37 protein-coding genes are annotated in these 45016 nt (G+C 58.1%); 16 read left to right on the top strand and 21 right to left on the bottom strand.

Going from position 1 to position 45016, the window contains the following annotated elements:
* Nucleotides 1-31: 31 nt before the first annotated feature.
* On the bottom strand, nt 32-1513 hold the full coding sequence (cls, locus tag HMPREF3135_RS05175; RefSeq protein ID WP_168163110.1) for a cardiolipin synthase: 1482 nt from the start codon (nt 1511-1513) through the stop codon (nt 32-34).
* A gap of 198 nt (nt 1514-1711) precedes the next feature.
* Between cls and HMPREF3135_RS05170 the strand changes: the two genes are divergently transcribed.
* The gene (locus HMPREF3135_RS05170) at nt 1712-2044 is read left to right on the top strand and encodes an ArsR/SmtB family transcription factor (RefSeq protein WP_048734120.1); all 333 of its coding nucleotides are present in this window, start codon (nt 1712-1714) and stop codon (nt 2042-2044) included.
* A gap of 60 nt (nt 2045-2104) precedes the next feature.
* Here the strand turns inward: HMPREF3135_RS05170 and meaB are convergent, their stop codons facing one another.
* The 3 genes from meaB to HMPREF3135_RS05155 all read right to left on the bottom strand — a co-directional run bounded on the left by meaB (nt 2105) and on the right by HMPREF3135_RS05155 (nt 7368).
* Nucleotides 2105-3217 (bottom strand): methylmalonyl Co-A mutase-associated GTPase MeaB, encoded by a 1113-nt coding sequence (gene meaB, locus HMPREF3135_RS05165; RefSeq protein WP_048734122.1) that lies wholly within the window; start codon nt 3215-3217, stop codon nt 2105-2107.
* A gap of 66 nt (nt 3218-3283) precedes the next feature.
* On the bottom strand, nt 3284-5503 hold the full coding sequence (gene scpA, locus HMPREF3135_RS05160; protein ID WP_005510731.1) for a methylmalonyl-CoA mutase: 2220 nt from the start codon (nt 5501-5503) through the stop codon (nt 3284-3286).
* Nucleotides 5504-5511: 8 nt separating this feature from the next.
* Nucleotides 5512-7368: a methylmalonyl-CoA mutase family protein gene (locus HMPREF3135_RS05155; RefSeq protein WP_180802975.1), complete on the bottom strand. Its 1857-nt coding sequence runs from the start codon at nt 7366-7368 to the stop codon at nt 5512-5514.
* Between the two features lie 422 nt (nt 7369-7790).
* Here HMPREF3135_RS05155 and HMPREF3135_RS05150 point away from each other — a divergent pair, with 422 nt between their 5' ends.
* On the top strand, nt 7791-8462 hold the full coding sequence (locus HMPREF3135_RS05150) for a TVP38/TMEM64 family protein (protein ID WP_052317814.1): 672 nt from the start codon (nt 7791-7793) through the stop codon (nt 8460-8462).
* Between the two features lie 127 nt (nt 8463-8589).
* The gene (locus tag HMPREF3135_RS05145; protein ID WP_049190712.1) at nt 8590-9162 is read left to right on the top strand and encodes a hypothetical protein; all 573 of its coding nucleotides are present in this window, start codon (nt 8590-8592) and stop codon (nt 9160-9162) included.
* A 4-nt stretch (nt 9163-9166) separates the two neighbouring features.
* On the opposite strand, the gene HMPREF3135_RS05140 is transcribed toward HMPREF3135_RS05145, so the two are convergent.
* From HMPREF3135_RS05140 to HMPREF3135_RS05130, 3 genes are all read right to left on the bottom strand, one after another.
* Nucleotides 9167-10567 carry an SPFH domain-containing protein gene (locus tag HMPREF3135_RS05140; RefSeq protein WP_048734130.1) on the bottom strand — a complete coding sequence of 467 codons (1401 nt, stop codon included), beginning with the start codon at nt 10565-10567 and terminating at the stop codon, nt 9167-9169.
* 91 nt (nt 10568-10658) lie between these two features.
* Nucleotides 10659-11096 (bottom strand): NfeD family protein, encoded by a 438-nt coding sequence (locus HMPREF3135_RS05135; protein ID WP_042388696.1) that lies wholly within the window; start codon nt 11094-11096, stop codon nt 10659-10661.
* 60 nt (nt 11097-11156) lie between these two features.
* Complete coding sequence (locus tag HMPREF3135_RS05130) at nt 11157-12011, bottom strand: DUF3097 domain-containing protein (RefSeq protein ID WP_070438450.1); 855 nt, start codon at nt 12009-12011, stop codon at nt 11157-11159.
* Between the two features lie 65 nt (nt 12012-12076).
* Here HMPREF3135_RS05130 and HMPREF3135_RS05125 point away from each other — a divergent pair, with 65 nt between their 5' ends.
* The gene (locus HMPREF3135_RS05125; protein ID WP_016422771.1) at nt 12077-12934 is read left to right on the top strand and encodes a hypothetical protein; all 858 of its coding nucleotides are present in this window, start codon (nt 12077-12079) and stop codon (nt 12932-12934) included.
* Nucleotides 12935-12974: 40 nt separating this feature from the next.
* On the opposite strand, the gene HMPREF3135_RS05120 is transcribed toward HMPREF3135_RS05125, so the two are convergent.
* The 6 genes from HMPREF3135_RS05120 to HMPREF3135_RS05095 all read right to left on the bottom strand — a co-directional run bounded on the left by HMPREF3135_RS05120 (nt 12975) and on the right by HMPREF3135_RS05095 (nt 19927).
* Nucleotides 12975-14033 carry a ferrochelatase gene (locus HMPREF3135_RS05120; protein ID WP_070438448.1) on the bottom strand — a complete coding sequence of 353 codons (1059 nt, stop codon included), beginning with the start codon at nt 14031-14033 and terminating at the stop codon, nt 12975-12977.
* 119 nt (nt 14034-14152) lie between these two features.
* The gene (locus HMPREF3135_RS05115) at nt 14153-15145 is read right to left on the bottom strand and encodes a VWA domain-containing protein (RefSeq protein ID WP_070438445.1); all 993 of its coding nucleotides are present in this window, start codon (nt 15143-15145) and stop codon (nt 14153-14155) included.
* 115 nt (nt 15146-15260) lie between these two features.
* On the bottom strand, nt 15261-16109 hold the full coding sequence (locus HMPREF3135_RS05110) for a DUF58 domain-containing protein (RefSeq protein WP_016422768.1): 849 nt from the start codon (nt 16107-16109) through the stop codon (nt 15261-15263).
* Entirely contained in the window at nt 16109-17113 is a 1005-nt protein-coding gene (locus HMPREF3135_RS05105) for an AAA family ATPase (protein ID WP_016422767.1), read from the bottom strand. Before HMPREF3135_RS05105 ends, HMPREF3135_RS05110 begins: the two co-directional genes overlap by 1 nt.
* Before the next feature lie 54 nt (nt 17114-17167).
* Nucleotides 17168-18787 (bottom strand): DIP1281 family NlpC/P60 protein, encoded by a 1620-nt coding sequence (locus tag HMPREF3135_RS05100; protein ID WP_070438443.1) that lies wholly within the window; start codon nt 18785-18787, stop codon nt 17168-17170.
* Nucleotides 18788-19417: 630 nt separating this feature from the next.
* Nucleotides 19418-19927, bottom strand: a complete 510-nt coding sequence (locus HMPREF3135_RS05095) for an Rv1476 family membrane protein (RefSeq protein ID WP_048734147.1) — start codon at nt 19925-19927, stop codon at nt 19418-19420.
* 367 nt (nt 19928-20294) lie between these two features.
* Here HMPREF3135_RS05095 and acnA point away from each other — a divergent pair, with 367 nt between their 5' ends.
* The 6 genes from acnA to HMPREF3135_RS05065 all read left to right on the top strand — a co-directional run bounded on the left by acnA (nt 20295) and on the right by HMPREF3135_RS05065 (nt 28629).
* A complete protein-coding gene (acnA, locus tag HMPREF3135_RS05090; RefSeq protein WP_083280613.1) occupies nt 20295-23081 on the top strand; it encodes an aconitate hydratase AcnA in 2787 nt (928 codons plus the stop codon).
* A 222-nt stretch (nt 23082-23303) separates the two neighbouring features.
* Nucleotides 23304-23870, top strand: coding sequence for a TetR/AcrR family transcriptional regulator (locus HMPREF3135_RS05085; protein WP_016422763.1), 567 nt, complete (start codon nt 23304-23306; stop codon nt 23868-23870).
* Between the two features lie 142 nt (nt 23871-24012).
* Nucleotides 24013-24762: a glutamine amidotransferase-related protein gene (locus HMPREF3135_RS05080; RefSeq protein ID WP_070438429.1), complete on the top strand. Its 750-nt coding sequence runs from the start codon at nt 24013-24015 to the stop codon at nt 24760-24762.
* Between the two features lie 47 nt (nt 24763-24809).
* Nucleotides 24810-25556: a glutamine amidotransferase gene (locus HMPREF3135_RS05075; RefSeq protein ID WP_083229260.1), complete on the top strand. Its 747-nt coding sequence runs from the start codon at nt 24810-24812 to the stop codon at nt 25554-25556.
* Between the two features lie 45 nt (nt 25557-25601).
* The gene (locus HMPREF3135_RS05070; RefSeq protein ID WP_070438426.1) at nt 25602-27878 is read left to right on the top strand and encodes a sensor histidine kinase; all 2277 of its coding nucleotides are present in this window, start codon (nt 25602-25604) and stop codon (nt 27876-27878) included.
* Nucleotides 27871-28629: a response regulator transcription factor gene (locus HMPREF3135_RS05065; protein WP_224433497.1), complete on the top strand. Its 759-nt coding sequence runs from the start codon at nt 27871-27873 to the stop codon at nt 28627-28629. Before HMPREF3135_RS05070 ends, HMPREF3135_RS05065 begins: the two co-directional genes overlap by 8 nt.
* Here the strand turns inward: HMPREF3135_RS05065 and HMPREF3135_RS05060 are convergent.
* Nucleotides 28626-30257 (bottom strand): ABC-F family ATP-binding cassette domain-containing protein, encoded by a 1632-nt coding sequence (locus tag HMPREF3135_RS05060; protein ID WP_038625400.1) that lies wholly within the window; start codon nt 30255-30257, stop codon nt 28626-28628. The genes HMPREF3135_RS05065 and HMPREF3135_RS05060 overlap by 4 nt on opposite strands.
* A gap of 20 nt (nt 30258-30277) precedes the next feature.
* On the opposite strand from HMPREF3135_RS05060, the gene HMPREF3135_RS05055 reads away from it, so the two are divergent.
* Nucleotides 30278-31486, top strand: coding sequence for a lycopene cyclase family protein (locus tag HMPREF3135_RS05055; RefSeq protein WP_070438423.1), 1209 nt, complete (start codon nt 30278-30280; stop codon nt 31484-31486).
* Between the two features lie 98 nt (nt 31487-31584).
* The gene (locus HMPREF3135_RS05050) at nt 31585-33048 is read left to right on the top strand and encodes an amino acid permease (RefSeq protein ID WP_049190722.1); all 1464 of its coding nucleotides are present in this window, start codon (nt 31585-31587) and stop codon (nt 33046-33048) included.
* Nucleotides 33049-33453: 405 nt separating this feature from the next.
* On the opposite strand, the gene HMPREF3135_RS05045 is transcribed toward HMPREF3135_RS05050, so the two are convergent.
* From HMPREF3135_RS05045 to HMPREF3135_RS05015, 7 genes are all read right to left on the bottom strand, one after another.
* Nucleotides 33454-33918 (bottom strand): metal-sulfur cluster assembly factor, encoded by a 465-nt coding sequence (locus HMPREF3135_RS05045; protein WP_070438420.1) that lies wholly within the window; start codon nt 33916-33918, stop codon nt 33454-33456.
* Nucleotides 33911-34426, bottom strand: a complete 516-nt coding sequence (gene sufU, locus HMPREF3135_RS05040) for a Fe-S cluster assembly sulfur transfer protein SufU (protein WP_016422754.1) — start codon at nt 34424-34426, stop codon at nt 33911-33913. The genes HMPREF3135_RS05045 and sufU overlap by 8 nt, the downstream gene beginning before the upstream one ends.
* A gap of 20 nt (nt 34427-34446) precedes the next feature.
* On the bottom strand, nt 34447-35700 hold the full coding sequence (locus HMPREF3135_RS05035) for a cysteine desulfurase (protein WP_016422753.1): 1254 nt from the start codon (nt 35698-35700) through the stop codon (nt 34447-34449).
* The gene (gene sufC / locus HMPREF3135_RS05030) at nt 35693-36454 is read right to left on the bottom strand and encodes a Fe-S cluster assembly ATPase SufC (RefSeq protein ID WP_016422752.1); all 762 of its coding nucleotides are present in this window, start codon (nt 36452-36454) and stop codon (nt 35693-35695) included. The genes HMPREF3135_RS05035 and sufC overlap by 8 nt, the downstream gene beginning before the upstream one ends.
* Nucleotides 36455-36546: 92 nt before the next feature.
* Nucleotides 36547-37737, bottom strand: coding sequence for a Fe-S cluster assembly protein SufD (sufD, locus tag HMPREF3135_RS05025; RefSeq protein ID WP_070438417.1), 1191 nt, complete (start codon nt 37735-37737; stop codon nt 36547-36549).
* Between the two features lie 5 nt (nt 37738-37742).
* Nucleotides 37743-39209 (bottom strand): Fe-S cluster assembly protein SufB, encoded by a 1467-nt coding sequence (sufB, locus tag HMPREF3135_RS05020; RefSeq protein ID WP_016422750.1) that lies wholly within the window; start codon nt 39207-39209, stop codon nt 37743-37745.
* Nucleotides 39206-39904, bottom strand: coding sequence for a helix-turn-helix transcriptional regulator (locus tag HMPREF3135_RS05015; protein ID WP_048734176.1), 699 nt, complete (start codon nt 39902-39904; stop codon nt 39206-39208). The genes sufB and HMPREF3135_RS05015 overlap by 4 nt, the downstream gene beginning before the upstream one ends.
* Before the next feature lie 212 nt (nt 39905-40116).
* On the opposite strand from HMPREF3135_RS05015, the gene mptB reads away from it, so the two are divergent.
* The 4 genes from mptB (at nt 40117) to HMPREF3135_RS04995 (ending at nt 44733) form a co-directional block, all read left to right on the top strand.
* Entirely contained in the window at nt 40117-41829 is a 1713-nt protein-coding gene (gene mptB / locus HMPREF3135_RS05010; protein WP_240593343.1) for a polyprenol phosphomannose-dependent alpha 1,6 mannosyltransferase MptB, read from the top strand.
* A 25-nt stretch (nt 41830-41854) separates the two neighbouring features.
* Complete coding sequence (locus tag HMPREF3135_RS05005) at nt 41855-42823, top strand: ABC transporter ATP-binding protein (RefSeq protein WP_070438414.1); 969 nt, start codon at nt 41855-41857, stop codon at nt 42821-42823.
* Nucleotides 42823-43626, top strand: a complete 804-nt coding sequence (locus HMPREF3135_RS05000; protein WP_070438410.1) for an ABC transporter permease — start codon at nt 42823-42825, stop codon at nt 43624-43626. Before HMPREF3135_RS05005 ends, HMPREF3135_RS05000 begins: the two co-directional genes overlap by 1 nt.
* A 93-nt stretch (nt 43627-43719) precedes the next feature.
* Complete coding sequence (locus tag HMPREF3135_RS04995) at nt 43720-44733, top strand: COX15/CtaA family protein (protein WP_016422745.1); 1014 nt, start codon at nt 43720-43722, stop codon at nt 44731-44733.
* Nucleotides 44734-45016 lie beyond the last annotated feature (283 nt).

Raw genomic sequence — 45016 nt, 5'->3', positions numbered from 1 at the left:
CATGCGGACACACTTTTCTTTACTTAACCCCCTATTGCAGCGCCGAGGTCAAGCGGAAAACAGAGTCCAGGTAGCGCTGACGAAGGGGCCGGTCATTCCATTCCTCCTGGGTGAGCAGGAAAGATTTGTCGCGGTACTCGTCGGCAAGCATGATCAGTTTGTCCACGATGGAACCGGCGGCGGAAAGAAGCGTGATCTCGTAGTTGAGGCCGAACGAGCGCATATCCAGATTGGAGGAGCCGAACATGGCCATGCGGTCGTCGATAACCATGAACTTGGAGTGCAGGACCGCAGGCGCCGGATAGCGGTAGATCTTCACGCCAGCGGTTAGCAGTGCCTGGTAGTAGGACTGCTGCGCGTGGCCGACCATGAACTGATCGGACTCTTCGTTGACGTAGAGCTGGACGTCGATGCCTCCATATGCGGCAGAGGTCAGCGCCATGAGCATGGATTCGTCGGGGACGAAGTACGGGCTGACGGCGATAATCCGCTCGTGTGCCTGGTAGATCATGTTATTGAAGACGCGCAGGTTCGGCTCCGTGCTGAAGCCCGGACCCGACGGCAGCACCTGGACAACGTTGTAGTTGTCGTTGACTTCGGTGTTGTGGAGTGAATAGTCCCTGGTGGCGTCTGGGGTCTTGTATAGCTCGCTGGTCCAATCAACCGCGAAAATTGCGTCGAAGGCCAGCGCAATATCGCCCTCGAGCTCAATCCACGTGTCCACCCAGCGACGGCCGATCTTATGGTTCTTTTTCTTCTGATATTCGGGCTCAATCAAATTCTGCGAGCCCATGAATACAATGTCGCCGTCAACAACTACGAGCTTGCGGTGATTACGCAGATCCAGGCGGCGCCAGGTGAGCTTCAGCAAGCTCACGGGCAGCATCGGGTGCCAGGAGATTTTAGCCTGGTCCAGGCGCTTTTTCAGCTTGTAGTAGCCGGGGTACTTCCACGAACCAATTGGATCGACCAGTACCTTGACCTCTAGTCCCCTGTCGTGCGCGCGTTCAAGAGCCTGTATGAAAGGCTCCGTGCTGGAATCCAGTGCAAAGATGTAGGACTGCACGTGGATTGATTTCTGGGCCGCATCGATGGTCTCAATCATGCGGTCAATGGAGGCGTCGAATTCGGTGAAAAGTCCCTTTTCCGCGCTGGCAATTGCCGGCATTCCCGTGAGCTGGCGCGAGAGCTTGAATACGTTGACAACGTCATCTTCTATCTCGGCATCGTCCGGTACGTCGGGCAGATGCTCGGTACGTTCCGCAATGAGCTCCTGTGCCAGTGCCTGTACCTCATGCCGACGGCCCGTAATCTGCTGCGAGCCCAGGAAGAGGAACAGAGGTAGGCCGATAAATGGAATCAGCAGAATCAGCAGCAGCCACGCCGTCGAAGCCGATGGGCTTCGGTTTTCCGGCACCCATCCAATCGCGATGAACTTAATCGTGTAGTCGAGTGTGAAAAATAGTACTTGCCACCACGTTAAGTCCTCCACCAGCCACGGGAAGGTACCCATCAACCAATCCATGCAGATGATATTACTGAAGGAATTTTCAGTACCTTTGGTCGCGGCCCCTTAGGTGCACTCTCCCCTTTTCGTGACAGCCTATTGTGACATCTGAAATTGAATACTGGTATCAATACGTAGTAAGGTTCAACTCATTGAACATCGCAAGCGTTTGGCATGTCGACTTCGAAAGGACTACCCCTCCAAATGACTGAGAAGGCTCCTACGAGCACCGAGTTCGACGTTGCCACTAACGTACTGAAGTTGATGGCCGACAAGACGCGTCTCTCGATCCTGTCGCTCCTCCGTGACGGGGAGATGACCGTCACCGCCATCGCTAGCGCGCTCGATCGCCCCGTCCCCGCGATTTCTCAGCACCTGGCGAAGTTGCGCATGGCCAATATGGTGCAGACCCGCAAGGAGGGCACGTCTAGCTTCTACTCTCAGCCCGACGAGCACCTTACCAACCTCGTGGTCAACGCTCTCCACTTCGCCGAACACACGCTCTACAGCGATCCGCCCCATCACCGCGGTCAGTAGGCGCACACGGATACGCCCGCTTTACTCGCTTTACGACGAAAACCCCGCGCCTTTCTGAACCTAGTTGGCGAGCCCGGCGTTCGATGCCCTTCCCTGGTCAAATGCCTCCATGATGCGCTGGGCGGCGAGCGTCGGTGTGAGCAGCCCCGAGCGGAGTTGTTTTTCCACCAGGGTGCTCTCTGTCTGCACAGCCTCGTTGGTGTTGAGCCGCTGCAAGAGCGTCTCGTGAACCATGGACCACATCCACTTAATCTGCTGGTTAGCGCGGTTTTCATCAAAGAGATGATTCTCGTGCATAGCCTCGACATGGTCTTCGATGGCTTGCCAGAACTTGTCGATGCCGTCGTCCTCCAATGCCGACATAGTCAGTACCGGTGGCGTCCAGACTTGGTCTGAGGAACGAACCATCTTCATGGCCGTCATCAGATCACGCGCAGCGCGCTTTGCCGGGCGCAAGTTCTTACCATCCGCCTTGTTGATAGAAATCACGTCGGCCATCTCCAGCACACCCTTCTTGATGCCCTGGAGCTGGTCACCAGCGCCGGCGAGTGCCAGAAACGCAAACGTATCCACCATCTGGGCCACCGCGACCTCGGACTGACCGACGCCGACAGTTTCGACGATGACAATGTCGTAGCCTGCGGCCTCGAGCACCACCATGGCCTCACGCGTTGCCTTGGCGACACCACCGAGTGTGCCCGCAGAGGGCGACGGACGAATGAAGGCTTCATCCGCGGCCGAGAGTCGGGACATACGGGTCTTGTCGCCCAGAATCGAACCACCGGACTTCGTCGACGACGGGTCGATGGCCAGCACTGCAACGCGGTGGCCCTCCTCGATCAGCTTCAGTCCGAGGGTTTCAATCGTGGTTGATTTACCGACGCCGGGGACGCCGGTAAGGCCGACACGCATGGCCTTGCCGGAAAATGGCAGCAACTTCACCAGTAGTTCCTGAGCCAGCACCTTATGCGCCGGAGCAGTCGACTCCAGCAGCGTGATTGCCCGGGCCAACTTAGTGCGGTTTCCAGCCCGCACGCCCTCAAAGAGGTCGTCGACATCGATCCGTCGTCGCGCACGGCGGACGACTTCGGGGGCTACAGCGGTCTTTCCCTCAACGACCGTGCCAGCGGTAGTGACGAGGGTGCCCAGGTTTTCTTCAAGATACTCGTTCATCGCTACTTCTCAATTCCGACAACGCGCTGAGCTGAACAGTCAGCCCAGCGCGGATGCGGTAGTTATTTAGGACTCTTCGTCAACGGCAAGGTCGAGGCCCAGCTCGTTAGAGAGCTTGGTCATCATGTCGATTGCCGAATCAGCGATGACAGTGCCCGGCGGGTAAATAGCCGCGGCGCCGGCATCGTAGAGTTCCTGGAAGTCGCCCGGTGGGATAACACCACCGACAACAATCATGATGTCCTCACGACCCAGTTTTGCCAGCTCATCGCGCAGGGCAGGAACGAGCGTCAGGTGTCCGGCGGCCAGCGAAGAAACACCGACGACGTGGACATCCGAGTCGACTGCCGACTTGGCGGCCTCCTCCGGAGTTTGGAACAGCGGTCCCACGTCAACGTCCATGCCGAGGTCCGCGTAGGCGGACGCGATGACCTTCTGGCCACGGTCGTGACCATCCTGGCCCATCTTGGCCAGGAAGATACGGGGACGGCGACCTTCCTGCTCTTCGAACTTATCGGCCATGGCGATGGCCTTGGAGACGTTGGACACGGCTCCCTCCTTGCCAACTTCGTCCTTGTAGACGCCGGAGAGAGTACGGATCTCGGCCTGATGGCGGCCAAAGACCTCTTCCATGGCGTCGGAGATTTCACCGATGGAGGCCATGGCGCGAGCACAGTCGACAGCGAGCTTCAAAAGGTTCTTGTCCAGGTCCCCCGGTTCACCCGGGTTACGGCAAGCGTCGGTCAGAGCGGCCAGTGCCTTCTGAACCTCTTCCTCGTCGCGCTCGGCGCGCAGGCGAGCCAGCTTGTCAATCTGCTCCTGGCGCACGCGGGAGTTCTCAACCTTGAGAACCTCGATGGCCTCGTCCTCTTCGACCTGGTACTTATTCACGCCGATGAGAGCCTGACGACCCGAGTCAATACGGGCCTGCGTACGAGCTGCAGCCTCTTCAATACGCAGCTTCGGAATGCCCTCGATGGTGGCCTGTGCCATACCGCCGGCCTCTTCGACCTCGTCGATGTGCTGGCGTGCACGCTTGACCAGCTCATTAGTCAGCCACTCGATGTAGTAGGAACCAGCCCACGGATCAACCGGACGCGTGGTGTTGGACTCCTGCTGAAGCAGCAGCTGAGTGTTACGAGCAATACGGGCTGAGAAGTCAGTCGGCAGTGCCAGAGCCTCGTCCAGTGCGTTGGTGTGCAGCGACTGGGTGTGGCCCTGTGTTGCGGCCATAGCCTCAACAGCAGTACGCGCGACGTTGTTGTAGACATCCTGAGCGGTCAGCGACCAACCAGAGGTCTGCGAGTGAGTACGCAGGGACTGGGACTTCGGGTTCTTCGGGCCAAACTTGCCAACCAGCTCGGACCAGAGGATGCGGCCTGCACGCAGCTTGGCGATCTCGGTGAAGGTGTTCATCGAGATGCCCCAGAAGAAGGACAGACGCGGAGCGAACTTATCAACTTCCAGGCCAGCGTCAATACCGGCCCGCAGGTACTCGATGCCGTCGGCAAGCGTGTAAGCGAGCTCAAGGTCGGCCGTCGCGCCCGCTTCCTGAATGTGGTAGCCGGAAATCGAAATCGAGTTGAACTTCGGCATCTTTGCCGAGGTGTACTCGAAGATCGAGGAGATGATTCGCATCGAAGGCTTCGGCGGGTAGATGTACGTGTTACGAACCATGAACTCCTTGAGAATGTCGTTCTGGATCGTACCGCGCAGCTGCTCGGTCGAAACGCCCTGCTCTTCAGCGGTGACAATGTAGAAGGCCAGAATCGGCAGCACAGCGCCGTTCATGGTCATAGACACCGAGACGCCGCCCAGGTCAATGCCCTGGAAGAGCTCACGCATGTCGTAAATCGAGTCAATTGCCACGCCGGCCATACCGACGTCGCCGGACACACGCGGGTTGTCCGAGTCGTAGCCACGGTGGGTAGCCAGGTCGAAAGCGACCGAAAGGCCCTTCTGGCCGGCCGCGAGGTTGCGGCGGTAGAAGGCATTGGACTCAGCTGCGGTGGAGAAGCCAGCGTACTGGCGAATAGTCCACGGTTGGTTGGTGTACATGGTCGGGTACGGCCCGCGCATGAATGGGGCGATACCCGGGAAAGAATCTACCGGGTGGCCCTCGGCAGCAGCGGCGTCGCGGTCAGCGCGATCGTAGACGCGCTTGACATCGATGCCCTCTGGAATGGTCCACACTTCACCAGCTTCCGCGGCAGCTGCCTTGTTGGTGGCAGCGGCTGCGTCGTCGGTGTTGCGGGAGATGTCAGCGAAATTTGGGATGGTGGTCATTACTTCCTTCACGCTCCCAGTTCGTTCAGCAGTCGGGACAGCTCCGCGACAGCATCGATGGTCATGTTCAGGTATCCGTCGGGGCGAGCGTCCTCAGCGGCATTGGCGAAGCTCTTCTCGGAGCCGGCCACCAAGACCTCCTTAGCGCCGGCGGCGCGGGCGGCCTTGACAGCGTCCTGGCCCGAGGCCTCGTACTCGCTGTCGGCTGCGCACAGCACGACAATCGGAGAGGCCTTCACTGCCTCTTCGAAACCTGCCTCGCCCGGCACAACCTGGCCGGGGTTGGCGACGGCGATACCGCCGGAAGCCAGCAGGTTGGAGGTAAAACCAGTGCGGATGTTGTGCTTGGCCAGCGGACCCAGCGGCAGCATGGCAATCAGCGGACGGTTGCCCTTTTCAGCCAGGAAGTCATCGGAGCGGTTGCGCAGCGCCTCGAAGTCGCTGGCCCAACGGCGAATCGGGTCGCCCTCCGGGCGGGCCTCAGGAGCCAGTGGGGCCTCAGCCAGGTTCGGGAACTCGTTGATGGCGGTGACCTTGGTGCGGCGGTGTGCGATGTCGGCGCGGCGCTTTTCCCAGGTAGCGTCCAGGGCGGCGCGAATATCGGCCTCCGCGGAGGCGAAACCGCCGCCGGCCTCAGTGCCGGTAAAGATCTCCCATGCCTTGTCGGCCATTTCTTCGGTCAGGTCTTCGACGAAGTAGGAGCCACCTGCTGGGTCGGCGACGTAACCAAGGTGAGACTCTTCCAGCAGCAACAGATTGGTGTTGCGAGCGATGCGAGCCTTGAAAGTCTTGGAGACGTTCGGCATGCCGCCGACAACTGCGTAATCAAACGGCAGAACCTCAACTGAGGAGGCACCGCCGACACCTGCGGCGAAGGAGGCGACAGTCACACGCAGCATGTTGACCCACGGATCGCGCTGGCTGAACATGACCGGGGCTGTCACGGCGTGCATCGGAGCGCGGCCAGCTTCAGGGGCGCCGATAACCTCAGCAACGCGGGCCCAGAGAACGCGAGCGGCGCGGAACTTCGCAATGGTGTCGAACTGGTCGTCGGTAGCGGCAAAGCGGAAAGCGATCTGGCCGAGGGCTTCTTCAGCGCTCAAGCCCGCGTCGGTCAGCGCACGCAAGTAGGCGACACCAACGGCGAGACTGTAGCCAATCTCCTGGATGTTGTTTGCACCCAGGTTGGAGAAAACAACGCCGTCGACAAGCAGGGCACGGACGTCGCCCGGCTGCTTAGCCGCCTTGACGGCCAGCTGCGTGGCCTCGTCGAGAGAAATATCGTCAATACCGGCAAAAGCGGAGGTCAGCGGAGCCGCGGAAAGCTCGACTGCGACGGCGTCCGGATTAGTCGGGTTTGCCTGCTCGATGTAGGACGTCAGTGCTTCCGCAACCTGCGCAGTCTTCTTACCGGCATGCACGGCAATCGGAGCAAGGTCGACGTAGACGTTGTTGAGCAGAGCCGGCACATCAGCGGCTTCGAGGGAGCCGGTGAAGTCCAGGCGGATGTCCGTGGTGCCGTTTTCCAGTGCAGTCAGCAGAGTCTCGTTGACGGCCTTTGGGTCAAGTGCATCCTCACCTGGGTACTGGCGACCGAAGGTTTCCCGAACGCCCCAACCGTTGGTGTTGTCCGAAGTGACCTTTGCGCCACGGACGAATGGGAACTGGCCCGGAGCTGGGCTTTCCGCGAGCTCGTCCGCGCGGGTGTAGAGCGGGCGAACATCGACACCGTCATAGGTGGTCTGAATCAGTCGTTTCCAAATATCGAGCGGTACATCTGCAACGTCTTGCTTGTGCACCCGCGCGAATACCTTGGCCACGCCCTGATACCAGGAATTCTGCAATTCCTCGAAGTTTGGTGGCAGCGTGGAAGGTGATTCGGGGGTCGTTCGGTCAGTCACGACAGACCTTCTCCCTTACATGTTCTAAGCAACGCCTCTATCAATCCATAACCGAGGAAATTCGGCTGCGACAATTTCCGAATTCTCCGCGACGGAAAGGGATTTAAAGGCGTTGGCTTCCTCCAATAGTCAATAAGAGCCACTAGTCAGACGCTAAGACTCACCCGAGTGTCCATGCACTGAACTTTTCAGCTATTTGTGCAATACCCTTACGTTCGGTTTTGTGCTGACGGGCACGTCAAGTGCTCGAGCCAAGGCATAGTGACCTTGATTCCCATCCTAGTGAAATAATGGGCAAACGCCTTTAGCCGCTGACTAGCCCTCCTCGCAGAGCCTCCAACGCGCAGGTCACACGCTTCCCCGCAATCCCCGGTAACCTCAAATGGGTGAACGTATCCGATGTGCGAATTACCCCTACACTCAAAAAGGTTCTGCTGGTGCTAGCCGTAGGTGTGGGGGTCGTCGTCACGCTGTACGTCGATGTTCCCACCGTCGCTACCATCCGGCAGTGGTCCATCGATGCCGGTGACTGGTTCCCGCTCCTCTACTTTCTCGCATACGTTGCACTGACTCAGTTCCCAATCCCCCGCACCGTATTCACTTTGGCTTCCGGAATTCTCTTCGGGCCAGTGCTCGGTTTCCTGCTGGCAATTACTGCGACGACGGTTTCTGCCCTTCTCTCCCTCTGTATTGTGCGGTTTTTGGGACGCGATTGGTTTCGCACGCACCTGACCAACCGCCGTCTTCTCAGTCTCGACCATCGGTTGGAGCAACGCGGCTGGCTCACAGTGCTCAGCTTGCGCATGATTGCTGGCGTGCCATTTTCGTTTCTCAACTACGCCTGTGGACTGTCGTCGATACGCATCGTGCCGTATATCATCGCCACTGCCCTAGGTTCGGCGCCGAACACACTCGCCGTCGTTCTGCTTGGCGACGCGCTGTTGGTCGGCTTCGACGTGCGCTTTGCGGTGGCCACGGGAATTCTGCTCGTGCTTGGCTTGCTGGGACTTCTTGCGGACGCCAAGTTCCCTGTCGTAACCGGTTCTTCGAAACGTTAAAACACCGCTTGGCGCTTTTGAGCTAGACGTGAGTTTTCGGCGAGTTGGTGTGGGGCGCCCGTGAGTGTGCGGAGGGAAGGAAAGTGTCTTAGCCCAACTGTCAAGGGGTGGGGCTAGACTAGAGCGTATGTATTCAGTCTTTGCCAGGTATCGCGGTCGATCTACTCGCAGGGCAGATCACGTTCAGGCCTCTGCGCAGGCACTTTCCGGCCTGGAAGGCGTAGGAACTGTTGAGGTTGCAGGTATCGAAGAGCTTCGCGCAGCTCCTGAAAATGCTGTGGGAGTCACCACGCTTGTGCTGGCGCTATTGGCCGCAGGTGACTGGGCGATAGGTATCGGTGTTTGTCCTCAGGACGACATTGAGCAAGCGCATCTGGCATCGAGCTCAGTCATCGGTAAGGGAGGCAGGGCCGGCACGGTAAAAACCCGCATTCGGACTAACAATCCGCGTGGTAAGGATTACTCGGAGGATATTGGTGCAGCATTCACATTGCTGCACCACGTTATCTCTCGCAGGTCCCCCGAAGGCCGCGAGGCAACTGGTTTGGTTCGCGCTGGTTATTCACAGGTAGAGGCCGCGGAAGAATTGGGAGTTTCAAAGCAGGCCGTCAATCAGCGCCTCGCAGCAGCTGGCTGGCAGGCGGAGCTGGCCGGATGGAACCTGGCCGTCCACCTGCTTCAGCGAGCTGATGAGTTATAAAAGCTTACTGCCCATTTTCTGGGGCGTAAGGGTCACGTGACCATCCTGAAAAATCTGGACGCTCGGCGGAGTGTGTACCGCCGCCTGCATTGGTATTGCCGGTGCCAGGAGCCGAGGGCAGGTCACGTTTGCCGGAAGGAACCGACGGCGCAGCCGGTGTGGCCGGCGCAGCGGGCGCAGCCGGTGTCGCAGGTTCAACCGCTGCCGGACCGTTCTGGCCACCCAACTGTTCAGGCTGAGCGGGCTGAGCCGAATCAGCGCGGCGATTCTTCTTCCTCTCAGGGGTATTACCAGCTGCTGCAGCCACCGGATCATCAACCGGGCGGTTAGCGACCTCGTTCGCCGCGGCAACTGCACGAGCCAACTCCGGGTTAGTCGACATGTCGAACCAGTTCTCGTCGCGGCCCTGCTCAGCCTCTTCCTTGGTCTCTCGGCTCACGGCCGGAGGCTCGTAGCGGAAGACACCGTCGGCATCCTTCTTGCCGAAAGCCCTAGCGAAGCTCTCGAGACTGTCGCCGAACTGCGACGGAATCATCCAAACAGTATTGCCGTCCTTATTTGCCAGCTCAGGCAGCTTCTCCAGGTATTGCCAGGCAAGAATCTCAGGTGTCAACTGTGAAGCCTTAACAGCTGCGTTGACCTTCTGGATAGCGCGAGCATTACCCTGTGCCTCAAGGTAGGTAGCGGCGCGAGTACCCTCAGCGCGCAGAATGGTTGCCTGACGCTCAGCTTCAGCAGCCAGAATTGCTGCGTGCTTGTTACCTTCGGCGGCGAGAATCTGTGCCTGCTTACGGCCCTCAGCAGTTTTAATATCGGCTTCGCGGGTACCTTCCGCAGTCAGAATCATGGCGCGCTTCTCGCGATCGGCCTTCATCTGCTTTTCCATCGACTGCTGAATCGACGGTGGCGGCTCAATGGCCTTCAGCTCCACACGAGCGATACGAAGACCCCACTTGGCAGTGGCCTCGTCCAGCTCGCCGCGGAGACGGCGGTTGATGTAGTCACGGGAAGTCAGTGTCTCTTCCAGTGTCAGGCCACCCACGACGTCGCGAAGCGTTGCGGTGGTGATCTGTTCGACACCGAAGATGTAGTCATCGATACCGTAAATTGCCCGATCCGGTTCATTGACCTGGAAGGTCACGACGGTATCGATAGCCACAGTCAGGTTGTCTTCGGTGATCACTGCCTGTGGCGGGAAGGTAACCATACGCTCACGGGTATCGACCTTCTCGCGCACTCGGTCAATGATCGGGATGATGAAGTTCAGGCCGCTATTCAGTGTCTGCGTGTATCGTCCCAGTCGCTCTACGATTGCCGCTTCACCCTGAGGGACCAGGACAATCGCTTTGAGAACCAAGGTAACAACCACGAGAATGAAAACGACGAGGATGATAAAGCCTTCCATGGGATTCCCTCGTAGCTAGAAACTGTGTGGTCAGTTATTTAATGGTCAGTAACTAAGAGTGCTCCGAGCGCCCTTTAAGTGAGTTGACTGCTCAGAGCAGCTTGTCCACTACTGCGGTATTGCCCGAAATCTCTACAATCGTGACTCTTTCCTTTGCATCGAAAGTCTGCGCAGTCAGAAGACTGCGCGCGCTCCACAACTCGCCATTGACCTTAATCAGACCCGCTGACGAGGAAACTGGCTCGATGACCTCAGCATGACGGCCCGCTAGCAGTTCCGGACGCGACTCCAGTTCGGCGGACTTGTCCGGTTTTGCCATCTTTTTGCGCAACACAGGGCGAACTGTCAGCACAAGTGCGGCGGACACAACGGCGAAGATAACCACTGATAGCCAAAGCGGCGCTCCAAGCTGGCTCGCACCGGACGCTGCCAGTGCACCACCTCCGAGCATTAACAGTGCTAAATCTCCGACTGCGAGTTCACCGAGAACCAGTAGGAGGCTTGCTCCGAGCCAAAGGAGAGGAATCACGCCCTCACCCTACCTACTTTGCAGAACAAATGTGGGGCGAGTGGAGCCAGTATTCCGGGGTCAGTACTGCATATGTGGCTCAGTTACGAAGTCGACCAGGCGCTCAACTGCGCCAATCAAATCTGACTCCAGATCACGGTAGGTGTGTACACCTGCGTAGACACGTCGCCAGCCCTCCTTGGGGTCGTCTCCCCAGCCCAAGCGACGGCGGATTCCTGTCTTCCAGTCCTCCCCGTAGGGAACTTCCGGCCATGCCTCGATGCCTACCGACGAGGGTTTGACCGCTTGCCAGACATCGATAAACGGGTGGCCTGTGACCATCACGTGCGGGCCGAGCTGCTGAGTCATGCGGCTTTCCTTACTGCCCTCCACCAAGTGGTCTGCCAGGACTCCGACGCGGCGCTTCGGACCCGGACCAAATTCGGCCAAGCGTTCTGGAAGGTTGTCCAAGCCCTCCAGATACTCCACGACTACGCCCTCAACACGCAGATCGTGGCCCCACACCTTCTCGACGATTGCCGCGTCATGAATACCCTCGACCCAGATACGGCTGGGGAGAGCAACCTTGGCCTTGACGTTGTGGACCTTGCGCGAGCCCGATGCCGACAGATCCTGCGAGGGCTTTTTGGGTTGTGCTTTCGGACGCACCAGAGTCACAGGTTTGCCGTCGATGAGAAAACCGCGCTCGTGCATGGGAAACAGCCGAGACTTGCCGTGGCGGCCCTCCAGCCGGACGCACCAGCCGTCGAAAGTTTTCTCCAACCCGATAATTGCACCGACGAATCCGTCATAGGACGCCTCGACGACAACACCATTTTCTGCTGTCACCTCGCGTGCCGGCTGTGGGATACGACGGCGGTGGCCACGTGCGCCAGCGAACACGTCCTGATTGCGGTACGGGTCTTGAAAGCTCATGGGTACTGAGATTAACAGCATCGGTTACGGGACCAACGACACGCTGCACTAGGATGAGCTGCACTATGCAGCGCAGTGTTCTCGACCAGGTCTGGAGTCCAACTCAGCACATCGCCCTTTGGCTGGGCGCGTGGTTGTCGGGTTTGGAAAACTACGATCATCTCCTCGACGCGCTAGACTCGCTCGGCGGACCCACGTCAGTTCCGGGGACGTTCGTGCTTGCCGACGCCACGGTTCCGAATGTCATCGATTGCGACGCTGATCTCGATCGAAGCGACATGCTCCGCCTTCTTCGAGCGGTTACTGAAGCGGGAGATTGGCACAGTGACCACCGTCCCCTCGTCCGCCTCATTCTCTCCGGGCCCGGTGATGCACCTGCACTGCCTGCGGGAACCGACGCCGCTGAAGCTGCACGCGCAGCAGGCTCGGCCATTGTGATTGCGGATGCGGAGCCGGGCTGGAACCATGTGCTCATACCAGTGACAACGCCGGTGCCAGGCCTACCGCAGTGGCATTGGTACACACTGGAAGGCCACATTCCCGAGCCGGCCTATCTCTCCCCTGGCGAGGCGGATTTACAGCTGGCAGATGCGGCGCGGGTTGCGGCTGCCACGATTGCGGCGATGCCGCGTTCACCGCTGACGTCGTCAAGCAGTGGTGCCCCGAAAGTGGATCCCCGGCTGATGGTCGGCATGCTCGATGACCACCTGGACATGGCCTTTGTGCCGGATGATGTGCCACGCCGTGCACTGGGAGTGCTCGCCAGAGCTGATCGGGTGTCGTCGATTCTGGCGGTGGCACAGGGCAGCGAGTCGGGGCACGGCAGCGCCGCGTTTGATGCGCAGCTCATCCCGCTGTGGCGGAAGATTCGGCAGGCGCGGATGAGCGCGGTGGAATACGCGATTCAGGAGTGGACTCGCTAGGGATTTGCCTTGCCCCGCGGCCCAATTGGCGCCAAAGGAATCAGTGTGGGCGGCGCTTTGCCGGAGTACAACAGGATGCGGCGCAGGGGGCGCCGTTGCAGGCCGAGCCGAGTAGCGGTTCACTTCCCAGACGGCGGGGTTCGGCATCTGCGATGCGCTCTTCGATGAGCTCCACGAGCATGTCGGTGAAAGTAGCCGTCGGACCAGGCGTTGCGACCCGCTCGATGACGATGTCGTGATGAGCCATTTCATCCTGAAGCTCAGCATCCAAATCCCAGGCGACCTCAACATGATCCGAGATGAAGCCAATCGGGCACACTATTGCGGATCGGAGGCCGTTGGCGACCTTCGCTTCAACGTGGTCGACGATGTCAGGCTCCAACCACGGCACGTGCTCCGGGCCGGAGCGGGACTGCCAGACGACGTCAAAGTCGGTGATACCCACTGCATCGGCGACGAGCCGTGCTGCTTCGTTGACCTGGCGGGAGTAAAGATTTCCGCCGAGCTCTACCGGCCCGGATGCCTTGTCCGCAGAGACCGGAATAGAGTGAGCGGTGAAAATAAGCCGGGCGTCCTCACGGCGGTCATCCGGTAGCTTGGCAAACGCCTCACGCACTGCGTCTGCATAGGCTTCTATAAAGAGCGGATGATCGTAGAAGCTCCGGATTTTCTCCATGTCAAAAGCACGGTCGCCCAAAGATTCGCGCATCCGAGCAATGTCTTCGTGATACTGGCGGCAGCCGGAGTAGCCGCCCCAGGCGCTAGTGGCGAAAACGAGCGCTCGCTTAACACCGTCATCAGCCATCTTTGCCGCGGTGTCTTCAGCCATCGGATGCCAATTGCGATTGCCGAAATAAACAGGCAAGTCATAGCCACGGCGAGTGAGCTCAGCCTTAAGGTTGGAGACAATTTCGCGGTTTAAATCGTTAAGCGGGGACTTACCGCCAAAGTGCGCGTAGTGTGCACCGACTTCGTCCAACCTCTCCGGCGGAATTCCGCGGCCGCGGGTGACATTCTCCAGGAAGGGACGCACATCGGCCATCTTTTCGGGACCGCCGAAAGACAACAGCAAAATAGCGTCAAAATTATCAGAAGACATAGCTAATCATGTTAGTAGCGCAGTCTGAGGACTCCATAAGACGACTGCTCAATGCCCCCGGCGTCTCCTGCCAATCGGGTTCCATACAAATCGCTTGACGACGGCACCCTAACCCAGCCCTACTGCGGAATTCGACGATTGGTCACAAGCAGTGAGCCCACGGTCACTAGCAGCACCGTGAAGGCTGCAATCAGATAGGGCCTCGGATTCTCGGCCCGCTTGAGTTCGTAACCGATGTCATCTTCCAGTGAGCCATAGGCATCGCGGAGCTGCTCGAGGGAACCAGCGCTGAAGAACTCACCTTTTGTTCGACGGGCGATCTCTCGCAGCGAATCGTCGTCGTTAGGCACTGGAATCAATTCGCCCTGAACCGTGATTGCGCCTTGCGCGGTACCGAACGAAATCGTGTTGACAGGCACCCCGGTCTTGGCGGCTTCGGCGGCCGCGGTATACGCGCCGCGGGGATCGTCGAGCTCTTGTGGGACGGTCTGTTTGCCGTCGGAAAGCAGCACAATTGTCGCTGGCGGGGCGCCTTCTCCCCCGCCCTGAACCGAGTCGCTGAACTGATTGATGGCATCCAGCGCGGCAGCGATGGCATCACCGGTAGCAGTCGCCTGATCTAACTCAGCAGCCTGGAGCGCTCGATTCACGGTGTCATGGTTGGTAGTCGGGCTGACAGCAGTGCGAGCGCGACCAGAGAACGTCACCAGGCCGATATTGAGGTCGTCGGGAAGGTTCTCCACGAACTCTTGGCCGGCTTCTTTAGCGGCAGTGATGCGGTCGGGCGCAACATCTGTGGCCGACATGGACAGCGAAACGTCGACCACCAGCATGACCGTCGCTCGGTTGCGGGCGACTTTGGTCTCCGAAATCGGACCAGCTAATGAAATGATGACCAGAACAAGTGACAACAGCGCACTGATAGCTACGACATGGCGCAGGCGTGCCGACGACTTATTCCCCAGTGACCCAACGATGGTGAAGTTGCCAAAGGCAATGGCACGTTGCTTTCGCTGCTTAGTACTGATCCAATAGGCCACGGCTGCCACGAGAGGCAGAGCGAGCGCGAGCAGCCAACCTGGGTGCGCAAAAGTTGAGTTTAGGAACGTCATCGCGGTATCAGTTTCCTCACATCCAGTCGCCTAAACAGTCGCGTATAAACCAGTGGCTATAGCCGGTTAGTCGGTGGCCCAAAAGAGATAGCACTAACAAGCGGCTACTCAGACGCTAATGTTGGCCAATTTGTCGAGCAAAATCCAGTACCCAATCGGAATCCGTACGCAAGGTAATAACGCGAGCACGGCATTTGCGCAGTTCATTGATTACACGCTCGTGGTGGGCACGAGCCTGAGCTGCATACTCGGCGCGGGTCTTGTCGTTGATGTTGAGTTCAATGGTCTCGCCGGTTGCTGAATCCGCCATGACCACCGGGCCTTCGCCGGGTAAGGCTTCATCGGCTGGATCTACCAGGCGAATCGCCATAATCTCTGTCGAGGCCGAGGCAACGCGCAGCGGGCGCGCCCAATCGAGTGATCCAAGGAAATCCGAGATGACAACCAACAGCCCAGCGCGCGGAGCCTGAGTCATTACTGTGTCAATATCCGCTGCGAGGTTATGCTCAGCAGTCGCGTCAGCCAACTGCTTGAGCAGCATCAAGCTGTGGGCACGGCCCTGGCCCGCGGGCACTGGAGTGCCACCGGCGATTAATCCAGTTCGGGACCCCGGGGCGTCGTTAAGCATCGTTACTGCGCCGGCAGCGGCGGTGAGCAGATGTCGTTTGGTGGTATCGGCCAAGCCGGTGGACAGACGTGCGGCGGGTTCGGCTACAATCCAGCACTCCAGCTCGCGCTCGGCCTCGGAGGTGCGAACGTGCGGCACTCCAGTGCGGGCTGTCACTGCCCAGTTCATCTGGCGAACATCATCGCCGATAACATATTCGCGGGAGCCAACCGGCTCAGAGCCATCTCCAGTAGCGGTGGAGAGAAAGCTGCCGCGCAAAAGTCCGTTGAGCTTACGCGTAACAGTTAGCTCTAAGTACGCCAGGACGCGTGCAAGATCGTCTTCACGAGCTGACATTAGGAGGCAGTGCCCTCATCGGAGCCAGTGCTCGCGCCTTGGGGAAGGCGCACGTGAGACAACACGATGTCAATAATCCGTTCGGGAGTAACGCCATCGGCCAGGCCCTCATAGGAAAGGACCAAGCGATGACGCAGCACGTCGGGAAGCACGGAGACCACATCGTCCGGCACGACATAGTCGCGACCGGAAAACAGCGCGTGGGCGCGGGCAGCCGCGACAGCACCAAGAGTTGCACGCGGTGATGCGCCATAGGAAAGCCAGCGGTCGACATCCTTCAACTCCGCCCGCATCGGATTGCGGGTGAGTTCGATGACGGCCACGATGTAGTCAATCAGTGTGTGGTGGACAAAGACTTCGCGGGTAGCGCGCTGCAGTTCCCGAACACTCTCTGGGGTGAGAATCTGCTGCGCGACTGGAGGGGTGGCTCCCATGCGGTAGACAATCTCCCGCTCTTCCGCCGGAGTGGGGTAACCCACGAGGACCTTAAATAGGAAACGGTCCCGCTGGGCCTCCGGCAGTGGGTAGACACCCTGGTTTTCGATTGGGTTTTGCGTGGCCAGAACCAAAAACGGCTCCGGTACTGGCGTGGACTCCCCTGCGATGGACACCTGGTGCTCTGCCATGACTTCCAGCAGTGCCGACTGCACCTTCGCCGGTGCGCGGTTGATTTCATCAGCGAGCACGATATTTGACATGACCGGGCCGGGCTCGACAATGAACTCCGAGGTGTCCTGGCGGAAAATCCGGGTGCCGACAATATCTGATGGCACCAAATCCGGAGTGAACTGGATGCGGGAGTAGGACCCACCCATCACTGTGGCAAAAGTAGACACTGCCAGAGTTTTCGCAACACCCGGAACACCTTCGAGCAGGACATGACCTCCTGCGAGCATCGCGATGAAGAGCTGCTTAATCAGGTGCTCCTGGCCAACCACAACCTTCCCCAGCTCCGCGTATGCGCGCTCGAGGTCCGTGTGGTCAGTGGGCGTTGGGTAGGTCACAGAGAAACCCTTCTTTAGGTCGGTCGCCCGACCTGTAGAACACGTCGTTAGAAACTAGACGAGGCGGACAACGTTCGGTGTCATTCCGTTATAACGGACTGGCGAGATCTTAACCACAGAACCGGACTGCGGTGCCTCAATCATCTTGCCATCGCCCAGGTAGATAGCGACGTGGCCATGACCATTCGGGCCCCAGAACAGCAGGTCACCACGCTTCATCTGAGATGCCGGGTAGTGCTTTCCGCGCTGGTACTGGTAGCCGGTGTAGTGAGGCAGGTCAATGCCGACAGCGGCGTAGGCGTACAGAGTCAGGCCCGAGCAGTCGAAACCAATCTTGTTGTAGTCGCCGTGGGAGTCAGCTACTCCGCCGTCACGGATGCCCTTGGTCGGGCCGTTGGCGTTGCCGCCGCCCCATGCGTATGGGACACCGAGCTGCCCCATCGCGCGTGCGATGACAGTCTCGACCTTCTGGCTGGAAGAACCCGAGGTGCTCTGACCGGTCTCTGGATTCGTCGGCGCCACAGTCTGCGCCGGGGTGCCGCTTGACGACGAGCTGTCGGTGCTAGAAGATTCCGAGGTCTCGGTGGACTCAGAGGAGTCCGAAGATTCGGTCGTCTCAGAGGAACTGGTGGAGCCAGTGGAGCTGTTAGAACCAGTCGAGCGAGTCGAGCCGGTAGTATCCGTGGAGCTGCTCGAACCAGTCGACTCGGTGGAGCTAGTGGAACCAGTCGAGCTCGTAGAACCAGTGGTGCTAGAGCTTTCATTTGTGGACTCAGAAGAGGAATCCTCATCAGTCTGGTTCGACTGCGCCTCGGCGCGAGTCTTAGCTGCGGCTTCCTCAGCGGCCTTCTTGGCAGCGGCGTCTTCCGCTTCCTTGCGGGCCTGCTCGTTCTCATAATTCTGGCGCTGGGAGTTCAGCTCGTTGACCGCGTTTCGGGCTGCATCCAAAGATGCCTTTGCGGCATCGCGATCGACCTGAGCCTGCTGGTAATCAGCTTGCTCCTTTTGAAGCTCCTCGTTTGCCTCGGAGTACGCGTTCTGAGCATCGGTGTTTCGCTGGTTTGCGGTGGCTTCCGCCTGCTGAGCTTCGTCACTCTTCTTGCGAAGCGTGGACTCCTGGTTAGCAGCCTCGGTTCGATTCTTATCCAGAGAGTCAACGGTCTGCTCTTGACGATCCGCTTCGCGACGCAAAGCGGACAGACGGTTAATAGCCTCGGATGCATCTCGCGCACCCTCGAGAATCGAGCCACTGGAACGTCCCTGGCGCATGATGGTGCGTGCTAGCTCGTCGAACTGCTTCTGGGCACTAGCGAGCTCAGCGCGGGAACGGTCGAGTTGGGTTCGCGCCTCGTCGACCGCCTCGCGCGCACGGTTAGCGGCATCTCGAGCGTTCTCAAGGTCCACCATGGCCTTGTTGACATCCTCGCGGAGAGTGCCCATGCGTAGCTCGAGGTCAGATACCCGGCGCTCGCTGGAAGTTACCTCGGCGACCAGGGACTGCAAGTACGACTCGGCGTTAGAGGCCGCCTCACGCGCTTGACGGATCTGGGCGTCGCTCGGATTCAGTGGTTGTGCAGCTGCGACCTGAGTGTTCGTCGCCAGAAGACCCGCCGTGATAATACCGGCAATTGGACGAGTCCAATATGATGCACGGACTTTGCGATTACTCGGCACCGCGTTACTCCTACATTTCTCCTATGGGTGCGTTCACGCCTCAGAATCGACACCAGCGACTTCCCCATCGTTGGATATCTTCCCGTTGTTGCCTCCAGGTCTTGAGTGGAACTTCGAAAAATGTCGAACCGAAACCAGAACCAAAAGCAACAGCGGCGCTCCCGCGAGTTTTCATTGGTCAATACTGGACCCTTGAGTCCACTATTGGCATCACGAAGCACTTTACGGGTCAAAAAGCTCTAAAAAAACACAAGTAACAAAATTACCAACTGTCCCCCACTTTGTAACCGTTTCGTTATATGCCGTGGCCTGCGGTTATGATGAACCCCAGTTTTCTGTGTGAATTATGTCACTATGTGATGACTTATCGGCGTGCCGGACTGCCGCGGACCTTTACCTGGGGTACCGGGCATAAGAAAAGGTCAAGCGCTCATGCTTGACCTTGGCGAAAATCGTAGACACGGTTACGGCGACTGCAACAGTGTTATCCAATTGAGATAGTGACTGAGTTCTCCACTGCTACCAGTTTTTGGGGCATTTACCCTGTCCCTTGCCGTGAGGTGGAAAACCGGGGACGGTGAATGTATTCAGTGGGGCCGTTAACTCCAGCGTCCGTCGTAAAGCGAACTCTTAGGCGGTTGGGCGTGTGCGTAGCCAGTAGAACGTCAGCCCGACGAAGAGTGCGACGATAACGACGCCTGCGATGAGGCTGTAAAGAGTCCACGGGACGACGTAGTTAGTGAGCTCGTGCAAATAGGCATCGAGACCCGCCGGATAGTCTCGTGGAGTCTCCATCATTGCGTGGTCGGCGCGTTCAATGGCTGCGCGGGGGAAATCGGCAGATGCGGTGGCCACATTGCCCGGTGTGCGCACGACAGTGGTGCCGCCGACTTGGTCCGCTACTTGGCGGGCAAAGGAAAAGATGTCGGTGTTCTTTTGTTCGGCGACGGGGTAAATCTTCTCGCTATCTAGGTAGATGATATTGAAATTGGGCACCCCCCGATTTGCTGCATCGTCGACAATTGGCTGGACCGCTTCTCGGAGCTGTGGGTTATTTGTCACGATGTTGTCGGTGCGTAGCTGAGCGACCACCTTCTCGACGGTTTCTTTCGCTGCCTGTGAATCTGCTGGCGTATGCATTAATTGCCTTCCGTATCGTGCTCCTGTTTTGCGTGAGAATGGTTTCCACGCGCCCCAATTTGGCGGAGATGCTGCTTCGTTTGTCCTATCTATAATGGCCTGCTCTGGATGTGAACGGGGGTAGCGTGACTCGGCGCGCCGCGAGCAATCTACATACAGAACGTTCGTACTGTTATTGTTGATGCAAGGACGGTAACGCTTCCTTAAAAACGTGTGTGTGGGCTCGTGTGCCCCGCGTCGTGATTATTGCTTTAATTGGTTGATAAGGGGCGGCGTGATCGCACCTATGCCTTGTGGAGAGCCGAAATTCGAGTGCCGGACTCTTCAGTTAAGGCGACAATTCACCCGAATAGAAATGGAGCTGACTGTGGCTGAAAGCAAGAACTCTTTCAACGCCCTGCGCAAGCTTGAGGTCGGAGACAAGTCTTATGACTACTTCGCTCTTGACGCCGTGCCGGGTATGGAGAAGCTGCCTTACTCGTTGAAGGTTCTCGGTGAGAACCTGCTGCGCAACGAAGATGGCGCCAACATCACTGAGGAGCACATCAAGGCTGTCGCCAACTGGGTTCCTTCGGCTGATCCGTCGATCGAGATTCAGTTCACCCCTGCTCGCGTTATTATGCAGGACTTCACCGGCGTCGCCTGTGTTGTTGACCTGGCTACCATGCGTGAGGCTGTTAAGACTCTCGGCGGCGACCCGGATCAGGTTAACCCGCTGAACCCGGCAGAGATGGTCATCGACCACTCGGTCATCATCGAGGCCTTCGGTAGCGAAGACGCTCTGGCTAAGAACGTCGAAATTGAGTACCAGCGCAATGATGAGCGCTACAAGTTCCTCCGTTGGGGTACTGGCGCATTCTCCAACTTCCGCGTTGTTCCTCCGGGAACCGGTATTGTCCACCAGGTCAACATCGAGTACCTGGCTCGCGTTGTCTTCGAGAACAACGGCCTGGCATACCCGGACACCTGTGTTGGTACTGACTCTCACACGACCATGCAGAACGGCCTGGGCATCCTGGGCTGGGGTGTCGGTGGTATTGAGGCTGAGGCCGCAATGCTTGGCCAGCCAATCTCCATGCTCATTCCGCGCGTCGTTGGCTTCAAGCTGACTGGCGACATTCAGCCGGGTGTTACCGCAACCGACGTTGTGCTCACCGTCACCGATATGCTGCGCCAGCACGGCGTCGTCGGCAAGTTCGTAGAGTTCTACGGCGCTGGCGTCTCCAAGCTGCCGCTGGCCAACCGTGCGACCATCGGTAACATGTCGCCAGAGTTCGGTTCCACCGCCGCAATCTTCCCGATCGACGATGAGACCGTCAAGTACCTGGCCCTGACTGGCCGTGACAAGGAGACCCTGGAGCGCGTCGAGGCTTACGCCAAGGCTCAGGGCATGTGGTTGGACGAGAACACTCCGGAGGCTGAGTACTCCGAGTACCTCGAGCTGGACCTGTCCACCGTCGTTCCGTCCATCGCTGGCCCGAAGCGCCCGCAGGACCGCATCGAGTTGGCTTCCGCCAAGGAGCAGTTCCGCAAGGACCTGCACAACTACTCCGACGGCGAGATTAAGGGCGCTGTCAAGGCTTCCGCACCGACCTCCGAGCTGGCCGCAGACTACAACGAGTCCCGCGAGGGCCACGGCGAGTCCGCCGCTAACGGCGCTGAAGGTCGCCCGAGCTCCCCGATTACCGTCACTTCCCCGAAGGGCGGCGAGTACACGCTCGACCACGGTATGGTCGCTATCGCTTCCATCACCTCTTGTACCAACACCTCCAACCCGTCGGTCATGATTGGCGCTGGTCTGTTGGCACGCAAGGCTGTCGAGAAGGGCCTGCAGGCAAAGCCGTGGGTCAAGACCATTTGTGCTCCGGGCTCCCAGGTTGTTAACGGCTACTTCAAGCGCGCTGACCTGTGGAAGGACCTCGAGGCTCTGGGCTTCTACCTGTCCGGCTTCGGTTGTGCAACCTGTATCGGTAACTCCGGTCCGCTGCCGGCTGAGATTTCCTCCGCCATCAACGAGGCCGACCTGGCTGCTACCGCGGTTCTGTCCGGTAACCGTAACTTCGAAGGCCGCATCTCCCCTGACGTGAAGATGAACTACCTGGCTTCCCCGATCCTGGTTATCGCCTACTCGATCGCCGGTACCATGGACTTCGACTTCGAAACCGACGCCCTGGGTCAGGACGCAGAGGGCAACGATGTCTTCCTGCGCGACATTTGGCCGTCCACCGAAGAGATCGAAGCAACCATCGAGGCCTCCATCTCCTCCGAGCTGTACGACGAGGACTACAAGGATGTCTTCGCTGGTGACGAGCGCTGGCAGAACCTGCCGACCCCGGAGGGCAAGACCTTCGCTTGGGATGACAAGTCCTCCTACATCCGCAAGGCACCGTACTTCGACGAGACGGAAATGGAGCCGGCACCGGTTTCCGACATCAAGGGCGCTCGCGTCCTTGCTGCCCTGGGTGACTCGGTGACCACCGACCACATCTCCCCGGCTTCCTCCATTAAGCCGGGCACCCCGGCTGCTCAGTACCTCGACTCCATGGGCGTTGAGCGCAAGGACTACAACTCCCTGGGTTCCCGTCGTGGTAACCACGAGGTCATGGTGCGCGGCACTTTCGCTAACATCCGCCTGCAGAACCAGCTGCTTGACGGTGTTACCGGTGGCTACACCCGCGACTTCACCCAGGAGGGTGGCCCGCAGGCCTTCATCTACGACGCTGCCATGAACTACAAGGAGGCTGGCACTCCGCTGGTCGTCGTTGGTGGTAAGGAATACGGCACCGGTTCCTCCCGTGACTGGGCAGCTAAGGGCACCCTGCTGCTGGGCGTCAAGGCTGTTATCGCTGAGTCCTTCGAGCGTATCCACCGCTCGAACCTCATCGGCATGGGCGTTGTTCCGCTGCAGTTCCCGGAGGGTGAGTCCTGGAAGTCCCTGGGCATCGATGGCACTGAGACCTTCGACATCGCTGGTCTGGAGGAGCTGAACAACGGCTCCATCCCGAAGACCGTCAAGGTTACGGTTACCAAGGAAAACGGCGAGTCCTTCGACTTCGACGCTGTGGTCCGCATCGATACCCCTGGTGAGGCTGACTACTACCGCCACGGCGGTATTCTGCAGTACGTCCTGCGCAACATGATCAAGGGCAACTAGTTTCCCTTTGACTCGTGCGCGCTAGGGCTTGTTACAAGCAGCGCTTCTAGAGGCCGGTAGGTAGCGCTAGCCCGCGGATTCATACCCCACGGGCTAGCGCCCTGCCGGCCTCGGGTTTCTCTACCCCAACCAAAATGAGGCTTGGGAAGTATAGGAATGGCGCTGCCACGTCATGCAGTGAAACATGTCCCTGGGCGTCGCCGGCAAGAAAAGAGTTTCCTTATGCCAAAAGTGAGTAACCAGGATTTAGCTCAACGGCGGCACGAAATTCTCGACGGCGCTCGGCAGTGCTTTGCAGAATTCGGCTACGACGGCGCAACGGTCTCTCGTCTGGAGTCCGCTACCGGTAAGTCTCGCGGTGCTATTTTCCATCACTTCGGATCCAAAGAAGGTCTGTTCTTAGCATTGGCCGAAGAAGATGCCGCAAATATGGCGGAAGTCGCGGAGGCTTCCGGCTTAGTGGAAGTAATGCGTGACATCGTGGCGAACCCAGACAAGCATGGCTGGCTGGGAACTCGCCTTGAGATTGCCCGTCGCCTTCGCAGCGATCCGGAGTTTAAGGGCCAATGGTTGGGTCATCAGGATCAATTGGATGACGCTGTTGCCCACCGATTGACCCAGACATCCTCATCCGGCTCCCTACGGTCGGATTATTCGGTTCGCACGATGCAGCTTTTTCTCGAGCTGATGCTCGATGGCATCATCGTTCGTCTGGCATCTGGTCGCACTGTCGACGAATTGGATTCCGTGCTTGATTTAGTTGAAGACAGCTTACGGCGCAAGGACTAGCCACTCAGGCTAGGCCTGATAGCGTGCCGTGCAACCCGCTCCCCTAATACGGGAGCGGGTTCTGGCTTTCTTCCGTACATTTATCCCGTTTGACCGGTGACAATGCATAGATTTCACCCAATATGGACTAAGCTGTCTATTTATGAGTGTGGGTAAGTTTTTGTTGGTGGCGCTCCGCCCCGCAGATGGTGCGGGGCAAGCCGAGTACCAGGACTTTCTGGATTCCACCGGGCTTGAGCCCAGCCAGTTGGATCTGTTTACCATCGACGCTGTCGGCGCTAAGTTGCCCGACCTGACCTCCTATGACGGCGTATTCGTCGGAGGCAGCCCATTTAACATCACCGACCTTGAGCATTCGGGGCTGCAGAAGTATTCGCACGATGTGCTTTACGACGTACTTAGGAGTCCTGTCCCCGCACTGCTTATCTGCTACGGCGCTAGCTACACGGCCTTTACTTCGGGCGGTTTGGTTAACCTGCGTCACGGCGAAGTAGCGGGTTCTACCCGGGTAGAGCTCACCGAAGCCGCCACTCAGGATCCAATAGCTTCGGTGTTGCCTCCGGTTTTTTATGCGTTGACTGGCCACAAGGAATCCGTTGCGGAACTTCCAAATCACGCGACTTTGCTTGCCACAGGCCCAACCTGTCCGGTGCAGATGTACTCGATCGGATCGAATAACTGGGTTACCCAATTTCATCCGGAGATGAATGCCAACGGACTGCTCCGCAGAATGTCTTTCTACACCGACGTCGGTTACTTTGACCCGGAGGAAGTCGATGCGATTCGACTAAAGGTATCTGATGTGGACCTCCAGGCCGTCTCGTCAATCATCCCCCGATTTATGCACGTATGTACGCATGCAGCCAATCCGAGCCTGCTAGTGGTGCAGTAGTCTCCGTCCCCCTCTAGCTCCCTTTTTCACGAAATTTGTTCCCGCAAATGTCTACCTCCGCCAAGCCCTTCCTCTTGCTTTCCACACGCGGCGAAGATGCCGCAGCTCACGCTGAACATCTCTCATTTGCCAGGAGGTGTGCATTGGCGCCGGCAAAGTTGCATCAAATTCGCCTGGAACAGTCTCGTCCGGGGAATCTGAATCTAGATAACTACTCGGGCGTAATCGTTGGCGGAGGTCCCTTTAACGCCTCTGATGACGATAAGAGCTATCTACAGAAGGAAGTCGAAACCTGGTTCGAGGATTTGTTGGCAGAAGTGCTCGAACGAGACTTCCCCTTCTTCGGAGCTTGTTATGGCGTCGGCCTGCTCGGTACTGCTGGCCATGGCCGTGTCTCCCGCAAGCACGGGGAGCAGGCAGCTGTAATCGAAGTAGCTGCAACTCCAGATGGCGAATCAGATCCAATTCTTGATGGTTTACCGGCCCACTTTCACGCCATCGTCGGCCACAAGGAGGCCATCGAAGAACTGCCTGGCGACGCTACGTTGTTGGCAACTGGAAAGGACTGCCCCGTACAGATGTTTCGGTTGGGCCGCAATGCATATGCGACGCAGTTTCACCCGGAATTAGATGCCAACACGTTTGCCCAGCGTCTCCAGATTTACGCAAATGAGGGCTACTATTTACCAGGAACAGATCTTGAAGCGGTGTCGGCCGCGCGACAGTTGGATGTTGCTCGAAGTGGGCGTATTCTTCAGAATTTCGCTCGGCTTCATACCGCATGTAGAGACTAATTAGTTTTATCTAGTGGCAATAAGCAAAAGGAATGTGATTGTCGCATGGAGAGGTGGAATCCCGATTCGGCACTTGCCGGACAGTCACCATCAATTGAAATGTCTGTGCTGCGATCCGGCGCGATTATTATTGCCGTCACCGGCTTTTTGTGGCAGGTTGAATCGGCTGTTCGTTCTGTCCCCTTTGAAAACTTTCTGAGCCACTGGTTCCCTTTTGCATCACTGCTCATATTCATTCTCAGCGATATGTTGCTGATTTGGGCTGTGATTAATAATACGCGGCGAGGCCTTATTACCGCACTGCGTGTGCCGATGTACATCATGTTGGTTTTCCTGATGTTGGTTTCAACCTATTGGGATCTCCCTCATAACGTCGTTGGAAATGCGCTCTGGTATAGCCCATTTTCAGGTTTAGCCCTCGCTGCATTTGCTCTGACAGTGCCACTCCACATCAGTTTGTCCGTGATGGTATTTGTTCCCGGACTTATTGCGGTCATTAATTCGTGGTTGCTGGGACACACTTTTTGGCTCGACATGTTGTCGGATGTCGGATTCAATCTCATCAACACTTTTCCATTTGTGATTATTGCGGGCTCTGCACAACCCGTCGCAAGACTTATTGACTTCACCTACGAGAACTCTCGAAAGGTGAATGAGAGAGCGGAGCGCATGCGTGTCCGCGGCGAGGCGATGAGCAGCTTCAACGCCTATGTCCATGACTATGTATTGGCCGCATTGTCTGCAATTGGTAAGGGCTCTAAGATTGACTTCTCGCTAGACGAGCAGACCGGGCTGTTTTTCTCGCCTCGGCAAACAGTAAGCGGTAGAACTTTTGCGGAGTCCGTACGAGCGCAATTGATGTCGGTGAGCCCCGACATTGGGGTAACGCTAGATACCAGCGAAGAAGGCGGTCCAGTTCGGCTGCCAGGAGAAGTTGCTAACACGTTCCTATTAGCCGCAACCGAGGTGGCAAATAATGCCAAGCGTCACGCAGGTGCCGCAGCGGAAAAGAAATGCCACATTCGTGTTGCCTCGGGAGAGGTGTCTATTGATTTTCGTGACGATGGCACCGGGTTCGACCCCGAGGGAATTGACCCGCATCGTGCAGGTATCCGGTTGAGCGTTAAAGGGCGAATGGAGGCCCTTCGCGGTGGAGATGCTCTCGTTAATTCAAAGCCTGGGAAAGGTACTCAGGTTATTCTCAAATGGCACGGTAATACCTCTCCTGTGGAAGAGGAAGATGTAGTCGATTCCTCCGCTCACACGACATCGCTGTATGACCTCATGGGAATGTCAATTGTTTTTTCCTGGCAGTTCTACGGCGCGATCGTCGGCGTGTTGTTCATGGTTCTAGTCAGTAATGGACAATTATTTACCGCGGCCGGGCAAATCAGTCTGGCATTAGCGATCGGCCTTCTCGGGCTGATTATGTATGGCCGCCATTCACAATTGCCGTTAGCCCGTGCAATTGTAACTGGTGTCGCGATCGTTGTATTAGCTGTCGTGGGGCTCTACCAGCCCATTCCAAATAATTTGGAATGGTCGTATTTCTGGCACTTTAGCTTAATTTCTTTTGCATCTGCATTGCTCGCCATCCGCGGCCGCCCCTGGGTTGCGCTGAATTCAGTGCTCGGTGGCGCGATCATGGTGGAACTTCTCAAGTTCTTCCCCTTTGCCCCCTCGGATACGACCCACATCAGTATCTCTGGAGTTGACCTGTTAGTTCGCTCCGTGATGTTGGTCGCGGGAATTTTGACGTCCATCATGGTCCGCTTTTTTATGCGCACCGTTCCGCAGTCTATTCAGGATTATAATCGTGCGCTGTACGCTGCCGGGGCCGCCAAAGAGTACGAAATTAGCAGCCAGAGTAACTACGAATGGCTGCAGCGCCGGGTCGGCCCCATTTTTAGCGCCGCTGCAGTTTTGGAAGAACCGACCCCGCGACTGCAGTTGCGTGCGCGGCTTACAGAGCAGCTTCTCCGAGACGTCCTACGTTCGCCGCATCTAAATGTTGGGTCCCTTCACCAAGCTGTTTGGGACGCCCGCGCAAGAGGTGTTCATGTCCGGCTCCTCGATGACCGCAATCACACGCAGGCCGTTTCCGATAGCACCGATGTGCGCCGTATTCCGCTTGTCGACGACGATTCCGCGGTGGCCAAGTTGATGCCGAACTTCCTCGAAGCAATCGATAACGCCGAAGAAGGATCGGTAACAATTCGCCTATTGCCCCCGGGCAGACGTGCATTTGCATCTATTTCTGATGACAATGGAGTGCAAAGGTTTGATGAAGCCGGTGAGAGGATAGTGATGTCACGTGACTAGGGAGAATATTGCGGGAATGAGCAATGCTTCCATCGACGTCTCGGCTGCAATTGACTCCGACAACATCGGAGATTACAGCGTGCAGTCGGATCGTTTGCTTCGCGTTGCTGCGATTGATGATCATGCCTTGACTCTGCAGGGGCTCGAAACCCTGCTTTCTGCAGAGCCAGACTTTGAGCTCGTCGGCTGTTATCAAACTGTGCCGGAGCTACTGGCCGATGTGGGCACCGATGACCGCCTGGATGTGGTCGTGCTGGATCTACGGCTGGCGGATAATTCAGATCCAGCGCAGAACGTTCTGTCGCTGGAATTGGTTACCGATCACGTGCTCATCCTCTCGTCAGCTGAAAGCCCATACCTTGTCCGAAAGGCAGTGCGTACCGGAGTAATGGGGGTTGTGCAGAAATCGGAAACCCCGGAGACAATCGTGTCTGCAGTACGGCTGGCGGCACTTGGCAAGGGCGCGCTGACTACAGAATGGGCATCGGTAGTTGACTCTGATCCCCTGCTCGACTCTGTCGATTTGTCAGAACGCCAGCGTGAGGTACTGGAGCTTTACGCCTCCGGTGAGTCGACGAAGCGAGTCGCGTCGATGACAGGGCTGACACCGAACACCGTGTTGGACTACTTGGGTCGTATTCGAGCCAAGTATGCGGCAGCTGGCCGGGCCGAGAACAGCCTTAACAAGTCGGAGATGTATAGGCTCGCTCAGCAGGACGGTTACCTGCCAGGGCCAATGGATCCGTCTTAAGCCAGCTCGACGATTTCCATGTAGTCGTCGCTCCAGAGGTCTTCGGTGCCGTCGGGAAGCACGATGACGCGCTCGGGCTCTAGCGCCTTGACCGCACCTGGATCGTGGGTAACCAGAACGACGGCCCCGGTGTAAGTGCGAAGTGCATCGAGAACCTGTTCGCGGGACTGCGGGTCGAGGTTGTTAGTGGGCTCGTCGAGAAGCAGGACGTTTGCGCGGGAGCTAACCAGCGTCGCCAGCGCCAGACGTGTCTTCTCACCACCGGAGAGGGTTCCCGCTGGCTGCTGCAGCTTGTCGCCGGAGAACATAAAGGCACCGAGCAGGCTCCGCAGTTCCGGCTCGTTGACGTCAGGGCAGGCGTAGACCGTGTTTTCCCAGACAGTCTTGTCCGGGTCAATCGTGTCATGCTCCTGGGCGAAATAGCCGATGCGCAGGCCGTGGCCGGAGACAATGCCGCCTTCGCCATCGGTGCGCTCCACACCGGCGAGTAGCTTCAGCAGCGTCGTCTTACCAGCGCCATTGAAGCCGAGGACAACCACGCGGGACCCCTTGTCAATCGCAAGATCCACACCGGCGAAGACTTCCAACGAACCATACATCTTGGTCAGTCCCGTGGCGTTGAGCGGAGTCTTGCCACAGGGCGCCGGTTCTGGGAAGGAAATATGAGCGACCTTATCCTCGACACGGACCTCGTCGAGACTGTCCATCATGCGCTCAGCACGAGCCACCATCTGCTTGGCCGCACGGGCCTTCGTCGCCTTCGCGCCTAGCTTCTCGGCCTGCTTGCGCAGTGCGCTGGCCTTCTTCTCCGCGTTGGCGAACTCACGGCGACGTCGAGCCTCATCGGTCGCGCGTGCCGACAGGTAGTTCTTCCAGCCCATGTTGTACACATCAGCTTCGGCGCGCACCGCATCGAGGAACCAGACTTTGTTACACACGGCCTCGAGCAGCTCGACATCGTGCGAAATCATAATCAAGCCGCCCTCATGCTTACTGAGGAATTCGCGCAGCCAGGTAATCGAATCCGCATCGAGGTGGTTCGTCGGCTCGTCGAGAAGCAGCGTCGTGGCGGACTTGCCCGAGCCTTCGGTAGCGGCGAAGAGAATCTGAGCAAGCTCGACGCGGCGGCGCTGACCACCCGAAAGCGTCTTCAGCGGCTGGTCGAGTACGCGCTCCGGCAACCCCAGCGCGTCGCAAATGCGGGCTGCCTCGGCGTTCGCCTCGTAGCCGCCGAGGTCGTGGTAGCGCTCCTCGAGACGCGAAAACTTCCGAATCGCCGCATCGCGTTTCGTGTCAGTGGTCGCGGTCTCCATGATCTCCTGTTGGCGATCCATGCTGCGGCGGATTTGGTCAAGACCTCGCGCCGACAGCACACGGTCGCGGGCGGAGATGTCGATGTTGCCCTCGCGCGAGTCCTGTGGCAGGTAACCAATCGAGCCAGAGCGCACTACTGAACCGCCATAGGGTTCAGTTTCACCGGAGAGAATACGCATAGTCGTCGTTTTGCCAGCACCATTTCGCCCGACGAGTCCAATCCGGTCTCCCGGCTGGACGCGCAGCTGCTCACCCGGAGCAGTGAGCAGGGTACGGGCGCCGACTCGGACTTCAAGGTCATGGGTCACAATCACGAACGAGTAGCCTACCAGTTATGACTTCATTTCCCGTGACCGCCTCCGTCGTCGGCCTCGGGCCCGCCGGAAGAATCGCCGCCCACCGTGCATCCGCTCGCGGCTGGGATGTCACCGCTTATGACCCAGCCGGTGGCACACTGCCCTCGACGATTGGTCTCTGGTGCGACCAACTCCCCGACTGGTTGCCCAGCGACTTCCTCGCCGCCACTTTTCAACCCAGCGTCATTCTTGCCGACGGCACCGAACGTCAGCTTGCCCGCAACTACGGCGTTGTTAACAAGGACTGCCTGCAAGAACTTGGCGGTTTCCACATCGAACGCCGCGCACTCACCGATTCCGAAACCACGGGTACTGACATCACAATTGTCACCACCGGGCGCACGCACGCCGCAGTCGGGCGAGGTGGGCAGGTACGGCAGCTCGCCATCGGGCACATCTTTTCGCTTGACGACGTCCCCAGCGCCCACCGCCGCGCAGTCCTCATGGACTTCACTCCGGCCGAACCGGTTGCCCCAGCGACAGAGCCGGCTAGTTTCTCCTATCGCATTTTCTTGGATGACAGGACCTTCCTCATTGAAGAGACTATCCTCGCTACTCCGACTCCTATGGTTGACGGGTATCGTGGCGAAGCCGGTGCGCCAGTCGGCAGCGGCGGTGAGGCCGATGACTCCGTACTTCTAGCGCTGTTGCGTAGACGCCAAAGTGTACGGTTGAAGTCCCTGGGGCTTTCGGAAGATCTGGCCATCGACGAAGAAGTGGTGTCCTTTCCCCTACTGGCAAACCTTCCCTCTCGCCGCGGTGACTTCTGGCACAGTGGACCATCCATGGGCACCCTCTTCGGCTTTGCTGGTGGTTGGATGCATCCTGCCACTGGTTACTCGGTGGGTTCGGTTATCGAAGATGTCGACCGCTTCTTGGCCGATATGGAAAAGAAGGGAAGCCGGACGCTGGGGACGTCGTTAAGCATGCGATTGCAGCGATGGCTACGCGAACGTGGGCTCGCGGCGTTGCTGGGGTTCGATGCACGACAGACGGGTGCGTTTTTTCGGGCGTTCTTTTCGTTGCCGGAAAAGGACGTGTTTGCCTATTTGATAGGGACATCCCCACTGACGACGCTTCGCGCTATGGCGAAAGTGGCCGTGCCTTTGCTGAAAATGAGTCCGCGTACGTGCGGAAAGCTCATCGCAGGGTTTGTGTGGGGACCTGGGAGATGGAGATCTCGTTGACCGGGAGCATATACATCAGCCGATTTGTGGGGTGATACCAACAATTAAAGCGGTGTGGTTTTTGCATTCACCGGAGTACAAACGCTTATGATAAATGAATGACTTCGACGCAATCTGAGGAGACTTCCTCACAAAACCATAAGCTTCAGCGCAGGCTGAGAGCTCGCCACCTGAACATGATTGCCATTGGTGGTGCCATTGGTACGGGCCTGTTTGTTGCCTCCGGTGCGACCATTTCGCAGGCCGGTCCAGGCGGTGCGCTTATCGCTTACGCTCTTATCGGCATCATGGTGTGGCTGGTTATGCAGTCTCTCGGCGAGATGGCCGCTTACCTGCCGGTGCCCGGTTCCTTCCAGGAGTACGGTCGCCGATACGTCTCAGAATCCTTCGGCTTTGCCATGGGCTGGAACTACTGGTTTAACTGGGCGATTACTGTGGCCGCAGAGCTCGTCGCTGCTGCGCTGGTGATGCGCTATTGGTTCCCGGATGTGCCTTCAATCATCTGGTCCGCGCTCTTCCTCGCGATTCTATTCGGGCTGAACGCCCTGTCCGCACGTGCATTCGGCGAGGGTGAGTTCTGGTTTGCGACCATCAAGGTCATTACCGTCATCGTCTTCCTCGTTCTTGGTGTCGGCATGATTTTCGGCATCTTGGGCGGCTCCTCCCCCGGCTTCGAAAACTGGACCACGGGCGACGCCCCATTCGTCAATGGCGGAATGGGACTGTTGGCTGTCTTCGTTGTAGCCGGATACTCCTTCCAGGGCACCGAGATGGTTGGCGTAGCAGCAGGTGAGGCTGAAGATCCTGAGCGTACGATTCCCCGCGCGATTCGCACTATCTTCTGGCGTATCCTGCTGTTCTACATCGGTGCCATCGCTGTTATTGGTTTCCTTATTGCGTACACGGACCCGAATCTTCTGAACGCCGCCGAGGACAACATTTCCATTTCACCGTTCACCCTGGTCTTTGAACGCGCAGGTATTGCGATTGCCGCTGGCCTGATGAACGCCGTTATTCTGACTTCGGTGTTGTCTGCGGGTAACTCCGGTATGTATGTGTCCACTCGTATGCTGTTTTCCCTGGCCCGCCAGGGACACGCTCCGCGTTACTTCGGCAAGCTTTCCGGGCACGGCGTTCCGCTGCGCGCTCTGATTGCCACCGCTGTGATCGGTATGGCTGGCTTCATTACTTCATTGGTAGGCGATGGCGTGGCGTACACCTTCTTGTTGACACTTTCTGCGCTCGCGGGCTTTATCACCTGGTTTGGTATCTCTTTCAGCCACTACCGCTTCCGCAAGTGTCTGAAGGCCCAGAATATCCCGTTGGATTCGCTTCCCTACAAGGCGAACTTTTTCCCTGCCGGTGCTGTGCTGGCACTGATTATGTGCTTCTTTGTGGTGGCCGGACAGGCACTTGATCCGATCCGCACTGGCGAAAATATCTTCGCTATCCTCACTCCGTACCTGGGTATCCCGGTCTTCGTCCTGCTGTGGTTTATCCATAAGAAGGTCACGGGCTCCAAGCTCGTTGACCCGGCCACCGCAGACATGACTCGCGAATAGCTGCGAAGAGCTGTGAATAGATGCGAGTAGCTATGCATCTCGCATCTAACTCTCACAACTTGGATTAGCAGTCGAAGACAATAGCGACCCCGCTTGGCACTTTTCAGTGCCAGGTGGGGTCGTTTTTAACTCCGAGTCGGACAGCTTGAAAAAATTGCGGGGATGCTCGTGTGAATACGGGCTGCAGATGTGAAACTGTGCAAGTTTATGACGCTTTCAGGCCATTTTTTGAGCCATTTTTGACATAAATGCAGTCAGTAACTCGCATCGCCCTACCGATCCCGGCCATAAACGCAGTCAGCAACTCAAAAAACAAACGAAAAAGTGCCTAGCTGAACGAGCCAGGAGCTCGTCGCCAAGCACTTTTAACGTAGCGGTTCTCTAATCACCGCTGTCACTGATCATCTAGACCGAGAAACCGAGAGCGCGCATCTGCTCGCGGCCGTCCTCAGTGATCATGTGTGGGCCCCATGCCGGGGACCAGACCCAGTTGAGGCGGAAGTCGCGGATACCCTCGACCTTCATAACCTCGGAGGCAGTCTGGTCGGTGAGCATATCGGTCAGCGGGCAGGCCGGGGACGTGAGTGTCATGAAGATAGCGGCAATGTCGCCTTCTTCAATCCAGATGTCATATACCAGGCCCAGGTCCACGACGTTGACTCCGAGTTCCGGGTCAACAACCTCGTACATTGCCTCTTCAACCTGGATAGCCAGCTTGTTATCGGCTTCGGTCTGCTCCGGTGCCGGCGGGACGGTGATGGACTCGTACTCATCCCCCTCATCAATGGGAGCACCAGTAGTCATGGTGTCCTCGTCGACAGCATCAGGCTGTGCGGGCGAGGTGGCGTCATTAGCGATTGGTTCAGTCATGGCGATGGCCTTCCTCGTCATTGGTAACGGTTACAGTCGCGGTACCAACGCCGTTGCCTTCAGCAGCGTTGGCCAGGGCCTCAGCGGTTGCGGCCTGGAAAGCTTTCCATCCGAGAAGTGCGCACTTCACGCGGGCGGGGTACTTAGAAACTCCAGCGAAGGCAATCCCATCGCCGATAATGTCCTCATCGCCCTCAATCTTGCCTCGGGACGTGACCATCTTCTCGAACTCGGCAAGCTTGGCCATGGCCTCGTCGACAGTCTTGCCGACAATCTCCTCAGCCATAACTGAGGTGGAGGCTTGCGAGATAGAACAGCCCACGGCGTCATAGGAGACGTCATTGACGACGGTGAGGTCGTCGTTCAGAGTGACGCGAAGCGTGAGTTCATCGCCACACGACGGGTTGACGTGATGCACTTCCGTATTGAAAGGCTCCCGCAAACCCGCATGCTGCGGATGCTTGTAGTGATCCAGGATAACTTCCTGGTACATCTGCTCGAGCTTCATGTCCTTCTCCTTTCTTAAAGTTACGGGGTGACACCGAAGAACTTCTGTGCATGGCGCACTGCGTCGGCAAGCGCCTGAACGTCCTCTTCCGTGTTGTAGATGTAGAAGGATGCCCGGGCGGTCGACTGGGCGTTGAGGATTTGGTGAATTGGCCACGCGCAATGGTGACCGACGCGGATGCACACGCCCTGGTCGTCTAAAACCTGGCCAAGATCGTGCGGGTGAATGCCCTCAACCTTGAAGGAGACTGCAGAGCCACGCTGTTCTGGAGTAGTCGGACCGATGATGGTCACGCCATCAATTTCCTGCAGCTTCTCCAGTGCGAGCGCGGTCAGGTGGTGCTCATGAGCAGCTACCTTATCCATACCGATGGCATCCAGGTACTTCACCGCAGCACCCAGGCCGACGACCTGGGAGGTCATCATGGTACCCGCCTCGAAGCGCTGCGGAGGCGCCGCGAAGGTGGTCTTCTCCATGGTGACGACCTCAATCATCGAGCCACCAGTGAGGAACGGCGGCAGTGCCTCGAGCAGTTCCCGGCGACCGTAGAGCGCGCCGACCCCGTTGGGGCCGAGCATCTTGTGGCCGGAGAACGCCAGGAAGTCCACATCGAGCTCCTTGACGTCGACAGGCATATGCGGCACCGACTGGCAGGCATCGAGGACTACCAGCGCTCCGACCTCGCGAGCACGGCGCACCATTTCCTTCACATCGGTTACTGCACCGGTGACGTTTGACTGATGGGTAAAGGCCACAACTTTGGTCTTCTCGCTGAGCTCCAGCGAGTCCATATCAATGCGGCCGTCTTCAGTCACGCCATACCAACGCAGTGTCGCACCAGTGCGGCGAGCCAGCTCCTGCCACGGCACCAAGTTCGCGTGATGCTCCAGCTCAGTGACGACAATCTCGTCACCCTCGCCGACCTGGTACTGACCTGCGCGGTCGTCGCCAAGCACGAATGCCACTGTGTTCAACGCTTCGGTGGCGTTCTTGGTGAAGACCAGCTCGTCATAGTCGGCGCCGATGAAGCCTGCAATGGCTTCGCGGGCATCTTCGTAGGCGTCCGTGGCCTCCTCAGCAATCTCGTAGGCACCGCGGTGCACCGGTGCATTGTGGTGGGTTAGGAACTCCACCTCAGCATCGATGACTTGCTTGGGGCGCTGCGAGGTCGCTCCGGAATCCAGGTAGACCAGCCGCTTTCCGTCACGGACAGTGCGCGACAGAATCGGAAAGTCCTCGCGGAGTGATGGGCTGAGTAGTTCGGCGTTAGGCATTGATGTACTTCTCGTAGCCGTGCTCTTCCAGCTCGTCTGCAAGCTCCGGGCCACCGGAGGTGATGAAGCGACCATCGTGGAAGACGTGGACGAAGTCCGGCTTCACGTAGTTCAGGATGCGCTGGTAGTGAGTAATGATCAGAATGCCGCCGTCGTTTTCGTCCTGGTAGCGGTTAATGCCGTCAGAGACAACGCGCAGAGCGTCGACGTCCAGGCCGGAGTCGGTCTCGTCCAGGATGGCGAACTTCGGCTTCAGCAGGTCGAGCTGCAGAATCTCGTGACGCTTCTTCTCGCCACCGGAGAAGCCCTCGTTGACGGAGCGCTCGGAGAACGACGAATCGATCTCCAGGTCAGCCATTGCCTCACGGACCTCCTTGACCCAGTGGCGCAGCTTCGGAGCCTCGCCGCGGACAGCGGTTGCTGCAGAGCGCAGGAAGTTGGACATGGACACGCCGGTGACCTCGACCGGGTACTGCATTGCCAGGAAGAGCCCAGCGCGAGCGCGCTCGTCGACGCTCATCTCCAGCACGTTTTCGCCGTCGAGGAGAATCTCGCCCTCGGTGACTTCGTAACGCGGGTGACCTGCGATGGTGTAGCTCAGGGTGGATTTACCAGAGCCGTTCGGCCCCATCACAGCGTGGGTTTCGCCGGAGTTGATCGTCAGGTTGACGCCCTTCAAAATCTCCTTGGGCTCGGCGGACTCGTCGGTCGGCAGCACCTGCGCGTGGAGGTTACGGATTTCCAAAGTGCTCATAGTGAAATCTTTTCCTTTAATCGGTGTAAGTGGCCTGTCCCCCGGCACTTCCGGGGTGACAGGACGGAAAGGGTGAGAAAGAAGATAAGCGGTTAGAAGCCAGCGGTGTTGAGCTCTTCGTCAACGAGCTTTTCAAGCTTCTCGCGAACGGACTCGACCGGAATCAGGTTGATGACCTCGCTGAAGAAGCCGCGAACCACCAGACGGCGAGCGGCCAGCTCCGGAATACCACGCGAGAGCAGGTAGAAGAGCTGTTCCTCGTCGAAGCGGCCAACGGTGGCAGCGTGACCAGCACCGGCAATCTCACCGGTTTCAATTTCCAGGTTCGGAACTGCGTCGGCACGCGCGCCCTCGGTGAGCAGCAGGTTGCGGTTGAGCTCGTAGGTGTCGGTGCCCGTAGCTTCTGCACGAATGAGCACGTCTCCCACCCACGCGGTGCGGGCCTCACGATGAGCGACATTCGGCTCGCCCTGCAGCGCGCCCTTGTACATTACGTTGGAGCGGCAGTTCGGCACAGCGTGGTCGACCAGCATGCGGTTTTCAAAGTACTGACCGGCATCGGCGAAGTACACGCCCAGCAGATCGACGTCGCCGCCGGGTGCCGTGAAAGCAACGCGCGGAACGATACGGACAACCTCGCCGCCAAACGTTGCGACAGTGTGGCGCAGCGTAGCATCCCGGCCGACACGAACGTGGTGCGCAGAGCCATGAACGGCATCTTCGTTCCAGTTCACCATGGTCACGACACCCAGCTTGGCGCCGTCGCCGATTACGAACTCGATGTTGTCCGCGAACGTGCCACTGCCTCGGTAGTTAATGACGCAGACGGCCTCGGCGTGAGACTGCACGTCAATGACGATGTGGCCGTAGGACACGTTGTCCTCGCCCGGACCATCGATGTCGATGACGACAGGCTCCTTGGACACCGAGTTCTTCGCGAAGGTAACGATGTGCGCATCGTCGAAGTTGGAGTACGCCTGTGCTGCCACGCGGTCCGTTGGGGCGCCGGCGCGACCAAGGCGCTCGTCGTCACGCTTAACGACGTCCACAGCGACGCCATCCTGACCAGCAGTCTCGACCGAAATGGAGGCTGCAACCGGCTCTGCTGCGGTGCCGTTGTGGAGACCGCGGAGCTTACGCAGCGGCGTGAACTTCCACTCTTCATCCTTGCCATGTGGCACGGCGAAGTCCTCCACGTTGAAGGATGAGAAAACGTCGCCCTTGTTCGCCAGCACGCGGCGGCTATGAGCAGCCTGGTTTTCGTTGTTAATCGTCGTAGTCATTGGTATTAACCGACCGAACCTTCCATCTGCAGTTCAATGAGGCGGTTGAGCTCGAGGGCGTATTCCATCGGGAGCTCCTTGGCGATGGGCTCGACAAAGCCGCGCACGACCATGGCCATTGCATCTTCTTCCTCGATGCCGCGGCTCATCAGGTAGAAAAGCTGATCGTCAGAGACCTTGGAAACCGTTGCCTCGTGGCCGAGGGTGACGTCGTCCTCGCGGACATCCACGTATGGGTACGTGTCCGAACGTGAAATCGTGTCCACCAGGAGTGCGTCACACTCGACGTTGGAGTGCGAGTGCTTGGCACCCTTGTTGACCTGCACCAGCCCGCGGTAGGCAGCGCGGCCACCGTTGCGGGCCACGGACTTGGACACGATGTTGGAGCTCGTGTGCGGAGCCATGTGCACCATCTTGGCGCCGGTGTCCTGGAACTGGCCCTCGCCAGCCATAGCCACGGACAGCACCTCGCCCTTGGCATGCGGACCGGTCATCCACACTGCCGGGTACTTCATGGTGACCTTGGAACCGATGTTGCCGTCAATCCACTCCATGGTTGCGCCCTCTTCGCACTTGGTGCGCTTGGTAACCAGGTTGTAGACGTTGTTCGACCAGTTCTGGATCGTGGTGTAGCGGCAGCGGCCACCCTTCTTCACGATGATCTCCACAACAGCCGAGTGCAGCGAGTCGGACTTGTAAATCGGAGCGGTACAGCCCTCGACGTAGTGCACGTAGGCATCTTCGTCGACAATAATGAGCGTGCGCTCGAACTGTCCCATGTTTTCCGTGTTGATACGGAAGTATGCCTGCAGTGGGATGTCCACGTGGACGCCCTTCGGCACGTAAATGAAGGAGCCGCCGGACCAGACTGCGGTGTTAAGAGCGGAGAACTTGTTGTCACCGGACGGAATGACGGTGCCGAAGTACTCCTTAAACAGCTCCGGGTGCTCCTTGAGAGCGGTGTCGGTGTCCAGGAAGATAACGCCCTGGGCCTCCAGATCCTCGCGAATCTGGTGGTAGACAACCTCAGACTCGTACTGAGCGGCGACACCTGCGACCAGGCGCTGCTTCTCAGCCTCCGGAATGCCGAGCTTGTCGTAGGTGTTCTTAATATCCTCCGGCAGGTCTTCCCAGGTCTGGGCCTGCTTCTCGGTGGAGCGAACGAAGTACTTAATGTTGTCGAAGTCGATGCCCGACAAATCCGCGCCCCAGGTGGGCAGCGGCTTGCGGTCGAAGATTTCCAAAGCCTTCAAGCGACGTTCAAGCATCCACTCCGGCTCGTTCTTCTTAGCCGAAATATCGCGAACGACCGCTTCAGACAGGCCACGCTTCGCGGAAGCGCCAGCGGTATCCGGGTCGTGCCAACCGAACTGGTAGGCACCAATGGACTCGATAATCTCTTCGTCAGTCTGCGGAGTGGCAGCCTTCGTGGATTCAGCCACGTCGGTGGAGTTCTCATGGGCGAGGGTCATTCTCCGCTCCTTTCTTGTGGCGATTCAGTAAGTGTCTTTGTTACGGGAGTGAGTGGGATATTCGTAGTGCAGATACCGTTTCCATCAGCGATAGTCGCCAACGGTTGGGTGTGCTGACCTAATAATTTACTAACGGCTTCATGCTCCGCCGCGCAGAGCTCCGGAAACTCGGAGGCTACGTGGCTAATTGGGCAATGGTGCTGGCAAATTTGCACGCCGCCAGTGTTCTGGTTGATAGTTGCCGCGTACCCGGCCCGTCGGAAAGCATCGACGACGGCCTCTACGACCTCTTCCTTCTCTGCGTCCTGCCCCACTGGGGTGACGCCGAGCAGAATGTCATCAATGCGCTGACGGGCAAACTGGGCAACTGCCTGCTCACCACCGGCCTTGCGCAGTGCGGTCAGAGCTGCACTGGCAAGATCGTCGTAAGCGTGCCCGAATCTAGCGCGGCCCCGATCTGTCAGGCGATAGGACTTTGCTGGCCTGCCTCGGCCCCGGGGGCCGGTGCTGGGTGCCGGAGCGGTTTCGGCAAGACCTTCGTCCACCAGAATGTCAATATGACGGCGGACGCCTGCAGCGGATAGTCCCAGGGTGTCTGCGATAAAAGTCGCGGACGCCGGGTTGTGTTCCAGAAGCAATTGGAGAATGCGCTTGCGCGTATCACCATCATTGACTGTCGGCTTCCGATCTGCCATGACTGGTGAGTCACCTCCTGCGATTGGACTGCTGGATAATAATGGGTGTCTAGGTGGCTCAGCGAGGCAAGTATCCCACTTGCGCCGCTGGTGTATTAGACAACATAATTGTGTCGTAATTGGGCCACAATGTCCAACGCATTTAAATATCAATGCAACGTCGCTGATTAGAACGCCCTTTCGGCGTGTCGAATCGTCTACTATGTGACTTTGTGAAAACTAACCGACCTACCCCGCGCCGCTCGTCCGCCTTCGACGACGCTCTCGGGGTGCGTGACGCCATTCCGAAAATTGGTCTGGCCGGTTCTAGGTCGGCAACCCTCCACCAGGGCTCAGAACAGCCGCTCCAACACCGCATCAATTACCGCGAACTCAGACGCTTCACCTGGCTGCGTTGGCTGGGTGCTCTCGGTGCGATCTTTATTATGGTCGCTGGGATTGGCGCAGGCGCGACACCGGTGGTTGGAAATGAGTTTTGGGGTACACCACTTGGGCTAATCCTCGGTCGAATGTTGGTGGCAACGACAATCGTCACCTTCGTGGGCATTGGCATGTTAGTCACAGCCTGGTTGGGTGTCGGCGCTTTCGTTCTGGCCGGTGCGCGGACTCGCGTCACCGCAGTGACTACTCCGATGCTCATACGCACCTACGCGGCATGGGTATTGCCCTTGATGTTTACCGCTCCCCTGTTTACGCAGGATATCTATTCCTATTTGGCGCAGGCTGCAATTGTGGAGCGGGGTATGGATCCCTACCTCGCAGGACCTGTTGACCTATTGGGAGCCAACGACCCACTTGCCCGATCGGTGCCATTGATTTGGTCGCACTCGCCGAGCCCATACGGTCCCACGGCCCTCGCAGTGGCATGGGGTATCGCCAAGATAACCAGCGACGGGGTCATCGCTTCCGTCTTTCTGCATCGACTTGTCGCCATTGTTTCGCTTCTCGTGGTGTCCTGGGCGCTGGTGCAGCTTGGTCGCCGCTGCGGCGTTAGCTCTCAGTTCACCCTCTGGCTGGGCACGCTCAATCCGTTGGTATTGCTGCACCTGGTGGGCGGTATCCACAATGAGGCCCTGCTGCTGGCTCTCCTGCTCGTTGGTCTCGAACTGTGTCTGCGAGCTATCCACGGCCCTGCGCAATCGATGGTGCCCGATGAGCTGCCAGAACCCGGACCGATCGGACACGAGAACCAAAGCCGAGGTAGATCGTGGGCGCTGTATGCAGGCGGTATCGTGCTCATCAGCCTTGCCGGAATGGTCAAAGTCACCGGTTTCGTGGCGCTCGGCTTTGCCGGCATGTGGCTGGCCCGAAAGTTTGGCAGCACTTGGAAGGCCGTTGCTCTTTCCGCGGTAGTGACGGGCGCAATAACCGTCGTCACGGCAGTCGTTGTTTCCTTAGGAACTGGTCTGGGCTTTGGTTGGATCACCGCGCAGGGTGGCGCCGCAACGGTGCGCAGTTGGATGTCGTTGACTACCCTGCTCGGGATCATCGCTGGTTTCTTCGGCAGGCTTCTGGGGCTCGGCGATATCAGCGACAGTGCTTTGCTGTTTACCCGCGGCATTGGCGTAGTGCTGGTGGCTGCCTGGCTCCTGCGCATGCTGTTAGCGACGTTCCGTGGGCGCATTCACCCGCTCGGCGGCTACGGCCTCGCGATGTTCGCTCTAGTAATCCTCTTCCCCGTCGTGCACCCCTGGTACCTGCTATGGGCCATCGTGCCCCTGTCCGCTTGGGCCAACCGGGTACAATTTCGCATTGCCGTGGTTCTGTACTCGGCAATTTTCAGTTTTGTAGTACTACCACGCGGCCTGGGGTTGCCTCCGGGCACCGTCGCTCAGATTTACCTACTGGCGTTGGTATTCTTCGTCGCAGTCATGTTCGTCATCTTGGCGTACTCGACGCGATCTAAGGTATTTCGCCTTCATTAAAACTGTGAGATTAGACTGACTAACCGTGAATAACGCTGCCAATTCTCCTGCTCTGCGCCTTGAGAACGTAACGAAGAAATTCGATGACGTTGAGGCTGTATCAGACCTTTCGCTTTCCCTGGATCGAGGTAGGGTTCTTGCGCTCCTCGGCCCCAACGGCGCTGGTAAGACCACAACCGTTGAAATGTGTGAGGGCTTCATCAAGCCGGATGAAGGGCGAATTCGCATTCTCGATCTCGACCCGGTCACTCAAACCACAGCACTGCGCAGCCGCATTGGCATCATGCTCCAGGGCGGAGGTGCCTACCCCGGTGTTCGCGTTGGCGAAATGCTGAACCTCGTTGCCAGTTACTCCGCAAACCCGCTGGACACTGATTGGCTCCTTGAAATCGTTGGCCTAGAACGCCATCGTAAGACGAACTACCGCAGGCTCTCTGGCGGTCAGCAGCAGCGACTGTCGCTCGCATGTGCCCTGGTCGGACGTCCGGAGCTTGTGTTCCTCGACGAGCCGACAGCAGGCCTCGATGCTCAGTCCCGTCTAGCCGTCTGGGATCTCATCTCGTCGCTGCGCCGTGATGGGGTCACTGTGGTCCTGACAACGCACCTCATGGACGAGGCCGAATCGCTTGCCGACGACGTTGCGATTATCGACCGGGGCCATTTAGTTGTGGCCGGTACCACCGAGGAGATCACTAGCGCAGGCGCATCGGCTCTCCAGGGAACGTCGTCAAGCACTGCTATGAAGATCAGCGTTCGAGGCAGCCTTGACTTCGAAGAGGTCAACCGCAACTTCAGCGAGTCCGGTCTTCCACAGCGTCTGCAGCGTTCTGGCGGTGGAGAGTTTTCCCTGATTGGTGAGGCTTCACCGCGCGCCTTGACTGTCTTGGCGCAGAGTTGCGAGCAGCAAGAGGTGCTGATCACCTCGATGAATAGGGCGACGCAATCGCTTGAAGATGTCTTCTTGCAGATCACTGGAACGGAGATGAGGAGCTAATGACTACCGCACCGAGGTCTGATGCCTCCCGCTTTGCGAAGGGCATTTTCGCCCCAGCGCCACAGCGTTCGGACATGGCGAAGTTGGTCATGTCGCAGGCGTGGTTGGAGACGAAGCTCTTCTGGCGACATGGTGAGCAAATGCTCCTCACCATCATTATCCCGTTGGCGATGCTCATCGGCCTGGTGATGGTGCCGGTGTTGGAGCTCGATGATCCGCTCGAGCGTATCTTCCCCATGGTGCTGGCGATTTCCGTCATGTCTGCAGGGTTTACCGGGCAGGCAATTGCCGTGGGCTTTGACCGCCGTTACGGAGCCCTGAAGCGCATCGGCGCCTCAGGCGTGCCACCCTGGGGCATTATCGCAGGCAAGATTGTGTCGGTCTGCACCACCGTCACGTTGCAGTACGTACTGTTTAGTCTCGTGGGGCTCGCCCTTGGCGCAGAGCTGTCGATTGGCGGCTGGCTGCTGGCTTATGTGGGGATGCTTCTGGGAACGTTCGTCTTTACCTCATTGGGCTTGCTCATGGGAGGTACGTTGGGAGCCGAGCTAATCCTAGGTCTGGCCAACTTGATCTGGTTCATCCTCATTGGTGCTACTACGTATGTGGCCGTTGCGCCATCGTTAGATGACATCAGCTCTGTACTGCTACACCTCTTGCCGTCCGTCGCGCTTACCGACGTGATCTCCGCGGCATTGGCCATGTCCGTCCATTGGTCAGCTGTCGGGGTGCTACTCGTGTGGGGCGTCCTTGGCGCTGCATTCGCGGCCCGCTGGTTCCGTTTTGATATGCCGAATGACTAGGAATCTGTCGGGGAATCTGCATAGAAAAGCGCAGCCCAACGCAGGGGTTTCGCTTATTACCATTTTCCGCCAGCATGGGTAGAATTTCTTAATGTGAATACTGCAGATCGAAGTTTGCCCCTATCGTTTTTGCCGCTGACACCAATCGGGCGCCAGAAGCTCTATGCCCTGCTGGTTTTGATTGCACAGGCGGCAATTGCGGTAACCGGTTCTATCGTCCGTGTTACTGGTTCAGGTCTCGGTTGTGCTTCGTGGCCTGAATGTCACCCAGGCAGCTTCGTTCCTGTCGCGGGGGAAGCAGAAATGCTCCATCAGATTATTGAGTTTGGCAACCGGCTGCTCACCTTTGTGCTGGTTGCTCTGACACTTCTGCTCTTCCTTTCGGTTATGCGTGTCGGTCGCCGTCAGGAAATCAAGTTGCTGGCCTTCCTCAACGGTCTCGGCGTTATCGTCCAGGCTGTTATCGGCGGTATCTCCGTTTGGGTTGACCTGAAGTGGTACGCCGTAGCGCTGCACTTCCTGCCTTCGATGATTCTGGTCTGGCTCGCTGGCATGCTTTTCGTCAAGATTTCTGAGCCTGATGACGGCACTGCTACCCGCATGTACCCGCGCTATCTGCGCTATCTGGCTGCCGCCTCCGGCCTGGCCCTGACGATGACGCTGATTACCGGAACTATGGTCACCGGTGCGGGACCACACGCTGGAGATGCTTCGGTGCTCCCGGAGGATCGCCTCCAGCTACCGATTGTTGACCTGGCACATATCCACGCTGGTTTTATGTACCTCTACCTTGGCCTGGTTATCGGCCTCATTTTCGGTCTGCTGGCCTCGGAAGCCTTTGCACCTGTGCGTAAGGTTGCCATCGCACTCGTTGTGTTCATTTTGGCTCAGGGCGTAGTTGGAATGATTCAGTACTGGTCCGGTGTACCGGAGGCATTGGTGCCGGTTCACGTTGCCGGATCTGGTATCTGCACCGCTTTGACTGCAGTACTTTTCCAGCACGGTTACCGCACTGTCGGTGGGAGCGCAGAAGTCACTGGCTCGCTTGAAGGCGATGCGGCTGCCGCCACTGTTGCTTCGGAGAAGAACGTCGAGGTTACCGCGTAGCTAGCTGCCGGTCAGCGGCTGTGTTAACGACTGTGGTTACCGGCCGTTGATTCCTGCTCGAACCGCCTAAACACGCGCTTTGGTTGTGCGTGTTTAGGCGGTTCTGCTGTCTGCTCGGCTCCGTGTGCTCGGATGTGCGTTTCCCAGTGGCTAGCGGGCTGCGCGGGCGGTGCGGGCTGCGCGGGCGGTGCAAGGGGGCGGTCTGCCCACTTATCGATCCGAGTTACTGACTATGTTTATGACAGAAATCGCGCGAAAAATGGCCTGAAAGTGTCATAAACTC

This window comes from Corynebacterium sp. HMSC14H10 (assembly GCF_001807105.1).
GTDB lineage: Bacteria > Actinomycetota > Actinomycetes > Mycobacteriales > Mycobacteriaceae > Corynebacterium > Corynebacterium jeikeium_D.
The sequence above is the reverse complement of the archived record's forward strand: the minus strand, read 5'-3'. Positions and strand labels throughout refer to the sequence as shown.

What these genes read in the sequence shown, in the direction of transcription:
- sufB (WP_016422750.1), bottom strand. Translation starts at nt 39,209, where the DNA reads ATGACCCTCGCCCATGAGAACTCCACCGACGTGGCTGAATCCACGAAG.
- HMPREF3135_RS05110 (WP_016422768.1), bottom strand. Translation starts at nt 16,109, where the DNA reads ATGTCAGCTCGTGAAGACGATCTTGCACGCGTCCTGGCGTACTTAGAG.
- HMPREF3135_RS05080 (WP_070438429.1), top strand. Translation starts at nt 24,013, where the DNA reads ATGAGTGTGGGTAAGTTTTTGTTGGTGGCGCTCCGCCCCGCAGATGGT.
- HMPREF3135_RS05140 (WP_048734130.1), bottom strand. Translation starts at nt 10,567, where the DNA reads ATGGAAGGCTTTATCATCCTCGTCGTTTTCATTCTCGTGGTTGTTACC.
- HMPREF3135_RS05095 (WP_048734147.1), bottom strand. Translation starts at nt 19,927, where the DNA reads ATGCATACGCCAGCAGATTCACAGGCAGCGAAAGAAACCGTCGAGAAG.
- HMPREF3135_RS05035 (WP_016422753.1), bottom strand. Translation starts at nt 35,700, where the DNA reads ATGCCTAACGCCGAACTACTCAGCCCATCACTCCGCGAGGACTTTCCG.
- HMPREF3135_RS05170 (WP_048734120.1), top strand. Translation starts at nt 1,712, where the DNA reads ATGACTGAGAAGGCTCCTACGAGCACCGAGTTCGACGTTGCCACTAAC.
- HMPREF3135_RS05075 (WP_083229260.1), top strand. Translation starts at nt 24,810, where the DNA reads ATGTCTACCTCCGCCAAGCCCTTCCTCTTGCTTTCCACACGCGGCGAA.
- HMPREF3135_RS05055 (WP_070438423.1), top strand. Translation starts at nt 30,278, where the DNA reads ATGACTTCATTTCCCGTGACCGCCTCCGTCGTCGGCCTCGGGCCCGCC.
- HMPREF3135_RS05125 (WP_016422771.1), top strand. Translation starts at nt 12,077, where the DNA reads ATGCAGCGCAGTGTTCTCGACCAGGTCTGGAGTCCAACTCAGCACATC.
- HMPREF3135_RS05085 (WP_016422763.1), top strand. Translation starts at nt 23,304, where the DNA reads ATGCCAAAAGTGAGTAACCAGGATTTAGCTCAACGGCGGCACGAAATT.
- HMPREF3135_RS05120 (WP_070438448.1), bottom strand. Translation starts at nt 14,033, where the DNA reads ATGTCTTCTGATAATTTTGACGCTATTTTGCTGTTGTCTTTCGGCGGT.
- scpA (WP_005510731.1), bottom strand. Translation starts at nt 5,503, where the DNA reads ATGACCACCATCCCAAATTTCGCTGACATCTCCCGCAACACCGACGAC.
- HMPREF3135_RS05130 (WP_070438450.1), bottom strand. Translation starts at nt 12,011, where the DNA reads ATGAGCTTTCAAGACCCGTACCGCAATCAGGACGTGTTCGCTGGCGCA.
- HMPREF3135_RS05000 (WP_070438410.1), top strand. Translation starts at nt 42,823, where the DNA reads ATGACTACCGCACCGAGGTCTGATGCCTCCCGCTTTGCGAAGGGCATT.
- cls (WP_168163110.1), bottom strand. Translation starts at nt 1,513, where the DNA reads ATGGGTACCTTCCCGTGGCTGGTGGAGGACTTAACGTGGTGGCAAGTA.
- HMPREF3135_RS05070 (WP_070438426.1), top strand. Translation starts at nt 25,602, where the DNA reads ATGGAGAGGTGGAATCCCGATTCGGCACTTGCCGGACAGTCACCATCA.
- HMPREF3135_RS05115 (WP_070438445.1), bottom strand. Translation starts at nt 15,145, where the DNA reads ATGACGTTCCTAAACTCAACTTTTGCGCACCCAGGTTGGCTGCTCGCG.
- sufC (WP_016422752.1), bottom strand. Translation starts at nt 36,454, where the DNA reads ATGAGCACTTTGGAAATCCGTAACCTCCACGCGCAGGTGCTGCCGACC.
- HMPREF3135_RS05050 (WP_049190722.1), top strand. Translation starts at nt 31,585, where the DNA reads ATGACTTCGACGCAATCTGAGGAGACTTCCTCACAAAACCATAAGCTT.
- HMPREF3135_RS05145 (WP_049190712.1), top strand. Translation starts at nt 8,590, where the DNA reads ATGTATTCAGTCTTTGCCAGGTATCGCGGTCGATCTACTCGCAGGGCA.
- HMPREF3135_RS05015 (WP_048734176.1), bottom strand. Translation starts at nt 39,904, where the DNA reads ATGGCAGATCGGAAGCCGACAGTCAATGATGGTGATACGCGCAAGCGC.
- sufD (WP_070438417.1), bottom strand. Translation starts at nt 37,737, where the DNA reads ATGACTACGACGATTAACAACGAAAACCAGGCTGCTCATAGCCGCCGC.
- meaB (WP_048734122.1), bottom strand. Translation starts at nt 3,217, where the DNA reads ATGAACGAGTATCTTGAAGAAAACCTGGGCACCCTCGTCACTACCGCT.
- HMPREF3135_RS05045 (WP_070438420.1), bottom strand. Translation starts at nt 33,918, where the DNA reads ATGACTGAACCAATCGCTAATGACGCCACCTCGCCCGCACAGCCTGAT.
- sufU (WP_016422754.1), bottom strand. Translation starts at nt 34,426, where the DNA reads ATGAAGCTCGAGCAGATGTACCAGGAAGTTATCCTGGATCACTACAAG.